General features: G+C 69.6%; 45 protein-coding genes, 2 pseudogenes and 1 riboswitch. Of the genes and pseudogenes, 25 read left to right on the forward strand and 22 right to left on the reverse strand.

What is annotated here, in order from left to right:
• The first annotated feature begins 305 nt into the window (after positions 1 to 305).
• Positions 306 to 1,751, forward strand: coding sequence for a CCA tRNA nucleotidyltransferase (locus ACFWN1_RS06110; protein ID WP_384358701.1), 1,446 nt, complete (start codon positions 306 to 308; stop codon positions 1,749 to 1,751).
• A gap of 54 nt (positions 1,752 to 1,805) precedes the next feature.
• Here ACFWN1_RS06110 and ACFWN1_RS06115 read toward each other — a convergent pair whose 3' ends face one another.
• The 3 genes from ACFWN1_RS06115 to ACFWN1_RS06125 all read right to left on the reverse strand — a co-directional run bounded on the left by ACFWN1_RS06115 (position 1,806) and on the right by ACFWN1_RS06125 (position 5,019).
• The gene (locus ACFWN1_RS06115; protein WP_384358703.1) at positions 1,806 to 3,116 is read right to left on the reverse strand and encodes an MFS transporter; all 1,311 of its coding nucleotides are present in this window, start codon (positions 3,114 to 3,116) and stop codon (positions 1,806 to 1,808) included.
• A 93-nt stretch (positions 3,117 to 3,209) separates the two neighbouring features.
• A complete protein-coding gene (locus tag ACFWN1_RS06120; RefSeq protein ID WP_384358705.1) occupies positions 3,210 to 4,292 on the reverse strand; it encodes an inositol-3-phosphate synthase in 1,083 nt (360 codons plus the stop codon).
• 43 nt (positions 4,293 to 4,335) lie between these two features.
• Positions 4,336 to 5,019 carry a helix-turn-helix transcriptional regulator gene (locus ACFWN1_RS06125; protein ID WP_384358707.1) on the reverse strand — a complete coding sequence of 228 codons (684 nt, stop codon included), beginning with the start codon at positions 5,017 to 5,019 and terminating at the stop codon, positions 4,336 to 4,338.
• A gap of 363 nt (positions 5,020 to 5,382) precedes the next feature.
• Between ACFWN1_RS06125 and ACFWN1_RS06130 the strand changes: the two genes are divergently transcribed.
• Positions 5,383 to 8,034, forward strand: a complete 2,652-nt coding sequence (locus tag ACFWN1_RS06130; RefSeq protein ID WP_384358709.1) for a transglycosylase domain-containing protein — start codon at positions 5,383 to 5,385, stop codon at positions 8,032 to 8,034.
• A 126-nt stretch (positions 8,035 to 8,160) separates the two neighbouring features.
• On the forward strand, positions 8,161 to 9,666 hold the full coding sequence (locus ACFWN1_RS06135; RefSeq protein WP_384358711.1) for a glycosyltransferase family 87 protein: 1,506 nt from the start codon (positions 8,161 to 8,163) through the stop codon (positions 9,664 to 9,666).
• A 119-nt stretch (positions 9,667 to 9,785) separates the two neighbouring features.
• On the opposite strand, the gene ACFWN1_RS06140 is transcribed toward ACFWN1_RS06135, so the two are convergent.
• From ACFWN1_RS06140 to ACFWN1_RS06150, 3 genes are all read right to left on the reverse strand, one after another.
• The gene (locus tag ACFWN1_RS06140) at positions 9,786 to 10,817 is read right to left on the reverse strand and encodes an alanine racemase (RefSeq protein WP_384358713.1); all 1,032 of its coding nucleotides are present in this window, start codon (positions 10,815 to 10,817) and stop codon (positions 9,786 to 9,788) included.
• A 136-nt stretch (positions 10,818 to 10,953) separates the two neighbouring features.
• Positions 10,954 to 12,075 (reverse strand): lipid II:glycine glycyltransferase FemX, encoded by a 1,122-nt coding sequence (locus ACFWN1_RS06145; RefSeq protein WP_384358715.1) that lies wholly within the window; start codon positions 12,073 to 12,075, stop codon positions 10,954 to 10,956.
• 182 nt (positions 12,076 to 12,257) lie between these two features.
• On the reverse strand, positions 12,258 to 12,575 hold the full coding sequence (locus ACFWN1_RS06150) for a hypothetical protein (RefSeq protein ID WP_384358717.1): 318 nt from the start codon (positions 12,573 to 12,575) through the stop codon (positions 12,258 to 12,260).
• Between the two features lie 275 nt (positions 12,576 to 12,850).
• Between ACFWN1_RS06150 and rpsF the strand changes: the two genes are divergently transcribed.
• From rpsF to rplI, 4 genes are all read left to right on the forward strand, one after another.
• Positions 12,851 to 13,141 carry a 30S ribosomal protein S6 gene (gene rpsF, locus ACFWN1_RS06155; RefSeq protein WP_003975025.1) on the forward strand — a complete coding sequence of 97 codons (291 nt, stop codon included), beginning with the start codon at positions 12,851 to 12,853 and terminating at the stop codon, positions 13,139 to 13,141.
• Positions 13,142 to 13,219: 78 nt separating this feature from the next.
• Complete coding sequence (locus ACFWN1_RS06160) at positions 13,220 to 13,810, forward strand: single-stranded DNA-binding protein (RefSeq protein ID WP_384358719.1); 591 nt, start codon at positions 13,220 to 13,222, stop codon at positions 13,808 to 13,810.
• Between the two features lie 41 nt (positions 13,811 to 13,851).
• The gene (rpsR, locus tag ACFWN1_RS06165; RefSeq protein WP_003949403.1) at positions 13,852 to 14,088 is read left to right on the forward strand and encodes a 30S ribosomal protein S18; all 237 of its coding nucleotides are present in this window, start codon (positions 13,852 to 13,854) and stop codon (positions 14,086 to 14,088) included.
• Between the two features lie 17 nt (positions 14,089 to 14,105).
• Positions 14,106 to 14,552, forward strand: coding sequence for a 50S ribosomal protein L9 (gene rplI / locus ACFWN1_RS06170; protein ID WP_384358721.1), 447 nt, complete (start codon positions 14,106 to 14,108; stop codon positions 14,550 to 14,552).
• Positions 14,553 to 14,710: 158 nt separating this feature from the next.
• On the opposite strand, the gene ACFWN1_RS06175 is transcribed toward rplI, so the two are convergent.
• Complete coding sequence (locus ACFWN1_RS06175; protein ID WP_384358723.1) at positions 14,711 to 16,048, reverse strand: MATE family efflux transporter; 1,338 nt, start codon at positions 16,046 to 16,048, stop codon at positions 14,711 to 14,713.
• 464 nt (positions 16,049 to 16,512) lie between these two features.
• Here ACFWN1_RS06175 and dnaB point away from each other — a divergent pair, with 464 nt between their 5' ends.
• On the forward strand, positions 16,513 to 17,991 hold the full coding sequence (gene dnaB, locus ACFWN1_RS06180; RefSeq protein WP_384358725.1) for a replicative DNA helicase: 1,479 nt from the start codon (positions 16,513 to 16,515) through the stop codon (positions 17,989 to 17,991).
• A 61-nt stretch (positions 17,992 to 18,052) separates the two neighbouring features.
• Positions 18,053 to 18,262 (forward strand): annotated as a pseudogene (locus ACFWN1_RS06185) (serine hydrolase); the annotation flags it as partial.
• A gap of 6 nt (positions 18,263 to 18,268) precedes the next feature.
• On the opposite strand, the gene ACFWN1_RS06190 reads toward ACFWN1_RS06185, so the two are convergent.
• Both ACFWN1_RS06190 and ACFWN1_RS06195 read right to left on the reverse strand, forming a co-directional pair.
• Positions 18,269 to 18,721, reverse strand: a complete 453-nt coding sequence (locus tag ACFWN1_RS06190) for a GNAT family N-acetyltransferase (RefSeq protein ID WP_384358727.1) — start codon at positions 18,719 to 18,721, stop codon at positions 18,269 to 18,271.
• 10 nt (positions 18,722 to 18,731) lie between these two features.
• Entirely contained in the window at positions 18,732 to 19,190 is a 459-nt protein-coding gene (locus tag ACFWN1_RS06195; RefSeq protein WP_384358729.1) for a MarR family winged helix-turn-helix transcriptional regulator, read from the reverse strand.
• 140 nt (positions 19,191 to 19,330) lie between these two features.
• On the opposite strand from ACFWN1_RS06195, the gene ACFWN1_RS06200 reads away from it, so the two are divergent.
• Together ACFWN1_RS06200 and ACFWN1_RS06205 are read left to right on the forward strand one after the other, a co-directional pair.
• A complete protein-coding gene (locus tag ACFWN1_RS06200) occupies positions 19,331 to 20,539 on the forward strand; it encodes an MFS transporter (RefSeq protein WP_384358731.1) in 1,209 nt (402 codons plus the stop codon).
• 97 nt (positions 20,540 to 20,636) lie between these two features.
• On the forward strand, positions 20,637 to 21,056 hold the full coding sequence (locus ACFWN1_RS06205) for a heme-binding protein (RefSeq protein WP_384358733.1): 420 nt from the start codon (positions 20,637 to 20,639) through the stop codon (positions 21,054 to 21,056).
• Between the two features lie 63 nt (positions 21,057 to 21,119).
• Here ACFWN1_RS06205 and ACFWN1_RS06210 read toward each other — a convergent pair whose 3' ends face one another.
• Positions 21,120 to 21,986: a GNAT family N-acetyltransferase gene (locus ACFWN1_RS06210; protein ID WP_384358735.1), complete on the reverse strand. Its 867-nt coding sequence runs from the start codon at positions 21,984 to 21,986 to the stop codon at positions 21,120 to 21,122.
• Between the two features lie 222 nt (positions 21,987 to 22,208).
• On the opposite strand from ACFWN1_RS06210, the gene ACFWN1_RS06215 reads away from it, so the two are divergent.
• Entirely contained in the window at positions 22,209 to 23,564 is a 1,356-nt protein-coding gene (locus tag ACFWN1_RS06215) for a globin domain-containing protein (RefSeq protein WP_384358737.1), read from the forward strand.
• A 12-nt stretch (positions 23,565 to 23,576) separates the two neighbouring features.
• Here ACFWN1_RS06215 and ACFWN1_RS06220 read toward each other — a convergent pair whose 3' ends face one another.
• From ACFWN1_RS06220 to ACFWN1_RS06240, 5 genes are all read right to left on the reverse strand, one after another.
• The gene (locus ACFWN1_RS06220; RefSeq protein ID WP_384358740.1) at positions 23,577 to 24,059 is read right to left on the reverse strand and encodes an NUDIX domain-containing protein; all 483 of its coding nucleotides are present in this window, start codon (positions 24,057 to 24,059) and stop codon (positions 23,577 to 23,579) included.
• A 155-nt stretch (positions 24,060 to 24,214) separates the two neighbouring features.
• Positions 24,215 to 25,120 (reverse strand): LysR substrate-binding domain-containing protein, encoded by a 906-nt coding sequence (locus ACFWN1_RS06225; RefSeq protein ID WP_384358742.1) that lies wholly within the window; start codon positions 25,118 to 25,120, stop codon positions 24,215 to 24,217.
• Between the two features lie 241 nt (positions 25,121 to 25,361).
• Positions 25,362 to 26,510, reverse strand: a complete 1,149-nt coding sequence (locus ACFWN1_RS06230; protein ID WP_384358744.1) for a cystathionine gamma-lyase — start codon at positions 26,508 to 26,510, stop codon at positions 25,362 to 25,364.
• Complete coding sequence (locus ACFWN1_RS06235; protein ID WP_384358746.1) at positions 26,507 to 26,998, reverse strand: low molecular weight protein-tyrosine-phosphatase; 492 nt, start codon at positions 26,996 to 26,998, stop codon at positions 26,507 to 26,509. Before ACFWN1_RS06235 ends, ACFWN1_RS06230 begins: the two co-directional genes overlap by 4 nt.
• Positions 26,999 to 27,005: 7 nt before the next feature.
• Entirely contained in the window at positions 27,006 to 27,383 is a 378-nt protein-coding gene (locus tag ACFWN1_RS06240; RefSeq protein ID WP_384358748.1) for a phage holin family protein, read from the reverse strand.
• 59 nt (positions 27,384 to 27,442) lie between these two features.
• Between ACFWN1_RS06240 and ACFWN1_RS06245 the strand changes: the two genes are divergently transcribed.
• The 4 genes from ACFWN1_RS06245 (at position 27,443) to ACFWN1_RS06260 (ending at position 29,782) form a co-directional block, all read left to right on the forward strand.
• The gene (locus tag ACFWN1_RS06245) at positions 27,443 to 27,760 is read left to right on the forward strand and encodes a cupin domain-containing protein (protein ID WP_384358750.1); all 318 of its coding nucleotides are present in this window, start codon (positions 27,443 to 27,445) and stop codon (positions 27,758 to 27,760) included.
• Between the two features lie 215 nt (positions 27,761 to 27,975).
• The gene (locus ACFWN1_RS06250) at positions 27,976 to 28,188 is read left to right on the forward strand and encodes a DUF5326 family protein (RefSeq protein WP_384358751.1); all 213 of its coding nucleotides are present in this window, start codon (positions 27,976 to 27,978) and stop codon (positions 28,186 to 28,188) included.
• Positions 28,189 to 28,461: 273 nt separating this feature from the next.
• Positions 28,462 to 29,247: an IclR family transcriptional regulator gene (locus ACFWN1_RS06255; protein WP_384358753.1), complete on the forward strand. Its 786-nt coding sequence runs from the start codon at positions 28,462 to 28,464 to the stop codon at positions 29,245 to 29,247.
• Positions 29,248 to 29,344: 97 nt separating this feature from the next.
• On the forward strand, positions 29,345 to 29,782 hold the full coding sequence (locus ACFWN1_RS06260; protein ID WP_030806138.1) for an SsgA family sporulation/cell division regulator: 438 nt from the start codon (positions 29,345 to 29,347) through the stop codon (positions 29,780 to 29,782).
• Positions 29,783 to 29,906: 124 nt separating this feature from the next.
• Here ACFWN1_RS06260 and ACFWN1_RS06265 read toward each other — a convergent pair whose 3' ends face one another.
• Positions 29,907 to 31,382, reverse strand: a complete 1,476-nt coding sequence (locus ACFWN1_RS06265) for a YibE/F family protein (RefSeq protein WP_384358755.1) — start codon at positions 31,380 to 31,382, stop codon at positions 29,907 to 29,909.
• Positions 31,383 to 31,454: 72 nt separating this feature from the next.
• A riboswitch (TPP riboswitch) is annotated at positions 31,455 to 31,628 on the forward strand.
• Here ACFWN1_RS06265 and thiC point away from each other — a divergent pair.
• A complete protein-coding gene (gene thiC / locus ACFWN1_RS06270) occupies positions 31,621 to 33,426 on the forward strand; it encodes a phosphomethylpyrimidine synthase ThiC (protein WP_384358757.1) in 1,806 nt (601 codons plus the stop codon). Its footprint overlaps the riboswitch before it by 8 nt.
• A gap of 27 nt (positions 33,427 to 33,453) precedes the next feature.
• On the opposite strand, the gene ACFWN1_RS06275 is transcribed toward thiC, so the two are convergent.
• The 3 genes from ACFWN1_RS06275 to ACFWN1_RS06285 all read right to left on the reverse strand — a co-directional run bounded on the left by ACFWN1_RS06275 (position 33,454) and on the right by ACFWN1_RS06285 (position 36,958).
• The gene (locus ACFWN1_RS06275) at positions 33,454 to 34,317 is read right to left on the reverse strand and encodes a hypothetical protein (RefSeq protein WP_384358759.1); all 864 of its coding nucleotides are present in this window, start codon (positions 34,315 to 34,317) and stop codon (positions 33,454 to 33,456) included.
• A gap of 147 nt (positions 34,318 to 34,464) precedes the next feature.
• Positions 34,465 to 35,538 carry a metallophosphoesterase gene (locus tag ACFWN1_RS06280; protein WP_384358761.1) on the reverse strand — a complete coding sequence of 358 codons (1,074 nt, stop codon included), beginning with the start codon at positions 35,536 to 35,538 and terminating at the stop codon, positions 34,465 to 34,467.
• Between the two features lie 307 nt (positions 35,539 to 35,845).
• Positions 35,846 to 36,958: a LacI family DNA-binding transcriptional regulator gene (locus ACFWN1_RS06285; protein ID WP_384358763.1), complete on the reverse strand. Its 1,113-nt coding sequence runs from the start codon at positions 36,956 to 36,958 to the stop codon at positions 35,846 to 35,848.
• Between the two features lie 460 nt (positions 36,959 to 37,418).
• Here ACFWN1_RS06285 and hisC point away from each other — a divergent pair, with 460 nt between their 5' ends.
• From hisC to cydD, 4 genes are all read left to right on the forward strand, one after another.
• Positions 37,419 to 38,516 (forward strand): histidinol-phosphate transaminase, encoded by a 1,098-nt coding sequence (gene hisC, locus ACFWN1_RS06290; RefSeq protein ID WP_384358765.1) that lies wholly within the window; start codon positions 37,419 to 37,421, stop codon positions 38,514 to 38,516.
• Positions 38,517 to 38,747: 231 nt separating this feature from the next.
• Complete coding sequence (locus ACFWN1_RS06295) at positions 38,748 to 40,256, forward strand: cytochrome ubiquinol oxidase subunit I (RefSeq protein WP_384358767.1); 1,509 nt, start codon at positions 38,748 to 38,750, stop codon at positions 40,254 to 40,256.
• A gap of 16 nt (positions 40,257 to 40,272) precedes the next feature.
• Positions 40,273 to 41,277, forward strand: coding sequence for a cytochrome d ubiquinol oxidase subunit II (cydB, locus tag ACFWN1_RS06300; protein WP_384358769.1), 1,005 nt, complete (start codon positions 40,273 to 40,275; stop codon positions 41,275 to 41,277).
• 59 nt (positions 41,278 to 41,336) lie between these two features.
• Positions 41,337 to 44,894, forward strand: a complete 3,558-nt coding sequence (cydD, locus tag ACFWN1_RS06305; RefSeq protein ID WP_384358771.1) for a thiol reductant ABC exporter subunit CydD — start codon at positions 41,337 to 41,339, stop codon at positions 44,892 to 44,894.
• Positions 44,895 to 44,906: 12 nt separating this feature from the next.
• Here cydD and ACFWN1_RS06310 read toward each other — a convergent pair whose 3' ends face one another.
• On the reverse strand, positions 44,907 to 45,815 hold the full coding sequence (locus tag ACFWN1_RS06310) for an HAD family hydrolase (protein WP_384358773.1): 909 nt from the start codon (positions 45,813 to 45,815) through the stop codon (positions 44,907 to 44,909).
• Between the two features lie 291 nt (positions 45,816 to 46,106).
• On the opposite strand from ACFWN1_RS06310, the pseudogene ACFWN1_RS06315 reads away from it, so the two are divergent.
• A pseudogene (locus ACFWN1_RS06315) lies at positions 46,107 to 46,346 on the forward strand (LLM class flavin-dependent oxidoreductase); the annotation flags it as partial.
• 51 nt (positions 46,347 to 46,397) lie between these two features.
• Here ACFWN1_RS06315 and ACFWN1_RS06320 read toward each other — a convergent pair.
• Together ACFWN1_RS06320 and ACFWN1_RS06325 are read right to left on the reverse strand one after the other, a co-directional pair.
• Positions 46,398 to 46,799 carry a DNA-binding protein gene (locus tag ACFWN1_RS06320; RefSeq protein ID WP_384358775.1) on the reverse strand — a complete coding sequence of 134 codons (402 nt, stop codon included), beginning with the start codon at positions 46,797 to 46,799 and terminating at the stop codon, positions 46,398 to 46,400.
• Positions 46,796 to 47,044 carry a hypothetical protein gene (locus tag ACFWN1_RS06325; RefSeq protein ID WP_384358777.1) on the reverse strand — a complete coding sequence of 83 codons (249 nt, stop codon included), beginning with the start codon at positions 47,042 to 47,044 and terminating at the stop codon, positions 46,796 to 46,798. The genes ACFWN1_RS06320 and ACFWN1_RS06325 overlap by 4 nt, the downstream gene beginning before the upstream one ends.
• A 216-nt stretch (positions 47,045 to 47,260) precedes the next feature.
• On the opposite strand from ACFWN1_RS06325, the gene ACFWN1_RS06330 reads away from it, so the two are divergent.
• From ACFWN1_RS06330 to ACFWN1_RS06340, 3 genes are read left to right on the forward strand one after another with little or no spacing between them, the layout of a single operon-like run.
• Complete coding sequence (locus ACFWN1_RS06330; protein WP_384358779.1) at positions 47,261 to 50,140, forward strand: DEAD/DEAH box helicase; 2,880 nt, start codon at positions 47,261 to 47,263, stop codon at positions 50,138 to 50,140.
• The gene (locus ACFWN1_RS06335; RefSeq protein ID WP_384358781.1) at positions 50,137 to 51,384 is read left to right on the forward strand and encodes an SWIM zinc finger family protein; all 1,248 of its coding nucleotides are present in this window, start codon (positions 50,137 to 50,139) and stop codon (positions 51,382 to 51,384) included. Before ACFWN1_RS06330 ends, ACFWN1_RS06335 begins: the two co-directional genes overlap by 4 nt.
• 47 nt (positions 51,385 to 51,431) lie before the next feature.
• Complete coding sequence (locus tag ACFWN1_RS06340; RefSeq protein WP_384358783.1) at positions 51,432 to 51,680, forward strand: LLM class flavin-dependent oxidoreductase; 249 nt, start codon at positions 51,432 to 51,434, stop codon at positions 51,678 to 51,680.
• The last annotated feature ends 152 nt before the right edge of the window (positions 51,681 to 51,832 follow it).

Below are 51,832 nucleotides of genomic sequence, written 5' to 3' on the forward strand. Positions count from 1 at the left end.
GGGCAGGAGAGGCACCGGGCCCCTGGAATTCAGCCGCGTCGGCCACGCGCTAGCCCGTCCCTCGTCGTCGTCGTCAGTGGTCGTCGGAATGTGCGTCCCCGCATGGTAACGATGACCGCTGTGATGAGGTGCCACGGACCGTTCCCCAAGATCGTCCCGGTGCGGCTTCCTGTCCTCTATGTCCATTAACGGCCGAAGAGTCGGTGTCCGCCGCCAGGGAGCCCTTGTGGGCGTATGGCAGACAGCCTTCGTGCCGCTCAAATGGGTGCGGTCCTGGTCGGCCGGGCCACGTACTCTCTTCTGTTGTGCCGAACCCCAACGATGACAATCCCGCTGCCCTCAGCCAGGTGCAGCAGCGCGCGGTGAGCGAGCTGCTGCGGGTGGCTCCCGTCGCCGACGACCTCGCCCGCAGTTTCCAGGAGGCCGGGTTCTCGCTCGCCCTGGTCGGCGGCTCGGTTCGTGACGCGCTGCTCGGCCGGCTGGGGAACGACCTGGACTTCACGACCGACGCCCGCCCCGAGGACGTGCTGCGGATCGTCCGGCCCTGGGCGGACGCGGTCTGGGAGGTCGGGATCGCTTTCGGCACGGTGGGTGTCCAGAAGGACGGCTACCAGATCGAGGTCACCACCTACCGGTCGGAGACGTACGACCGCACCTCGCGCAAGCCCGAGGTGTCGTACGGAGACTCCATCGAGGAGGACCTGGTCCGGCGCGACTTCACGGTCAACGCGATGGCCGTGGCCCTGCCGGAGAAGGAGTTCATCGACCCGCACGGCGGCCTGGAGGACCTCGCGGCACGGGTGCTGCGCACCCCCGGCACACCCGAGGAGTCGTTCTCCGACGACCCGCTGCGCATGATGCGAGCCGCACGGTTCGCCGCCCAGCTGGACTTCGAGGTGGACCCGGCGGTCGTCACGGCGATGACCGGGATGTCCGCGCGAATCGAGATCGTGTCGGCAGAGCGAGTCCGGGACGAGCTGAACAAGCTGCTGCTCTCCGCGTACCCGCGCACGGGACTCACCCTGCTGGTCGACACCGGACTCGCGGCCCACGTCCTGCCGGAGCTTCCGGCGCTCCGGCTTGAGCGTGACGAGCACCGTCGCCACAAGGATGTCTACGACCACTCGCTCATCGTCCTGGAGCAGGCGATCGACCTGGAGGAGAACGGCCCGGACCTCACACTCCGGCTCGCCGCACTGCTGCACGACGTCGGCAAGCCGCGTACGCGTCGCTTCGAGTCGGACGGCCGGGTCTCGTTCCACCACCATGAAGTGGTCGGCGCCAAGATGACCAAGAAGCGCATGACGGCTCTGAAGTACTCCAATGAGCTGGTGAAGGACGTCTCGCGCCTGGTCGAGCTGCACCTGCGCTTCCACGGTTACGGTGCCGGGGAGTGGACGGACTCCGCCGTCCGGCGTTATGTCCGCGACGCCGGTCCGCTGCTGGATCGGCTGCACAAGCTGACCCGCTCGGACTGCACCACGCGGAACAAGCGCAAGGCGACCACGCTGTCCCGCGCCTATGACGGGCTGGAGACACGCATCGCCGAGCTTCAGGAGCAGGAGGAGCTGGACTCCATCCGCCCCGATCTCGACGGCAACGAGATCATGAAGATCCTAGGTGTCGGCCCTGGTCCCGTCATCGGTCAGGCGTACAAGCAGATGCTGGAGCTGCGCCTGGAGTACGGCCCGATGGAGCATGACGCGGCGGCCGCGGCCCTTCAGGCGTGGTGGGCGCAGCAGCAGGACTGAGGGGCTCCGCAGATGTGTTTCACGTGAAACATGACTCGGTGGTGATGTGGTGGCTCAGCGGTGGGGTGGTGTTTCACGTGAAACACCACCATTCGCGCTGTGCCACCGCCACTCGCAGCGACCCATGGCCATGGCGACGACGCCGTAAAGCGAAGCCACGAGGATCACCAGCAGCGCCGACCGGCCGTCCGGCGGGAGCATCAGGGCAGCCACTCCGGCGGCGCCGACGAAGGCGACGTTGAAGAGGACGTCGTAGAGAGAGAAGATCCGGCCCCGGAAGCGGTCCTCGACCGATGCCTGGACGATCGTGTCCGTGGCGATCTTGGCGCCCTGGGTGACCAGGCCCAGCATGAACGCCGCCATCAACAGCGGGACCGTGGCGAACGGGAGGCCGAGCGCGGGCAGCAGGAGGGCGGCGGAGCCCGCACAGACCGCGATCCACCGCCCGGCACCGAGACGTCCCGCACTCCACGGGGTCAGCACGGCGGCCGCGAAGAACCCCGTGCCGGACACCGCCAGCACCAGCCCCAGCAGCCGGAGCCCTTCCTGCGGGGTGGTGGAGAGGCCGTACCGGCACAGCATGAGCAGCAGGACCAGCAGTGCTCCGTAGCAGAAACGCATGCAGGTCATCGCCGTGAGCGCCCAGACGGCCTCCCTGCGTCGTGGCTCGCCCAGGTACCGCACGGCCGCGAGGAGGCCGCGCGCCGTGTCGGCGAGGACGGTGCCCAGCCGGGGCAGTACCGGTGGCCGGTCGGGACCGAGCAGGGCGGGGGCCATGGTCAGGGCGGTCAGGGCCGCGCACAGATACAGCAGTGCGCCGAGCAGGACCACCGCCGCATCCGAGTCCGACACCGTGAAGCGCACACCGAAGGCCAAGGCGGCGCCGAGAGTCGCGGCCAGAGTTCCGGCGGTCGGGCACAGGGAGTTGGCCAGCACCAGTCGCTCGGTGTCGACCACCCGTGGAAGCGCCGCCGAGAGTCCCGCCAGTACGAACCGGTTGACTGCCGTGACGCACAACGCGGCGGCGTAGAACAGCCGGTCGGGCGCATGCACGGTTATCAGTACGGCGGTGGCGGCTGCCAGCAGGGCGCGCAGCACATTTCCATGGACGAAGACCTGACGCCGTCGCCAGCGGTCCAGCAGCACCCCCGCGAAGGGCCCGACCAGCGAATAGGGCAGCAGCAGGACCGCCATGGCGGAGGCGATCGCCGACGCCGAGGTCTGCTTCTCGGGGGAGAAGACGACATACGAGGCGAGCGCGATCTGGTAGACGCCGTCCGAGCCCTGGGAGAGCAGCCGGACGTACAGCAGGCGCCGGAAGTCCCGCGCGCGCAGCAGCAGGCGCAGATCACGGACGACGGGCATGGGCACAGCCTCACACATGCGGAAGGTCCCCGGGGTCGGCAGACCCCGGGGACCTTCACAGCCCTGGCAGGAGCGTTCTCGTGCGAGCGGCGGTCAGCGCTCGACGTCGCCGCGGATGAACTTCTCGACGTTCTCGCGGGCCTCGTCGTCGAAGTACTGGACCGGCGGGGACTTCATGAAGTACGAGGACGCCGACAGGATCGGGCCGCCGACGCCGCGGTCCTTGGCGATCTTCGCGGCACGCAGGGCGTCGATGATGACACCGGCGGAGTTCGGGGAGTCCCAGACCTCCAGCTTGTACTCGAGGTTCAGCGGGACGTCGCCGAACGCACGGCCCTCCAGGCGGACGTAGGCCCACTTGCGGTCGTCCAGCCACGCCACATAGTCGGACGGGCCGATGTGGACGTTCTTCTCGCCGAGGTCCCGATCAGGAATCTGGGAGGTGACGGCCTGCGTCTTGGAGATCTTCTTGGACTCCAGGCGCTCGCGCTCGAGCATGTTCTTGAAGTCCATGTTGCCGCCGACGTTCAGCTGCATGGTGCGGTCCAGGATCACACCGCGGTCCTCGAACAGCTTCGCCATCACGCGGTGCGTGATGGTGGCACCGACCTGCGACTTGATGTCGTCACCGACGATCGGCACGCCGGCCTCGGTGAACTTGTCCGCCCACTCCTTGGTGCCGGCGATGAAGACCGGAAGGGCGTTGACGAAGGCGACCTTGGCGTCGATGGCGCACTGGGCGTAGTACTTCGCCGCGTCCTCGGAACCCACGGGCAGGTAGCAGACCAGAACGTCGACCTGCTTGTCCTTCAGGACCCGCACGATGTCGACCGGCTCGGCGTCCGACTCCTCGATGGTCTCGCGGTAGTACTTGCCGAGACCGTCGAGGGTGTGGCCGCGCTGGACGGTGACACCGCTGGAGGGCACGTCGCAGATCTTGATGGTGTTGTTCTCGGAGGCGCCGATGGCGTCCGTGAGATCGAGGCCGACCTTCTTGGCGTCCACGTCGAAGGCCGCGACGAACTCGACGTCCCGCACGTGGTAGTCGCCGAACTGGACGTGCATCAGGCCGGGCACCTTGGCCGCCGGGTCGGCGTCCTTGTAGTACTCGACTCCCTGAACCAGCGACGCGGCGCAGTTGCCGACACCGACGATGGCTACGCGAACCGAACCCATTCCGGTTGCTCCCTGTGTGTACGAGTGAGGCCCTGACGGACCATCACGTGGCGGTGTCGCCGGACGTATCCGTCCCCGGAAGATCCCCGGGACGGGGCAGGCCGCCCGTCGATCCAGATGTGTTGTCCTGCTGAGCGGTTTCGCCGGACTCGGGACCCTTCCGGTCCCGTCCGGCCCGCTCGCTCTCGATGAGCTCGTTCAGCCAGCGCACTTCGCGCTCCACGGACTCCATTCCGTGGCGCTGGAGCTCGAGCGTGTAGTCGTCGAGGCGCTCCCGCGTGCGTGCCAGGGAGGCGCGCATCTTCTCCAGGCGCTCCTCCAGGCGGCTGCGCCGGCCCTCCAGCACGCGCATGCGCACATCGCGTGAGGTCTGCCCGAAGAAGGCGAACCGGGCAGCGAAGTGCTCGTCCTCGTATGCGTCGGGGCCGGTCTGCGACAGGAGTTCCTCGAAGTGCTCCTTACCTTCGGCCGTCAACCGATAGACGATCTTCGCGCGGCGTCCGGTGAGAGGGGCGGCCAGAGCGTCTTCATGGGTGTTGCCCGGTTCCTCGATCAACCAGCCGTTGGTGACCAGCGTTTTGAGGCAGGGATAGAGCGTTCCGTAGCTGAACGCCCGGAACACACCCAGGGACGTGTTGAGTCGCTTGCGCAGCTCATAGCCGTGCATCGGCGACTCGCGCAGCAGCCCGAGCACGGCGAACTCGAGGATGCCGGAACGACGGCTCATGATCGCCTCCTCTCGGTGCACAGCGCGTTTATCTCGCTCTGATGTATCGACTCGATACATCATGACGATAGAACGCCCCCCGGCGTGCGACAAGAGGGGCGATGGTGAACGGGATCACATCACCGATTCACACGAGGCAAGTTGCCTGTTTTGGGGTGAACTTCGGGACTCAGAGGTTTTGGCGGTGCGTAGTCTGTGCGGCATGCACAACACCGGGAACCAAGGGGCGCTTGGGGAGCGTCATGATCCTCGGTGCGGTACGGGTGAATGCAGCAACGACCGCATCCGTACTTCGGGGGGACCGGAAACCAGTCGCTGTTTCCAGGCGCGCACGGATGCGCCTGCCCGAGGAGTAATCGTTCGATGAGCGAGCACCGTCGCAAACCGCCGCAGCCGCAGGGAGGCGGACGTGCCGCGGCCCGACGCGGCCAGTCCGGCCCGCCCTCCGGCCGCTCCGCGGCACCGCGAGGCGCCAACGGGGCCTCTTCCGACTCCTACGGGTCTGGTTCCCATGGACCGGACTCCTACGGCTCTGGGGGTGAGGGGCGTGATTACGGCGGCCGTGCCGAGGCGCGTCGGGCCGCCCAGAGAGGCGGCGGCCGTCGCCGGGGCGCCGACAACGCTTCCTCGGGCAGCGGCCGGGGCCATGACCCGGGACCGCCCGGCAAGCCCCGGTTCATCGACTATCCCCGCGTGGGCAAGGACGGCTGGCGCCGCTGGGTGCCCTCCTGGCGACTGGTCACGGGCCTTAGTATCGGGTTCGTCGGCAGCATGGTCGTCCTGGCCGGCGTGGGCTACGCGCTGGTCCGCATCCCCAGCGAGAACGACGCCGCAAAGTCGCAGAACAACGTCTACTACTGGGGCGACGGAACCCAGATGGTGGCCACGGGCACCGGTGTGAACCGGCAGAATCTCAAGATCGAGAACATCCCCAAGGCCATGCAGGACGCGGTGATCTCCGCGGAGAACAAGAGCTTCTACAAGGACTCGGGCGTCGACCCCATGGGTATCGCGCGGGCCCTGGCGAACATGGCGCGCGGTGGTCAGACCCAGGGTGGTTCCACGATCACCCAGCAGTTCGTCAAGAACACGTACCTCAGCCAGGACCAGACGCTCACCCGCAAGTTCACCGAGATGTTCATCTCCGTGAAGGTGGGCACACAGCTCAACAAGAACGAGATCATGCAGGGCTACCTGAACACCTCGTACTACGGGCGTGGCGCATACGGCATCCAGGCGGCCGCGCAGACGTACTACGGCAAGGACGCCAAGGATCTGTCCGCCAGCCAGTGCGCGGTTCTCGCCGCCCTGCTGAAGGGCCCCACGTACTACGACCCGGCAGGCAACGCGGATCTCGACAAGAACGCGACGCAGCAGGCGAACACCGCGCGCTCCCAGGGGCGCTGGCGCTGGATTCTCGATGAGATGCACAAGGACGGGCACCTCACCGACGCGCAGTACCAGCAGGCGGTCGGCAAGTACCCTCCGCCGCAGGGCCGCAAGGCGACCCGGGGCATGAGCGGCCAGATCAGCTACATGGTCGACACCGCGAAGAAGTACGTCCTGAACCACTCCACCATCACGGAGGCGAAGTTCGACCAGGGCGGCTATCAGATCTACACGACCTTCCAGAAGGCCAAGGTCGATGCCCTGACCGCGGCCGTGAAGAAGATCCAGAAGGCCCGGCTGAAGCCCGAGACCGAGAAGCTGGACAAGTACGTCCAGTTCGGCGCGGCCTCGGTGGTGCCCAACGACGGTGCGATCGTCGCCCTCTACGGCGGCGACGGCTACGAGAACGGCCACTTCACCAACAACGCCGACACCTCCGGCGTCCCGGTGGGCTCGACATGGAAGCCCTATGTACTGGCGGCGGCCATGCAGGACGGCACGTACAACTCCAACGGTCAGGGCATCTCCCCGTTGAGCAAGTACAACGGCAACGACCACCTCAAGGTCCGCCGGCCCGACGGCTCGTACTACCTGAACAAGGACAACTCGACCTTCTTCCAGGCCAACGAGAGCAAGTACCCCTGGGGTTACATCAGTCTGCGCAAGGCGATGGAGAAGTCGATCAACACCCCGTTCGTGCAGCTCGGTGTCGATGTCGGCATGTCGAAGGTCAGGGACATGGCCCGTTCCACCGGCATCCTGCAGACCAGCATGGCCAGGGATCTGAACCCGTCCTTCGCCATCGGTACCTCCACCCCGAGCGCGATCCGGATGGCGGACTCCTACGCGACGTTCGCGGCGTCCGGCAAACAGGCGGAGCCCTACTCGGTCACCGCGGTCAAGACGGACGGTCAGGACCTGCCGGGCTTCGCCAAGCCGAAGCCCAAGCAGGCGATGGACGCCAACATCGCCAACAACGTCACCGACGTGCTGCAGAACGTGATCCAGAACGGCACCGGCATAAACGCGCGAGCCCTAGGTCGCACGGCCGCCGGAAAGACGGGTACCACCGACGAGAACAAGTCGGCCTGGTTCGTCGGGTACACCCGGCAGCTCTCCACCTCGGTGGCGATGTTCCGTGAGAACCCCAAGGACCACAGGCTGCTGTCGATGAACGGCACGGCTGGCACGGACTCCATCCATGGTGGTGACATCCCGACCTCGGTCTGGACGGAGTACATGCTGGCCGCGCTGAAGGGCAAGAACGACCCGGGCTTCCCGGACGCGATCAAGATCGGCAAGATCCACAACGAGTCCGGCGCTCCGACGCCGACGCCGACGCCGACGCCGAGCGTCACGCCCACCCCGACTCCCACCGAGGCCCCGAGCCCGTCGCCGAGTCAGACCACGACGCCCCCGCCGTCGCCCTCCCCGACCGAGACCTGCCGGTTCTTCTGCAACGACGTCGGTGGCACCGGTACCGGCCCTGGTGGCGTGGACGGCGGAGCCACTTCGTCGCCGTCCGATTCCACCTCACCCGGAGCCGGCAATGTCCGGGGCAACACCAACGCCGGAGCGGGCGGGAACGACGGCGGAGGCTTCTTCGGAGGCCAGGACGGACAGTAGGACCGTCTGCCCGATCAGCGGTCATTTCGACCGGCACGGGTGTTTCACGTGAAACGAGGGCCGTCGCACCCATCAGGTGCGGCGGCCCTCGGCGTTTCACCGAGCGAGTACGGCAGGATGTGCCCCATGCCCAGTGCAGAGACGACGCCCGCGCGTGTGCGTGAACCGGAGACGGTACGACCGACGCGGGAGGACGACATCGCCGCGGCCGGCAGCGAGCTGATCGGCGGCCCCCTCGGGCGACGCGCCCTGACCGGCATGTCCTGGTGGACGCCGGTCCGGGTCGTCGCGCTCGTGGCGATCAGCATGTTCGCTCTCGGACTCGTCCAGAAGGCGCCCTGCTACGACGGTGCCTGGTTCTTCGGCGCCAGCTCGCAGTACACGCACGCCTGCTACTCGGACATCCCCCACCTCTTTCAGGGGCGGGGCTTCGCCGACGGGCTCGTGCCGTACTTCGACAAGCTGCCCGGCGACATGGACTACCTCGAGTACCCGGTGCTGACCGGGGTGTTCATGGAGGCCGCCTCCTGGCTCACGCCGGGCAGCGGGAGCATCCAGCGGCAGGAGCAGTGGTACTGGTTCGTCAACGCCGGGATGCTGATGGTCTGCGCGGCCGTCATCGCCGTCAGCGTCAGCCGGACCCACCGCCGCCGTCCCTGGGACGGACTGCTCCTCGCCCTCGCGCCCGCTTTCGTGCTGACCGCCACCATCAACTGGGACCTCCTCGCGGTGGCTCTGACGGCCGCCGCGATGCTGATGTGGTCGCGTGGCCGCGCGGTCGCCTTCGGTGTGCTCCTGGGCCTTGCCACGGCCGCCAAGCTCTATCCCCTCGTCCTGCTCGGCCCGCTGCTGGTCCTGTGCTGGCGGGCGGGCAAGTGGCGGGAGTTCTTCCAGGCGGTCGCCGGCGCGGCGGGCGCCTGGCTCGTGGTGAACCTGCCGGTGATGCTGTTCGCCTTCGAGGGCTGGTCGAAGTTCTACCGGTTCAGCCATGACCGGGGCATCGACTTCGGCTCGTTCTGGCTGATCTGGTCGCAGAACTCCGGCCACCCGCCGAGCATCGATTTCGTGAACACCACCGCCAGTGCCCTGGTGGTGGTGTCCTTCCTCGGCATCGCGGCACTGACGTTCACCGCACCGCGCCGGCCGCGCTTCGCCCAGCTGGCCTTCCTGATGGTGGCGGCCTTCGTGCTCACCAACAAGGTCTACTCCCCCCAGTACGTGCTGTGGCTGGTGCCGCTGGCGGTCCTCGCCCGGCCCAAGTGGCGGGACTTCCTGATCTGGCAGGCGTGCGAGGTGGCGTACTTCCTCGGCATCTGGCTGTACCTCGCGTACACGACCAGCGGAGACGCGCACAAGGGACTGCCCACCGAGGGCTACCACTGGGCGATCGCCCTGCACCTGCTGGGCACGCTGTACCTGTGCGCCGTCGTGGTGCGGGACATCCTCCGGCCGGAGCGCGACGTGGTGCGACGGTCCGGGGACGACGATCCCTCAGGGGGTGTGCTCGACGGTGCGCCCGACCACTTCGTCCTGTGCGGACTCCGGCACCCGGAGCCCGACGCGCCCGAGGAGTCGTCCCGGACGGACTGGGGCGGGCCGGACCCACTGCCCCACGAGAAGCGTTCGCTCTGAGCGAACGGGCTTCGCGGTCATCAGGACGCGGACAGGGACGGGATGCGGGAAAGGCCGTGCACGACACTTCGTGCACGGCCTTCTCATTCGTCTCGGCCCGGCCGAACGGTCCCGGGGTCCTAGCGGTCCACGATCCGGTCGAACGTCGTGGTGGTGTGCCGCAGGTGGGCCACCAGCTCGTCGCCCACCTTCGGCTCGGGAGCGTCGGAGGGGACGAAAAGGATCGACACCTGCATGTGCGGCGGCTCGGCGAACCAGCGCTGCTTGCCGCCCCACACGAACGGCGCGAGGTTGCGGTTCACCGTGGCGAGGCCGGCCCGCGCCACGCCCTTGGCGCGCGGCATGACGCCGTGCAGTGCCTTCGGGGCCTCCAGGCCCACCCCGTGCGACGTACCGCCCGCGACGACCACCAGGAAGCCGTCCGAGGCCGCCTTCTGCTGCCGGTAGCCGAAGCGGTCGCCCTTGGTCACCTTCGTGACGTCCAGGACGGCTCCCCGGTACTCGGTCGCGTCGTGGTCGCCCAGCCAGAGCCGGGTGCCGATCCGGGCCCGGAAGCGGGTCTGCGGGAACTGCTGCTGAAGCCGGGCCAGTTCATCGGCCTTGAGATGGCTGACGAACATCGTGTGCAGCGGCAGCCGGGCCGCGCGCAGCCGGTCCATCCACCCGATGACCTCCTCGACGGCGTCCGAGCCGTCGGTGCGGTCCAGCGGCAGATGGATGGCGAAACCCTCCAGCCGGACGTTCTCTATGGCCTGGTGAAGCTGCGGCAGATCCTGCTCGCTGATGCCGTGCCGCTTCATCGAGGACATCACCTCGATGACGACACGGGCACCCACCAGGCCGTACACACCGTCGACCGACGACACCGAGCGGACCACCCGGTCCGGCAGCGGCACCGGCTCCTCGCCGCGCCGGTACGGGGTCAGCACGAGCAGGTCGCCGCTGAACCAGTCCTTGATGCGCGCGGCCTCGTACGTGGTGCCGACGGCGAGCATGTCCGAGCCCAGCCGCGTCGCCTCCTCCGCGAGCCGTTCGTGGCCGAAGCCGTAACCGTTGCCCTTGCAGACCGGGACGAGTCCCGGGAACTGCTCCTGCACGTGCTTGTGGTGCGCACGCCAGCGCGCGGTGTCGACGTAGAGCGTGAGCGCCATGGCCGGACCCGGAACCTTTCTCGTGGCTGCGGTGGATTCAGAGGGAGGTTCCCCGCGCGGTGTGCGGGGACCGGTGGACGGTGAAGCCTTGTGAAGGCTATGGAACCAGAAGGCGGGGCGGGCGGCCGCCCGCCGGTCAGCGCCGCGACATGTAGATGTCGAGCGCCTTGTGCAGCAGCTTGTTCAGCGGGAAGTCCCATTCGCCGAGGTACTCGGCCGCCTGGCCGCCGGTACCGACCTTGAACTGGATCAGGCCGAACAGGTGGTCCGTCTCGTCCAGCGAGTCGGAGATGCCGCGCAGGTCGTAGACGGTGGCGCCGAGCGCGTAGGCGTCGCGCAGCATCCGCCACTGCATGGCGTTGGAGGGCCGGACCTCACGGCCGATGTTGTCGGAGGCGCCGTAGGAGTACCAGACGTGGCCGCCGACGATCAGCATGGTGGCCGCTGACAGGTTCACGCCGTTGTGACGGGCGAAGTACAGCCGCATCCGGTTGGGGTCCTCGGTGTTGAGGGCCGTCCACATGCGCTGGAAGTACGACAGGGGGCGCGGCCGGAAGTGGTCGCGCACCGCGGTGATCTCGTACAGCCGCTGCCACTCCTCCAGGTCCTGGTAACCGCCCTGGACGACCTCGACGCCGGCCTTCTCGGCCTTCTTGATGTTGCGGCGCCACAGCTGGTTGAACTGCCTGTGGACCTCTTCCAGTGAGCGGTTGGCCAGCGGCACCTGGAAGATGTAGCGCGGCTGCACATCGCCGAAGCCCGCGCCGCCGTCCTCGCCCTGCTGCCAGCCCATGCGGCGCAGCTTGTCGGCCACCTCGAAGGCGCGCGGCTCGATGAAGTCGGCCTCCATGTCGCGCAGCCGCTTCACGTCCGGGCTCTGGATGCCCTTCTTGATGGTCTCCGCGTTCCAGCGGCGAATGATCACCGGCGGGCCCATCTTGACCGAGAACGCGCCCTGTTGCTTGAGATGGGCCAGCATCGGCTGGAGCCAGTCCTCCAGGTTCGGCGAGAACCAGTTGATGACCGGGCCCTCGGGGAGATACGCGAGGTAGCGCTTGATCTTGGGCAACTGACGGTAGAGGACCATACCGGCGCCGACCATGTCACCGGTGCGCTCGTCGAACCAACCGAGGCTTTCCGAACGCCACTCCGCCTTCACATCGGCCCATGCCGGGACCTGCATGTGGCTGGCCGACGGCAGGCTCTGGATGTACGCCAGATGCTGCTCGCGGCTGATGGTCCTCAGGGTCAGACTCATGTCGGGGCGCTCCTCGGGCTGGGGTGTCCCCATGGGATCAGGGGCTCCGGCTCTCGCGCCGAAGCCTACTGCGCCCTGTGAGCGCCCCGAATAGGGCGTACAGCACCCGTGTTGCGGCCCGCTGGCGGGCCGGAACACTCGCCGGTGCCCGTGAGGTCGTCGTGGACGGCGGGCCGGTCGCGTCAGCTGCCGATGAGGCCCCCGAAGAGACCGCCGTTGGCCATGCCGATCAGGAAGCCGATGCCGGAGGCGCCGAGCCCCACGATCAGGCCGAAGCGTTCCCGCGTGGTGATCGAGACCCACTGTCCGTACGCGCCGGTGAGCAGGCCGACCAGGCCGGCCCAGGAGGCGACGAGGTGGAGCCCGCCCATGAAGCACGTGACGAAGGACAGCAGGCCCAGGACGAGCGTCACCACCGTCAGGGTGTCCTGGAGCGGATGGGGCTTGCCGTCGCTGGCGAAGAGGGAGCCGGCGCTGGTCGGTCGCAATGCCTGGGTCATGAGGCACCTCCTGCGGATCGCGGCGCACTGTAGCGCCCTACACACCCGATGTGTACAGATTGAGGGCTCCTGGGGCCGGATTTCAACCGGAAGCGGGTGGGCGGGTAGTGTGTAACGTCTGCACCGGTGTCTGTCCTGGCCCGTCGCGGCCCACTGTGGACGGTTCCTCGCGGAGCCTCCGACTGTCAGTGGTGGCCGATACCGTTGCGTACGCATCACGACCCTCCTGCCACGGAACGACCGTGGCCGCTGAGTCCAAAGGAGGTGGGTTCCACATGCGTCACTACGAGGTGATGGTCATCCTCGACCCCGATCTCGAGGAGCGTTCTGTCTCCCCGCTGATCGAGAACTTCCTCTCTGTCGTCCGCGATGGCGGCGGCAAGGTGGAAAAGGTCGACACCTGGGGCCGTCGTCGTCTCTCGTACGAGATCAAGAAGAAGCCCGAGGGCATCTACTCGGTCATCGACCTGCAGGCCGAGCCTGCGGTCGTCAAGGAGCTCGACCGCCAGATGAACCTGAACGAGTCGGTCCTCCGGACCAAGGTCCTCCGCCCCGAGATGCACTGAGCTCTCCCGCTCAGCTGATCTCGGGATTCGAGTAGCAGCAACCAAGCAGCCAGAGCAATCCCGCCGAGAGGTTCCCCCATGGCAGGCGAGACCGTCATCACGGTCATCGGCAATCTTGTCGACGACCCCGAGCTGCGCTTCACCCCCTCCGGTGCGGCGGTCGCAAAGTTCCGCGTCGCGTCCACTCCCCGCACCTTCGACCGTCAGACCAATGAGTGGAAGGACGGCGAGGGCCTGTTCCTGACCTGCTCGGTCTGGCGTCAGGCGGCGGAGAACGTCGCGGAGTCGCTCCAGCGAGGCATGCGCGTCATCGTGCAGGGCCGGCTGAAGCAGCGGTCCTACGAGGACCGCGAGGGCGTCAAGCGCACGGTCTACGAGCTGGACGTCGAGGAAGTCGGCCCCAGCCTGCGCAACGCGACGGCGAAGGTCACCAAGACCTCCGGCGGCGCCCGTAGCGGCGGCCAGGGCGGTTACGGCGGCGGTGGCAACCAGGGCCAGGGTGGCGGCGGCTGGGGCGGTGGCTCCGGCGGCAGCCAGGGCGGCTCCCAGGCCGACGACCCGTGGGCTTCCGGCGCTCCCGCCGGTGGCAGCCAGGGCGGCGGCTGGGGCGGTGGCTCCGGTTCCGGTTCCGGCGGCGGTGGCGGCTACTCGGACGAGCCCCCCTTCTAAGGGCTCGCATCCCCACTTCTTGATCACACAGGAGAAACACCATGGCGAAGCCGCCTGTGCGCAAGCCTAAGAAGAAGGTCTGCGCTTTCTGCAAGGACAAGGTCACGTACGTGGACTACAAGGACACGAACATGCTGCGGAAGTTCATTTCCGACCGCGGCAAGATCCGTGCCCGCCGCGTGACCGGCAACTGCACGCAGCACCAGCGTGACGTCGCCACGGCCGTCAAGAACAGCCGTGAGATGGCGCTGCTGCCCTACACGTCCACCGCGCGCTAAGGAAGGGTGACTTACACATGAAGATCATCCTCACCCACGAGGTCTCCGGCCTCGGTGCCGCCGGCGACGTCGTCGACGTCAAGGACGGGTACGCCCGCAACTACCTGATCCCGCGGAAGTTCGCTATCCGCTGGACCAAGGGTGGCGAGCAGGACGTGGCGCAGATCCGCCGCGCCCGCAAGATCCACGAGATCCAGACCATCGAGCAGGCCAACCAGATCAAGGGCCGGCTCGAGGGTGTCAAGGTCCGTCTGGCCGTTCGCTCCGGCGACGCCGGTCGTCTCTTCGGTTCCGTCACCCCGGCCGACATCGCTTCGGCGATCAAGGCTTCCGGTGGCCCCGAGGTCGACAAGCGCCGCATCGAGCTGACCGCTCCGATCAAGACCCTGGGCGCATACGAGACGTCCGTGCGTCTGCACCCCGAGGTCGCCGCCAAGGTGACCCTCGAGGTCGTCGCGGCCTGATCGCCGTGACCACTCGGCTCGTTTGAGCTGGAGAGGGGCCGCATCCTTTCGGGGATGCGGCCCCTTTCTCATGCGCGCATGGGCTCAGGGCAGGGCAGACCGGCACGCGGGCCACGAGCACGTTTCACGTGAAACGGTCAGCAAGTCGCGTGAATCTGTCAGCGGGTCGCACCCGTCACGATCCACCGGCCGGACCGAGTACGTACCCAGAGAGTCGCCATCCGGACCGTCATCATCAGCGTCATGGCCGCCCAGATCGCTGTGAGGCCGCCGCCCAGCGCGGGCACGAGCAGGGCGACCGGGGTGAACACCGCCAGCGTGAGCACCATGGCCCACGCCAGATAGGGCCCGTCGCCCGCGCCCATCAGCACCCCGTCCAGCACGAAGACCACACCGCAGATGGGTTGGGAGAGCGCGACCACCAGGAGCGCGGGCAGTGCCACGTCCTTGACCCCGGCGTCACTGGTGAACAGTGGCAGGAAGAGTGGCCGCGCCGCTACCACGAGCACGCCGAGTACGACACCGGTGGCGATGCCCCACTGCACCATCCGGCGGCAGACCGCGTGAGCGCCGGCCGCGTCGTCGGCGCCCAGATAGCGGCCGATGATCGCCTGCCCGGCGATGGCGATCGCGTCCAGGGCGAAGGCCAGCAGACTCCACAGGGACAGCACGATCTGGTGCGCGGCGATGTCGGCGTCGCCGAGGCGGGCTGCCATCGCGGTGGCGATCATGAGGATGGCGCGCAGGGACAGCGTGCGGACCAGCAGCGGTACGCCGGCCTGTGCCGAGGCCCGGATGCCGGCGAGGTGCGGACGCAGGGATGCCCCGTGCCGTCGCGCACCCCGGACGACCACCCAGAGATAGATGGCGGCCATGCCGCACTGCGCGATCACAGTGCCCCAGGCGGAACCCGCTATGCCGAGCCCGGCGCCGTAGACGAGCACGGCGTTGAGGGCGGCATTGGCGATGAAGCCGCCGACGGCGACGTACAGCGGGGTCCGGGTGTTCTGCAGTCCGCGCAGCACACCGGTGGCGGCCAGCACGGCCAGCATGGCCGGGATGCCGAGGGCGGAGACACGCAGATAGGTGGTGGCGTAGGGAGTCGCGGTGGCGGACGCGCCGAAGAGGTCCACGATGCCGGGTGCGAGTGGAACGGCGACAGCGATGACGACGGCGCCGATGAGCAGCGCCAGCCAGATTCCGTCCATGCCCTGGCGGATCGCGGCGCGTATGTCGCCCGAGCCGACGCGGCGGGAGACCGCCGCCGTGGTGGCGTAGGCGAGGAAGACGAAGATGCTCACGGCGGTGGTGAGGAGCGCCGAGGCGACGCCGAGACCGGCGAGCTGTGCGGTGCCGAGATGGCCCACGATCGCGCTGTCGGCCATGACGAAGAGAGGCTCGGCGACGAGCGCGCCGAAGGCCGGAAGAGCGAGGGCCACGATCTCCTGGTCGTGGTGTCGCCTGGTGGCCTTGGGGATCGCGGCAGCCTGTGTCATGCGCATCAATCTAATCGTCCACAGGTAAGAGATGTAAATGCCTTTGGACCCTTACTCCAGCTTTCGAGGTGCATGGTTTCGCGCGGCGTTCGAGGTGATCTTGGTCCGAGTGGGAAAGTTTTTCTTCTGCACAGCCTGTGAGAGGTAAACGTGCAGGTCAGTCAGGTGTCAGTGAGGGGGGTGAGGTCTTGTTCACAGGACTGTCCACCGGGTCGTGCACAGGTTTCGGCGAGTTCTCCACAGCATCTGGGCCGTCGTCCACATGGCCTGTGGATAACCAGATTGGCTGACGGTGCCGGGGGGCCTACCGTGGTCCGGCGCCCGCTCCCCCTCCCGGCCGTGGAAACGTCACATATCCGACGTGCCGGAAGCGGAGTTGGGCCTCTCATTTTGTCAGTGCCGTGCCGTAGAACAGAGGGCACGGCGAGGTCAGTCCGCTCCGGCGGACGGGAGGAGGTGGCTCGGTGAGCATTTCCGAGCCCTTGGACGATCCGTGGGCCGACAGCGGTCCCAGCGATCGTCTCCCCGCCTCCCGGCGCCGCGGTGACTCGGGCCGCGGCCGTGACGAGCAGCATGAGCGCGGCCGCGAGAACGGCGGCTGGGACGACGGGGGCTCCACCTTCGAGCGGGTGCCGCCGCAGGACCTGGACGCCGAGCAGTCCGTGCTGGGCGGCATGCTGCTGTCCAAGGACGCCATCGCCGATGTCGTCGAGATCCTCAAGGGCCACGACTTCTACAAGCCGGCGCACGAGACGATCTACACGGCGATCCTCGACATCTACGCCAAGGGTGAGCCGGCCGACCCCATCACCATCGCGGCCGAACTCACCAAGCGCGGTGAGATCAACAAGGTCGGTGGGGCCGCCTATCTGCACACCCTCGTCCAGACGGTGCCGACCGCGGCGAACGCCGAGTACTACGCGGAGATCGTCCACGAACGGGCAGTCCTGCGTCGTCTGGTGGAGGCAGGCACCCGCATCACCCAGATGGGATACGCGGCCGACGGCGACGTCGACGAGATCGTCAACAGCGCCCAGGCCGAGATTTACGCGGTCACCGAGCAGCGCACCAGCGAGGACTACCTGCCGCTCGGCGACATCATGGAAGGCGCCCTCGACGAGATCGAGGCGATCGGCTCGCGCAGCGGCGAGATGACCGGTGTGCCCACCGGGTTCACCGACTTCGACTCGCTGACCAACGGGCTGCATCCCGGCCAGATGATCGTCATCGCGGCGCGTCCCGCCATGGGCAAGTCGACGCTGGCGCTGGACTTCGCGCGGGCCGCGTCGATCAAGCACAACCTCCCGAGCGTGGTCTTCTCGCTCGAAATGGGCCGCAACGAGATCGCCATGCGTCTGCTGTCCGCAGAGGCCCGTGTCGCCCTCCACCACATGCGGTCCGGCACGATGACCGACGAGGACTGGACGCGCCTGGCCCGCCGGATGCCGGACGTGTCGGCCGCGCCGCTCTACATCGACGACTCCCCGAACCTGTCGATGATGGAGATCCGCGCGAAGTGCCGCCGGCTGAAGCAGCGCAACGACCTGAAGCTGGTCGTCATCGACTACCTCCAGCTGATGCAGTCCGGTGGCTCCAAGCGGGCCGAGAGCCGACAGCAGGAGGTCTCGGACATGTCCCGTAACCTCAAGCTCCTCGCCAAGGAGCTGGAGATCCCGGTCATCGCGCTCTCACAGCTGAACCGTGGCCCCGAGCAACGCACCGACAAGAAGCCCATGGTCTCCGACCTGCGTGAGTCCGGCTCCATCGAGCAGGACGCCGACATGGTCATCCTGCTGCACCGCGAGGACGCCTACGAGAAGGAGTCCCCCCGCGCGGGCGAGGCCGACCTGATCGTCGCCAAGCACCGAAACGGCCCCACGGCCACGATCACGGTGGCCTTCCAGGGCCACTACTCCCGCTTCGTGGACATGGCCCAGACCTGACCGGTGCCGACCGAGGCAATATGGGCTCGACGTGTTCCCTTCCAGCCGGTGGACTGGGCACATGACGACATCGCACGAAGAGCTGCTTCCCGCGACCCGCAGGGCGTTGACGCACCGGATCGCCGTCGCGCAGGCCGAGGGGCGGGCGCCGTCGCTCGTCGCCGCGGTGGTGCGCGGGGGCAGGGTGGTGTGGCACGGTGCGCGGACCTCGGTGGACGGGCACGGGCCGGACGAGGACGTGCAGTACCGGATCGGCTCCATCAGGGCAACCGCGCTGTCAGAGGCTCAGCTTGAAGCCTTCGTGGGAGGCCGTGAAGCCCAGCCGCTCATAGAAGCGGTGAGCGTCGGTGCGCGTCTTGTCGGAGGTCAGCTGCACCAGGTGGCAGCCGAGGCGGCGCGAGGTGTCGACGGCCCACTGGATCAGCTCGGTGCCGAGTCCGCTGCCGCGCTCGTCCGCGTGGACCCGTACGGCCTCGATGAGGGAACGGGTGGCGCCTTTGCGGGAGAGCCCGGGGATGATCGTGAGCTGGAGTGTCCCGATGACCCGGCCATCCCGGACCGCTGCGACGAGGTGCTGGTTCGGGTCGGTGTCCAGGCGCTCGAAGGCCGTCAGGTAGGGCGTCAGGTCGTCGGGTGATTCACGCTGTGCGCCCAGGGGGTCGTCGGCGAGCATGGCCACGATCGCCGGGACATCGTCCGAGGTCGCGGGCCTTATGTCGAGGTCGGTCATGGGGCGCAGCCTATGCGGGGACGTGCAGCGACTCCACGGCCCTGACCAGCGGGGCGAGTTCGGGAGTCAGGGCCGCCGCGTCCAGTGCCCCGCGCAGTGCGGCGTCATTGGTCGGGCGTGCCTTCTCCAGCAGCTCCAGACCGGTCTCGGTGACATTGGTGTAGATGCCCCGGCGGTCGGTGGGGCACAGATAGCGCTCCAGCAGGCCACGGTCCTCCAGACGGGTAACCAGTCGGGTGGTGGCGCTCTGGCTGAGGACGACGGCGTCGGCGACCTGCCTCATCTGCAGATGCCCGCCGTCACCGTCGTGCTGCCTGCTGAGCACATCGAGCAGGGAGTACTCGCGCACGCTCAGCTCATGCTGCGTCTGGAGGGCGCGCTCGATGTGCGCCTCGATCCTCCCGTGCAGCAGAGACAGGGCGCACCAGCCCTGCGCGAGAGCGGTGAGCGCGGGGTCCGTCGCTGTCATGGGTGTTCCTCCGTCCCGGAGCGGCTGACTCCAGAGTAGACCACGGCCGCAATAGCCAGCGATTGCCTTTAGCGCGCGTCTGCAATTATTGTGGACACACGCAAAGCGCTCTTGCAATCTTTTGGAAGGTGTACCCCCTTATGCCTCTCGCGCTTCTGGCCCTGGCGATCGGGGCCTTCGGAATCGGCACGACCGAGTTCGTGATCATGGGTCTGCTGCCGCAGGTCGCGGGTGACTTCGGCGTCTCCATCCCCACCGCGGGCCTGCTCGTCACCGGCTACGCCCTCGGCGTGGTGATCGGCGCTCCGCTGATGACCGTGCTCGGCACCAAGGTCTCGCGCAAGCGGATGCTGATGGTGCTGATGGGCCTGTTCATCGCGGGCAACCTGCTCTCGGCCGTCGCCCCCGTCTTCGCGGTCATGCTGATCGGACGGGTGGTCGCTTCCCTCGCCCATGGAGCCTTCTTCGGCATCGGCTCGGTCGTCGCGGCCGAGCTGGTGGCACCGCAGAAGAAGGCCGGCGCCATCGCCATGATGTTCACGGGGCTGACCGTCGCCAATGTGATCGGCGTCCCGCTGGGCACACTCATCGGGCAGCAGATCGGCTGGCGCGTGACCTTCGGCATCGTCGCCGTCCTCGGTTTGATCGGCCTCGCGGGGATCGCCAAGCTCGTGCCCGAGATGCCCAGGTCCGAGGGCGTGCAGCTGCGGCATGAGCTGGCCGCTTTCAAGAACGCCCAGGTCCTGCTGGCCATGGCAATGACCGTGCTCGGCTTCGGCGGAGTCTTCGCCGCCATCACCTACATCGCGCCGATGATGACCCAGGTCGCCGGTTTCGCCGACGGCTCGGTCACCTGGCTGCTGGTCCTGTTCGGCCTAGGCATGGTCGGCGGCAACCTGATCGGCGGCAAGTTCGCCGACCGCGCCCTGATGCCCATGCTCTACGTCTCACTGGGCGCTTTGGCGGTCGTCCTCGCGCTCTTCACGCTCACCGCGCACAACAAGATCGCGGCGGCCGTGACCATCGCCCTGATCGGCGCCCTCGGCTTCGCCACCGTCCCGCCGCTGCAGAAGCGCGTCCTCGATCAGGCGCACGGCGCTCCGACGCTGGCCTCGGCCGTGAACATCGGCGCCTTCAACCTGGGCAACGCCCTGTCCGCCTGGCTCGGCGGCACGGTCATCGCATCCGGGTTCGGCTACACCGCCCCCAGTTGGGTGGGCGCCATCCTCGCCGCGGCAGCCCTACTGCTCGCCATCCTGTCGGGCGCTCTCGAGCGCCGCGCCGCCGGGTCCGGTGCGGTGACCGCCTCCGCCGCACCCGCAGGACAGCCGGAGCCCGCCCGCCGCTGAGACCGGCACGGCAGCTCCACAGATCCCCGTCCGCACCGGTGACGAACGCGGCCCGGCCCGGACGGACCATTTCAGAGACCTCCAAGGAGCCCCCGCCATGAGCACCACCACCGTCGCCCCGCTCACCATCGAGGACGCCGAGCTGCTCATCGTCACCGCCCAGCGCGCGGCCGAGGGCGCAGGTGTGACCGTCAGCGTCACCGTCCTGGATGCCGGTGGCCAGCTGCTCGCCTTCCGCCGGGACGACAGGTCCGTGCCGATCTCCGGAGAGACCAGCACCCGCAAGGCGTACACCGCGCTCCAGCTCGATGCGCCGACCGCCGAGCTGGTCGGCCTCGTGCAGCCTGGCGGCCTCTTCCACACGCTGCCCACGGCGCTCGACCGTCCGCTGCTCTTCATCGCCGGTGGCGTGCCGGTCCACCGTGACGGTCGGCTGATCGGTGCGATCGGCGTCGGCGGCGGTGCGCCGGACCAGGACCACGGCTTCGCCACCGAGGCTGCGCGCGCCCTCGTTTGAGCGAACCCCGCACACCAGGACAACGGCCCTCGCCGTATCTCGGGGGCCGTCGTCCTGTAGGGGTCAGCCTGCGGCCACCGTCAGCGGTGCGAACCTGCGCGTCCAATCCCCCGGCAGCTCGGCCGTGCCAAGCACCATGACCGCGTTCGACATCACCGGCGCGAGCCCGCGCTCCCTCGCCCAGGTCAGCAGCTCCTCGTGGCGCACGTCCACGTCGGTGCGCAGCGGTCGGTCCGTACGGGCCGCGAGCGACTCGATGAGGGCCTTCGCCGTGTCGGTGTCGCGGGCGATCAGCGGGCCGACGACATGGGTCGCCATGTTGGGCCAAGCGGCGGCGTAGCCGATGATCCGGCCGCTGTCCTCCGCCACCCGTATCTGATCGGCGAAGGCGGGCAGCCGGACGAGGACCGGGGTGCGGTCGGCGCCGAACACCTCCGCGTCGAGGCGGAGGATCGACGGAAGGTCCTCGGCGGTCGCGGCCCGCGTCGCCACCGACGGCTCCGCCCCATCTGGCGTGTAGTGCCCCATGAGCATCTCCGCCCGGCCTACGGTCTTGAAGCCGATCTCCTCGTAGAGCGGCCGGCCCGCAGGCGTGGCATGCAAAGTCAGGGGAGTGCTGTCCATGGCCGCCACAACGTGCCGCATCAGGCGACGCCCCACGCCCCTGCGGGAATGGCGTTCGGCGACCAGGACCATGCCGATGGCACCCAGCTCCAGCCGCTGCCCGGAGCCGTACTCCGTGACGACGCACGCGGCGACGAGACCGCCGTCGGGATCGTCGACGCCGAAGCCGTTGCCGGCGTTCAGCAGCAGACCCCACTTGTGTTCCTCACGGGACCACCCCCGGTCCTCGGACAGATCGGCGCAGGCGGTGAGATCGCGCGGGGTCAGACGGCGGATGGGCAGCGCGGCGAGGGAAGAGATCGGCACGCCGGTCAGGCTGTCCGAAGGATGCCCCCCTCGTCCACCGGATTCGGAGTCTTCCTACTGCTCCAGGCCAGTCCCCTTCGTGCTGTTTCACGTGAAACAGCACGAACGGCAGACGACGAACCGCGCGCGGAAGTCGATCAACCCGGCGACCGCGCGGAGGCTTTAGCGGCCAACAGCGTATCCGGATGAAGCGCGTCAAGAAGCGTTTTTCCAGGTAATGGGATGCGGAATCCGGGCCCGGTGTCACGCTGCGGAGCGAGTGCTGCGGTCCTCCGCCTCGTCGGGGATCACGCGCTTCCGAGGGGGAGAGCGCAGACCGCCGCAGGAGTGCGAGCGAGGGCACACATGGAAGCTCCGGCCACCCCGTCGGGGAACGACGGCGTGCCTAACCACGGCGACCGACGGCCGTGGCGCGGAACCGAGACGGCGCCGGTATTACAGCGCCCGGTGCGGCCCCTCGCGCAGGTGTCCTGGGACGCACTGCTCATCCGCCGCACGATGGCGGAGATCGCACCCGTCGCCGACAAGGTGACCTCCTACTTCTACGCCCTTCTCTTCGTACGCCACCCGGAGTTGCGGCCCATGTTCCCGCCCGCGATGGACACCCAGCGGGACCGGCTCCTGCGGGCACTGCTCACGGCGGCGGAACACATCGACAACACATCCGTGCTCGTCGACTACCTGCGGAACCTCGGCCGGGGCCATCGCAAGTACGGCACCCGGGCCGAGCACTACCCGGCCGTGGGCGCCTGCCTGATCGGCGCCCTGAGCACCTACGCCACCCACACCTGGAACCCGCAGGCGGAGGCGGCCTGGGGCCGGGTGTACGCGACCATCTCCCAAGTCATGATCGACGCCGCCGCTACGGACGGGAGGAATGCTCCACCGTGGTGGCATGCCGAGGTCGTCACCCATGACCTGAGGACGCCTGACGTCGCGGTGCTCACCTTGCGCCCCGACCAGACGTACCTCTTTCTGGCCGGGCAGTACGCCAGTGTGGAGACTCCCTGGTGGCCGCGCGTCTGGCGGCACTACTCCTTCGCCTCCGCGCCCCGCCCAGACGGCCTGCTCACCTTCCATGTGCGCGCGGTCCCGGCCGGCTGGGTCTCCAACGCCCTGGTCCACCGAGCCTGCCCCGGAGACGTGGTGCGCCTCGGTCCACCTGTCGGCTCCATGATCGTCGACCACGGCACCGACAGCGGCCTGCTCTGCCTGGGCGGTGGCACCGGCATAGCGCCGATCAAGGCCATGGCCGAGGAGGTGGCCGAGCACGGCGCCCGTCGCCCGGTCGAGGTGTTCTACAGCGCCCGCCATGACCATGACCTGTATGACATCGACACCCTGCTCCGGCTGCGGCAGGCCCACCCATGGATATCCGTCCGGTCGGTCATCGACCGGGAGGACCGGCACCTTCACGACGCCGTGCGGGTGAGCGGCCCCTGGCGGGACTACGACGCGTATCTCTCTGGTCCGCCCGGCATGATCCGTAGCGGGGTGTCCGCGTTGCGGGCGCTCGGTGTTCCCGTGTCCCGCATACGCCACGACCCGGTCGAGGACCTGGTGGGCGCCGGTTCCTGAGCGCGACTCCGGTCAGCCGAGGTCGGGGGCGTGCAGGGCGCGGACGCCTTCGATGTTGCCGTCCAGATAGTGCCGCAGCGACAGCGGGACGAGGTGGACGGAGGCGATGCCGACCCGGGTGAAGGGGATGCGGACGATCTCGTACTCCCCGGCGGGCTCCTCCACCTCGGGGCCATGGCGGAGCGCCGGGTCCATGGATTCCAGCCGGCAGACGAAGAAGTGCTGGACCTTCACGCCGGTCGCGCCGCCGTCCTCCCCGATGTGCTCCACGGTGTCCACGAAGCAGGGCACGACATCGGTGATCTTGGCACCGAGTTCCTCGTACACCTCGCGGTGCAGGGCGTCGACGACGGTCGGGTCCTCGGGCTCGACTCCGCCACCGGGGGTGACCCAGTAGGGATCGACGCCGGGCTTGGTGCGCTTGATCAGGATCAGGTCGTCACCGTCCAGGAGAACGGCGCGGGCGGTGCGCTTGACCACGGGTCGGACGGTCATGGGAACAATGTGGCCCGGCCGGTTCCACGTGAAACATTGTCCGCGGCCTCGGCCTCACCACGGGGAGACATTCGCGGAGAAAAGCCCGCCACCACAGCCTCACCCCGGTCGTCACAACCACCCCGGTCGCCACAACCCCCGCTCGCCCTACTCCCTCAGCACCACCGAGAGGCGGCTCGCTGCAGCCACTCATGCGCCCGCGCGACATGCGGCAGCGCCAGTGAGCCGGTGCGCACCACCAGGAAGTAGGTCCGCAACGGCGGCACGGCCGGGTCGTGCAGCAGCACCACCTCGGCCCGGTCCAGGGCGCCGGCGCACAGATAGCGGGGCAGTACCGCCAGCCCCGCGCCCGCCGCAGCACAGGCCAGCACCGCGCGCAGGTCGGGGACGACGACCGTACCCGGCACAGCCGGCCGCGTGTCGAAGACGGAGGCCCAGTAGCGGGAGACGAAAGGCAACGACTCGTGGACCTCGACCACGGGCAGGTTCTTCAGCGCGGCCGCCCCCGTTCGCCGCAGCGCCTCCGGACCGATCCGCTCGGCCCAGCGCGGGGCGGCGACCAGCACGTGTTCCTCGTCGCAGAGCGGGCTCGCGCTCAGCAGGGCACCGCGCGGCCGGAGCGTGCTGATGGCCAGCTCGTGATGGCCGGCCGCGAGCCCCTCCAGCACTTCCTCCGCGGTCCCGAAGGAGGCGCGCAGGGCGAGGCCCTGACCGTCGGCGCCGGGCAGCTCCGTCAGGGCGGGCAGCGCGCGCTCGGCGGTGAACTCCGGGGGGCCGGCCAGATGCAGCGTGCGCGGCGAGGAGTCGTCGTCCAGGCCGCTCTCAGCTATCTCCACCAGGGCGTCGAGATGCGGTGCGGCCTTGTGGGCCAGCTCGTCGCCGATGGTCGTGGGCGTCACCCCACGGGCCTGTCGCAGGAACAGGGGGCGGCCGAGCTGGCGCTCCAGCGTGCGGATCTGGGAGGTGACGGCGGGCTGGGACAGGCCCAGCAGAGCGGCGGCGCGGGTGAAGGAGCCGGCCCGGTGCACGGTGACGAAGGTCCGGAGCAGGGCCAGATCCATGGCAAGGTCCCCTTTCCCTGCCTCCTCCGGCGCTCGGGCAGGCCTCAACCATAAATAAGTCGATAGGTCTTTGTCGTTACCGTGATTGGACACTGACGCACAGTCAACTAGCCTTGTTCACGCGGTTCTTCGCGCGCGGGACCGGGGACGGTCCGAGCCACGAGGGGGGAGGCTCGGACCGTCCGTCAGCACCCCGGAGGGGTACCTCGTCGATCATGCCGGACGCGCGGCGTGACATCCCCTAACCTGCGGTTTCATCAAGGGCGCGCAGCACGTCCGCCACCAGGTCCTCGGCATCCTCGGCCCCGACCGACATGCGGATGAAGCCCTCCGGCACGGCGTCCCCGCCCCAGCGGCCTCGCCGCTCGGCCGTGGAGCGCACCCCGCCGAAGCTCGTCGCGTCCTCGACCAGACGCAGTGCCCTGAGGAAGCGCTCGGCCTGCTCGCGCGTGGGCAGCGTGAAGGAGACCACGCAGCCGAAGCGGCGCATCTGCCGCGAGGCGACCGCGTGCGACGGGTCGTCGGGCAGCCCCGGATACCGCAGGCCGGACACCTCGGGACGCCCGCGCAGCGCCTGCGCCACCGCGAGTGCTGTGGCGTTCTGCTGGTCGACGCGGAGCGGAAGCGTGGCGATCGAGCGGTGGGCGAGCCACGCCTCCATCGGTCCGGGGATCGCTCCGACGATCTTCCGCCAGCGGCGCACCGCGTCCATCGCCTCGCCCCCGCGCCCGACGACATAGCCCAGCAGGACATCGCCATGGCCGGTCAGTTGCTTGGTGCCACTGGCCACGGCGAAGTCTGCGCCCAGCTCCAGCGGACGCTGCCCGAGTGGCGTGGCGAGGGTGTTGTCGACGGCCACCAGCGCGCCGCGGGCGTGCGCCTCCCGCGCCAACCGCTGGATGTCGCACACGTCGAGCCCGGGGTTGGAGGGCGACTCGATCCACAGCAGCTTCGCCCCGTCGAGTGCGTCGAGCTGGGCGTCGCCGCCGGTGGGCGCGGTGCGCACCTCGATGCCGAACGCCTCCAGCTGGGCCCGGACCAGGGGGAGCGCCTGGTAGCCGTCCGAGGGCAGTACGACCGTGTCGCCGGAGCGCAGGTGGGAGAAGAGCACGGCGGAGATCGCGGCCATGCCCGAGGCGAACACCAGCGTCTCGGCGTCGGCGTCGCCGGGTGCCTCCAGCTCGCCGATGGCGCGCTCCAGCAGGGTCCAGGTGGGGTTGCCGTCGCGGCCGTAGGAGTACGGGCCGCTCACGTCTCCGGGCAGGTGGAAGTGCGCGGCGAAGACCGGCCCCGGCAGGGTCGGCTCGTGCTTCACCGGCTCGGGAAGTCCGGCGCGGACGGCGCGCGTACCGTCGCCGGTCGCGTCCGGGCGCTCGGCTGTGTCGTTCATTCGGGCCGTTCCTCCAGATGTTCGCGTACGGAGTCGAGCAGTCCGGTGCTCGCCGCCTCCACCATCTCAAGGCACTCCTCGAAGCCGTCGCGGCCCCCGTAATAAGGGTCCGGTACGTCGAGGTCGGCGCCGGCCGCCGGGTCGTAGGAGCGCAGCAGGCGCACCTTGCGGGCGTCCTCATCGGTCCGGGCGAGGCGGCGCAGGGCCTTGAGGTGGCCGGTGTCGAGGGCGATCACGAGGTCGAGGCGGCCGAACCAGGACGCCTGGAACCGCCGCGCGGTGTGCCCGGTGCCGTAGCCGTGCTCGTCGAGGACGGACACGGTGCGCGGGTCGGCGTCGTCGCCCTCGTGCCAGTCACCGGTGCCGGCGCTGTCGACCTCGACCAGGCCGTCGAGTCCGGCCTCGGTGACGCGCGCCCGGAAGACCGACTCGGCCATGGGGGAGCGGCAGATGTTGCCGGTGCACACGAAACAGACGCGGTAGGCCATGACCGGATCAGTCCTCGTCGGGCAGAACGAGGTTCAGTGCCCAGGAGACGATGGAGATGATCAGACCGCCGAGCACGGCCGTCCAGAATCCTTCGACGTGGAAACTGAGGTTGAGCTGCCCGCACGCCCAGGAGGTGAGCAGCAGCATCAGCGCGTTGACGATGAGGGTGATCAGGCCCAGGGTCAGGATGAACAGCGGGAAGGTGAGCACCTTCACGACCGGCTTGACCAGGAGGTTCACCAGTCCGAAGACCAGCGCGACCACGATCAGCGTGCCGGCCTTCTTGCCCGTGCTGCCACCGGTGAGGGTGATCTTGTCGAGGAGCCACACGGCGACCGCGAGGGCGCCCGCGTTGGCGATCGTCTTGACTAGGAGATTCTTCATGTGTCTGATCGTTGCAGACCAGAATCAGAGTGGCTGCGCGGTGAGGACGGACGACGGCGATGAAGGTATTCAGGCTGGATGATCTGGAGGCGGAGCGCGCCGCGAACGAGGGCGCCTACCTGCAGTTCCTACGCGAGCGGAACATGTCGGTCGGCCTGTACGCCCTCGACGCCGGCTCGCACGACCCGCAGAAGCCCCACCTCCAGGACGAGGTGTACTTGGTGGTCAGCGGCCGGGCCGCGGTCACCGTCGGTCTGGAGACCACCGACATCGCGCGGGGCAGCGTGGTCTACGTGCCCGCGGGCGTGGTCCACAAGTTCCACCACATCAGCGAGGATCTGCGGGTCCTGGTGGTGTTCTCTCCCCCCGAAGGGTGAGGGCCGGTCGAGGGGAGAGGGCTGAGGGCCGGGCGCGAGGGGTGACGGCCGGGCTTGGGAGATGAGGGTCGGGCCTCAGGAGTGAGGGTCGGATCTCAGGGTTCCCTAGGGGATGGATCAGGGGACGACAAGGGATGCGAGACCCCCAGGGAGGCCCCCGCCGGGCCTAGCATCGAAGCGGGACATCGAGAACCGCTAACGCAAAGGACGAGGCGATGCGAGAGATCTTCACGGGCTTGCCGTGGTGGCTGAAGTGGGTCGCGGTGCCGGTCATCGCGCTGGTCGTGTTCGGCGGTCTGATAGCGACCGTGGTCGGCTTCCTGATCGGCCTGCTCTTCAAGCTCCTGCTCTTCGTCGCCCTGGTCGGCGGACTCATCTACGTGGTGCGGAAGTTCACCGCCGGCTCCTCCTCGCGCGGGGACTGGTGACGCGCGCGGGAGCCGGGGAGCGGTAACACGGAACGCCGGTTCCCTCGGGGGAGGGAAGTTTCCCCGGCAGGCCGTCCGCGCGCGGTGATGGACGGTTAGAGTCCGGAACTCCCGTGGGGCCCCGAACCCCACGGGCGGCACGCACCCCCACCCGTGTCCACCCCGCACGGGCCGTCCCCTCCGCGCTTCGGGAGTAAATCCTTGGCCACGGTCGACACCGCTCCGGCAGGACCCCTCGTACCCCCGGCTCCGGCGCGGTCCTGCGCGCCCCCGATGCAGCGGCCCCCCGCCGCCACCGCCCCCGACAAGCACTCCGCGACCCTCATCGGGTCCGTCCAGCGCGCGATGCGCCTGCTGGAGACGGTCGCCGGGCACGAGTACGGCGCTCCCGCCAAGCAACTCGCGCGTGAGACCGGCCTCGCGCTCCCCACGGCCTACCACCTACTGCGCACCCTGGTGCACGAGGGCTATCTGCGCCGGGACAAGGGCCGGTTCTTCCTCGGCGACGCGGCGGACCGGCTCAGCAGCAGCGGAGCGCAGCAGAAACGTCGCAGCACGGTGGCCGACACCCTCGCGCACTGGCGCGATTCGATCGGCGCCCCGGTGTACTACGCGATGTACCGGGACGGCGAGATCGAGGTCATGTGTGTGGCCGACTCGCGGGAGACCCCGGCCGTCGCGGAGTGGGCCGACTTCCGCGAGACCGGACACGCCCACGCGATCGGGAAGTGTCTGCTCTCCCAGTTGGACGAGGACGCCCGCCGCGACCACCTGGCGCGGTACCCGGTGCGCTCCCTCACGCCGTACACCGTGCGCGACAACGACGCTCTGCTGCGGCGGCTGGCCAGGACCCGGCGCATGGAACCGGTGGTGGAGCGGCAGGAGTACGCCCTTGGGGCCGTCTGTGCGGCGGTACCGATCACTGTCGGTACAACCGCTGCGACGATGGCAGTCTCGCTCCCGGCTCATCAGGCTGATCAATGGCCGTGCATGACAAGGAGGTTGCAGTCGGAGATGGGCCGTCACATGGGCGCACTGTCGCTCTCTATCAGCATCTGAAAACTCACTCCTTGTGATCTGCCATGCACGTTCAGCTAGATTTGACCCCAGTCAGGGATTAAACCCAGCCAGTCGATGTCATATGACGGGGTAGGCGATGCGCGAGTCCGTACAGGCAGAAGTCATGATGAGCTTTCTCGTGTCGGAGGAGCTTTCCTTCCGTATTCCGGTGGAGTTGCGCTATGAGACGAGCGATCCCTATGCGGTGCGGCTCACTTTCCATCTGCCCGGTGACGCCCCGGTGACCTGGGTCTTCGGCCGGGAGTTGATGATCGACGGGGTCGGCCGGCCGTGCGGCGAGGGGGATGTGCACATCTCCCCCGTCGACTGCGAGGTGCTGGGCGAAGTGCTGATCCGGCTTCAGGTGGGCGGTGACCAGGCGCTGTTCCGCTCCTCCACCCCGCCGCTCGTGGCGTTCCTCGACCGTACCGACAAGCTGGTGCCGCTCGGGCAGGAGGGTGCGCTGGCCGACTTCGACACCCACCTCGACGAGGCTCTGGGCCGCATCCTGGCCGAGGAGCAGAGCGCGGGCTGACGCGGCACGGCCAAGGAGCGCCCAGCGCTCCGCCGGGCTCCGTGAACCTCTGAAGAAACGCTTCTGCTAGAGCCCGCGGTCCGGCTGCCCCGGACGCCGGCCCGCCGGACCCGAACAGCGCCGCTCAGCGCTTCCTGCGCCGCCCCCTGCCACCGGAGGCCACGGCGGGCCGGGCGGCCGGAGGAGCCGCCGTACCGGATGCGGGGCGGTCGGCCGACACGACCAGCGCGGCGAGCGCGGTGGTGACCGGCACCGAGGCGACCAGGCCGATCGAGCCGACCAGCGTGCGCACGATCTCCTCGGCGACCAGTTCACTGGTGGCCACCGTGCCCACACCGCTCTGTGCGATGGAGAACAGCAGCAGCAGGGGCAGCGCGGCACCCGCGTAGGCGAGCACGAGGGTGTTGACGACGGAGGCGATGTGGTCGCGGCCGATGCGGATGCCCGCCCGGTACAGCCCGCGCCAGCCCATCGAGGGATTGGCCTCGTGCAGCTCCCACACCGCAGAGGTCTGGGTGACCGTCACATCGTCCAGCACGCCCAGCGAGCCGATGATGACGCCCGCCAGCAGCAGGCCGCTCATGTCGATCGACGGGTAGAGACCGTGGATCAGGCCCGTGCTGTCGTCCGTGTTGCCGGTGAGGGCGGCCCAGCCGATGAACTGCGAGCCGAGGAAACCGATCAGCAGCAGGGAGACGAGGGTGCCGAGCACCGCGACGGAGGTCCGTGCGGACAGGCCATGGCACATGTAGAGCGCGATGAGCATGATCGCGCTCGATCCGACCACGGCCACCAGCAGCGGATTCGAGCCCTGGAGCACCGCGGGCAGGATGAACAGGGTCAGCACCAGGAAGCTGACGGCCAGCGCCACCAGCGCCATGACACCGCGCAGCCGGCCCACCACCACGACGGCGACCGCGAAGATTCCGGCCAGCAGCGCCATGGGGAACTTGCGGTCCAGATCGGTGACGGCGTACTGGAGGTCCTTCGGCGCCTTGGGCTCGTAGGCGACCACGACCTTGTCGCCCTGGTGCAACTGCCGGGTCTGGTCGGGCTGCACCAGCTCGGTGAAGGTGCGGCCCTGGTCCTTGCCGGTGTCGACCCGGACCGTCGCCTTCTTGCAGGGGCCCTTCTGGGCCTGGGTGGCCGGACCCGCGCCCGTGCCGGAAGGATCGCCGGCCGGGGCTCCCCCGCCGGTACCGCCCACCTGGCAGCTCACCGGGGTGACCTGGGTAACCGTGGCCTGCTGGGTCTGGCGGTCGAAGCCGACCCCGGTGCGCTGGTGCGGCGGCGCGCCTCCGGGCCAGAGCACCACCAGACCCACGACGACGGCCGCGCTGAACGGGATCAGGATGGCCGCGATGACCTTGCGCAGATGCTTGGAGACCGGGGTGGCGGGGCCGTGGCTGTGCGAGTGGCCATGCCCCTGACCGTGACCGCCATGGCCGCCATGACCACCGCGCCCGTCACCATGCCCGTCGTGCCCGCCTCCGGAGCCGGGTCCGTGCTCACCCCCGGGGCCGGGGCCGGGGCCTGGTCCGGAGCCGGGTCGCCGGGGTGGGCCGGGGGGAGGGTAGGGGGGCTGCTGCGTCGTGGTCACGGCCCGATCATTGCAAGAACGGGGGGAGGCCCACTGTTCATCCCGTCACACCGGGCGCTAGCGTGGAGGAACCTTTGCACACGCGGGAGCTCGGAGCACCGGGCTGAGAGGGCGCTGACCTCCGTCGTTGCGATGTTTCACGTGGAACCACGTTCCACGTGAAACATCTGCGGGCGGAACTTGCTGCGTCGACCGCCGAACCTGTTACCGGGTAATGCCGGCGTAGGGAGTAGGTCTCATGACCAACAAGGACGCGCGCACGTTTGCCTCCGCGCGGAGCACGACGACCAGTTCGTCGGGCGAGGGGGCCGGAAAGTCCATCGGCTGGCACAAGGCGTATGTCGCGGGCTCGCGCCCCGATCTGAGGGTGCCGATCCGTCAGGTGCATCTCTCCAACGGGCGGTCGGTCGCGCTGTACGACACCTCCGGCCCGTACACCGATCCTGAAGCCGCCACCGATGTCCGCCGGGGGCTGGCCCCGTTGCGGGAGAACTGGATCGTCGCCCGTGGCGACACCGAGGAGTACGCGGGCCGTCCCGTCCGGCCGGAGGACGACGGGATCAAGCACACCTCGCCGCGCGGCGGTCTGCGTAATCTGGACGCGGTCTTTCCGGGACGGCCCCGGCAGCCCCGGCGGGGGCGGGCGGGGCAGGCGGTCACACAGCTCGCGTACGCCCGCCGGGGGGAGATCACGTCCGAGATGGAGTTCGTGGCGCTTCGGGAGAACGTCGCCCCCGAGGTGGTCCGCGAGGAGATCGCGGCGGGCCGGGCCGTGCTGCCCGCCAATGTGAACCATCCGGAGAGCGAGCCGATGATCATCGGCAAGCGGTTCCTGGTGAAGGTCAACGCCAACATCGGCAACTCGGCGGTCTCCTCCTCGATCGAGGAGGAGGTGGAGAAGATGACCTGGGCCACCCGCTGGGGCGCCGACACGGTCATGGACCTCTCCACCGGCCGCAACATCCACACCACCCGCGAGTGGGTGCTGCGCAACTCCCCCGTGCCCATCGGCACCGTGCCCCTCTACCAGGCCCTGGAGAAGGTCGACGGCAGGGCCGAGGAACTGACCTGGGAGGTCTACAAGGACACGGTGATCGAGCAGGCCGAACAGGGCGTGGACTACATGACGGTGCACGCGGGTGTGCGGCTGCCGTACGTCCCGCTCACGGCGAACCGCAAGACCGGCATCGTCTCGCGCGGCGGCTCGATCATGGCTGCCTGGTGCCTGGCGCACCACAAGGAGTCGTTCCTGTACGAGAAGTTCGAGGAACTCTGCGAGATCCTCGCCGCCTACGACGTCACCTACTCGCTCGGCGACGGTCTGCGGCCCGGTTCGATCGCGGACGCCAACGACGAGGCGCAGTTCGCGGAGTTGCGCACGCTCGGGGAACTCAACCGGATCGCCCGGCGCTTCGACGTACAGACGATGATCGAGGGTCCCGGGCACGTCCCGATGCACAAGATCAAGGAGAACATCGAGCTTCAGCAGGAGATCTGCGACGAAGCTCCGTTCTACACGCTCGGCCCGCTGACCACCGACGTCGCACCGGCGTACGACCACATCACCTCGGGTATCGGCGCCGCGATGATCGCCTGGTGGGGCACGGCGATGCTCTGCTACGTCACGCCCAAGGAGCACCTGGGCCTGCCGAACCGGGACGACGTCAAGACCGGCGTCATCACCTACAAGATCGCAGCCCACGCGGCCGACCTGGCCAAAGGCCACCCCGGAGCCCAGGAGTGGGACGACGCGCTCTCGGACGCCCGCTTCGAGTTCCGGTGGGAGGACCAGTTCAACCTGGCCCTGGACCCGGACACGGCGCGGGAGTTCCACGACGAGACGCTGCCCGCCGAACCGGCGAAGACGGCCCACTTCTGCTCCATGTGCGGGCCGAAGTTCTGCAGCATGAAGATCTCGCAGGACATCCGGCGCGAACACGGCGGCAACCGGGCCGAGATCGAGGAGGGCATGGCAAGGAAGTCTCTGGAGTTCGCGGCCACGGGCAACCGGGTCTACCTCCCGATCGTGGAGGACCCGTCCTAGCCGGACCGTTCCAAGCCGGAGCTGGCCCTAGTCCGGTTGGTGTTCCGGTCCGCCGAAGTCCGGGCTCGTGTAGTCCGGGCTGCTGAAGCGGGGGCGGTCGGTGGCCGCTCCGTCGTCGGGGCTGCTGAAGCCGGGGCGGCCGTAGCCCAGGCGGGGCATCCGGCCGCTCGGTCCGGAAGCCGGCAGGGGCGGTGAGGCGGGTCCGCCGGGCTGGGCGAGGGCGTCGCGCAGGAAGGGCAGGATGCCGCGTTCGAGCAGCGCGTCCCGCCACTCCTGCCCCGCCCTCGCCACCGCCTCGCGCGCCTCATCCTGGACGGCGGCCCCTGCGGACGAGTTGTTGCGCAGCGCGGTGATCAGCAGCGCCACCCCGGCGGTCAGGATCGCCGCCGCCGCCACGGCGCCGAAGACCCAGCCGACGGTGAGCATGGTCCGGCCGAACTGCTGGCCGGGGGCGAGCATCTTCAGGATGTAGCCGACCAGCAGGAAGATCACCGCGGCCGTGCCGGCGAGCACGGGGGCCAGGACCGCGATCATCGCGCTGGCGCCCGCCCCGGCGGCCTCGGCGGTCTCACCCAGGGCGGCGGCGAGCCCAAGGGCGCCCGAACCCTGCTCCACCGCACCGGATTCGGTGCTGGAGCCCTCGGCGGGAGGTGCCGGACGGCGCAGTTCCTCGCGGGTCTTGACGTAGTGCTGGTACTCGATGGCGGCGGCCGCCGCGATGAGGGCCGTGGCATTGAGCGCCATCGTGCGCAGTTGCTCAGGGTTCAGCCGCTCTCCGACGGCGGACAGCTCCGGGTACTCGGGTGCGGAGCGCAGCGCCTCATCGAGGAGCCGCTCGAATTCCCGGCGATCCTCGTTCAGCAGGTGCTGCGGAACGCTGTTCATGTGCATCCCCCGATGCTCCGTGGGCTTGGAGGCTCGCATGGCGGCGAGCCGTCGGGCAGAAACGGAGGGGAGCCTGCTACGGACAAGCCGATGGTAGAGCTGTCACACCGGACGGTGACAGGGGATTGCCGGAAATTGAGACCAGGCGAAGCGTCAGGCGTCCAGGGGGAGTTGCTGGACGAGCAGCTTTCCGGCCATGGTCACGCCGCCGTCCATGGCGATGGCGAGGCCGTCGGCGTAGACGTGCGGACCCTCGACATGGGGGTCGCTCCGATCCTCGCTCTCCTCGGAGCCGACCTGGCCGAGCAGATAGGGAATCGGGCTGTGGCCGTGAACGACCCGGGCGCCACCGTACGTATCCAGGAGGGAGCGCACGGCGTCGGCGCCGCCCTCGTCGCGGAAGGAGAAGCGCCGGGTGAACTTGCGGAACAGGTCCCACACCTCGTCCGCGTCGTTGCGGGTGAGCGCCTCGCGGACGGTGTCGTTGACGGCCTCGATCGAGTCGCCGTAGTCGAGGTAGGCGGTGGTGTCGGAGTGGACCAGCAGATGGCCGTCGACCTCCTCGATCGCGTCGAGACGGGCCATCCACTGGAGGTGGTGGTCCTGGAGGCGGTCCATGTCGGTCTTCTGGCCGCCGTTGAGCAGCCAGGCCGCCTGGAAGGTGGCCGTGCCCGCGCCGGAGTTGACCGGGGTGTCGCCGAACCGCTTGGCGCCCAGCAGCAGCAGCTCGTGGTTGCCCATCAGGGCCTTGCAGTAGCCGCCGGCCGCCGCGGCCTCGGCGGACAGCCGCATCACGAGGTCGATGACACCGATGCCGTCCGGACCCCGGTCGGTGAAGTCGCCGAGGAACCACAGCCGGGCGGTGCCCGCGCACCATTGGCCGGCCTCGTCTACCAGGCCCTTCTCCCGCAGCGCGCTCAGCAGCTCCTCGATGTAGCCGTGGACGTCACCGACGACGAACAGCGGGCCGGGACCCGCCTCGGTCTGCGGCGCCGGGGCGGCCGCCGGTTCGCCGGGCGGCGGAAGGGTGTCGCCGCGCTGGATGACCGGCAGGTCGCGCTCGGTCGGGGTGTACCCGTCGGGGTGCCCCTCCTCGTGCGGCGGGACGACGTCACCGGGGTGGACGTCGGCGTACGGACCGGTCTCGTGGACGTACGCGGGCACCCGGAAGTCGCGCAACGTCGCCGTTCGCTCCGTCTCGGGTCCCGGACCGGCCCCCTGAGTCATCAGACCCCTCCACCATCGCGCCGCAGCTGCACCGCTTCGGACTGCCTGGTCGCAGCGGCCCGCGGTGTCGTGGGCCCATCATAGGAATGCGCGTCGCACCATGTGATGACCCAGGGGTGGTGAATCGCGGCGAGGCTCCTGATCGCCGACGCTTTCGTCCCGGTCGGGCGGGGTTTCGACCGGTCGCCCGGCATGATCGATCGCCCGCGCCGGGCAGTCGTCCGCCCCGGTTCGGCGAGGCGGAACCGCCCCCGGCGCGCCCCGCCCGACCGCGCCCGCCGGACGGACCCCCTCGGGACCGGTTCCGTCAGCCCCGTTCCGGCGTCCGGGGCGGGCTGACCGTGGTGCGCGGCGGACGGCGCTGGGACGAGGTGCGCACGATCAGCTCGGTCGGTATCACCTGTTCGACCGGCTGGTCCGACTCGACCCCTTCGATGGCGTCGATGAGGAGCTGCACGACCGCCGTGCCGATGCGGCGCGGCTTGAGCGAGAGCGTGGTGATGGGCGGCTCGGTCGTGGCGTATCCCATGGACTCGCTGCAGCACACCAGCAGGAGGTCGTCCGGGACACGCAGCCCGTAGCGCCGGGCGGCGGCGAGCAGATCCGTGCCGTTGGGGTCGAAGAGACCGTAGACGGCGTCCGGGCGGTCGGGGCGGGCGAGCAGCCGGTCGGCGGCGACGGCGCCCGCACACGGGTCGTGCGCCGGGTACGACTCGTAGACCGGGTCCTGGCCGACCCGCTCGCACCACCGCAGATAGGCGGAGGTGGACAGATGGGTGTACGTGTCCGTGGTGTTGCCGGTGAGCAGTCCGATACGGCGCGCCCCGGCGGCGGCGAGGTGGTCGAGGATGCCGAGCACGGCGGCCTCGTGATCGTTGTCGACCCAGGCGGTGACCGGGAGGGAACCGGCCGGGCGACCGTCGGAGACGACCGGTAAACCCTGCCGGACCAGTTCGCTGACGACGGGGTCCTGGTCGGAGGGGTCGATGACGACCGTGCCGTCCAGTGCGACGTTCGACCACACGTCGTGGCGGGAGGTCGCGGGGAGGATGACGAGGGCGTAGCCGCGGGCGAGCGCGGCGGAGGTCGCGGCCCGCGCCATCTCGGCGAAGTAGGCGAACTCGGTGAAGGTGAAGGGTTCGTCCCCGTACGTGGTCACGGTCAGGCCGATCAGGCCGGACTTGCCGGTACGGAGGGTCCGGGCGGCGGCCGAGGGCCGGTAACCCAGTCGGTCCGCGACCTCCCGGACATGGCGGCGGGTGGCATCCGGGAGCCGCCCCTTGCCGTTGAGGGCGTCGGAGACGGTCGTGATGGAGACCCCGGCTGCGGCGGCCACGTCTCTGATGCCCGCCCGGCCCGGCCGGCTGCCTCGCCGGGAGGTTTCCCCGCGGCTCACCTGGTGCTTCCCTGCTGCTGTCATGGCGAGCCGATAGTAGGGCTCTTGCGGTGGGGTGGTGCGGACGCATATGTGTGCGCTCACAGGCACGTTTCTGCATGATCGTCAGGCCACAAAGGCACTAGAAAACAAGTCAGTTAGCCGTTCCCATGGCAGGACGTGACTTGTCGGCGCGTGTGAGCCTGCCAAGTGCCTGATGTCTCGAAGAGGTCTCAACTCACCTTCATGGGGGATGCGCGCCACGGCGCGAGCCACCGGCGCATGGACAAATGCACGGTGCGCCCCCTGTTGCACGGCGAGTCACCCGGCTTGCATGCCGAGTCTCCCGGCCCACCTGGCGAGTCGCCCGGCGAGTCCCACAATGCCCCCGGGGCGGCGGAAGCGGTGGCGCACCGGTACGCAAGCGCGCCGAATCCTCATAAGGTGAGGAGCATTGGATGCCGGCGGCGTCGACGGTCCGCCGGTGGTCGCGAGGAGGACTGCGGTGAGCGAGACGAGCCCCAAGCTGCGCGCCGAGCTGGAGGGTATCCCCACCTACAGGCCGGGCAAGCCCGCCTCGGCCGAGGGTCCGGTCGCCTACAAGCTGTCCTCCAACGAGAATCCCTATCCCCCGCTGCCCGGTGTCATGGAGCGCGTCGCGGCGGCCCTCGCCGAGTTCAACCGCTACCCCGACATGGCGTGCGGCGGCCTGATGACCGAGCTGGCGGAGCGCTTCGGCGTCCCGGTCTCCCACCTGGCCACGGGTACCGGGTCGGTCGGCGTGGCACAGCAACTGGTGCAGGCGACCAGCGGGCCGGGCGACGAGGTGATCTACGCCTGGCGCTCCTTCGAGGCGTACCCGATCATCACACGGATCAGCGGCGCCACCCCGGTGCAGGTGCCGCTCACGCCGGGCGAGGTGCACGACCTGGACGCGATGGCGGACGCGATCACCGAGCGGACCCGGCTGATCTTCGTGTGCAACCCCAACAACCCGACCGGCACGGCGGTGCGGCGGGCGGAGCTGGAACGGTTCCTCGACCGGGTGCCCAAGGACGTGCTGGTGGTGCTCGACGAGGCGTACCGGGAGTTCATCCGCGACCCCGAGGTGCCCGACGGGGTCGAGCTGTACCGGGAGCGGCCGAACGTCTGCGTGCTGCGCACCTTCTCCAAGGCGTACGGGCTGGCCGGGCTGCGGGTCGGGTTCGCCATCGCGCACGAGCCGGTGGCCGCCGCGCTGCGCAAGACGGCGGTGCCGTTCGGTGTCAGCCAGGTCGCGCAGGAGGCGGCGATCGCCTCGCTCCAGGCCGAGGACGCGCTGCTGGGCCGGGTCGGTTCGCTGGTGTGCGAGCGCGCCCGGGTGGTCGACGCGCTGCGCGCGCAGGGCTGGACGGTGCCGGAGACGCAGGCCAACTTCGTCTGGCTGCGGCTGGGGGAGCGGACCATGGACTTCGCGGCGGCCTGTGAGGACCACGGTGTGGTGGTGCGGCCGTTCGCCGGTGAGGGCGTGCGGGTGACGGTCGGGGAGAACGAGGCGAACGACCTGTTCCTGAAGGCCGCGGAGGCGTTCCGCCGCGAGGTGGCGGGCGCCGGCGAGAGCTGACGCCCCGCCTCCCGTCGATGAGCTGAAGGGCCCTGCCGTGCGGCGGGGCCCTCCTTCGTGGCTGGTTCCAGTCGTGGAGGACGGACCCCCCTTTCGGATGCCGAATACATGTGCGCCATAATGGCTTGTGAATGTGAACGCTTTCACAAGCTCCGTCCGGATTGCTCCGTACGTGGGGGGCATAAGCGGCGAAAGCCGCACCGGAACGGCGAAGTAAGGAGGGGTGACGACGTGGAACTGGCGTTGGCACCGGAGACCCTGGCGCGCTGGCAGTTCGGCATCACCACCGTCTATCACTTTCTGTTCGTCCCCTTGACGATCTCCCTGGCCGCGCTCACGGCCGGGTTGCAGACCGCCTGGGTGCGCACGGAGAAGGAGGTCTACCTCAGGGCCACCAAGTTCTGGGGCAAGCTCTTCCTGATCAACATCGCGATGGGTGTGGTCACCGGCATCGTGCAGGAGTTCCAGTTCGGAATGAACTGGTCGGACTACTCGCGCTTCGTCGGGGACATCTTCGGCGCCCCACTGGCTTTCGAGGCGCTGATCGCCTTCTTCTTCGAGTCGACCTTCATCGGGTTGTGGATCTTCGGCTGGGACAAACTGCCGAAGAAGCTCCACCTGGCCTGCATCTGGATGGTCTCGCTCGGCACGGTGCTCTCGGCGTACTTCATCCTCGCGGCCAACTCCTGGATGCAGCATCCCGTCGGCTTCCGGATCGACAAGAAGAGGGGGCGTGCCGAGCTGACCGACTTCTGGGCCGTGCTGACCCAGAACACCGCACTCAGCCAGGCGTTCCACACGTTCTCCGCGGCCTTCCTGACCGGTGGCGCCTTCATGGTGGGCATCGCTGCCTACCATCTGGCCCGCCGCCGGCACATCCGGGTGATGCGGACCTCGCTGCGGCTCGGGTTGGTCACCGTGGTCGTCGCCGGTCTGCTCACCGCCATCAGCGGTGACACGCTCGGCAAGGTGATGTTCAAGCAGCAGCCGATGAAGATGGCCGCCGCCGAGGCCCTGTGGGACGGTCAGAAGCCGGCGCCCTTCTCGGTGTTCGCCTACGGCGACGTGGACGAGGGGCACAACACCGTCGCCGTCGAGGTGCCGGGACTGTTGTCCTTCCTGGCCAACGACGACTTCTCCTCGTACGTCCCCGGCATCAACGACGTCAACAAGGCCGAGCAGGAGAGGTTCGGGCCCGGCGACTACCGGCCCAACATCCCGGTCGCCTACTGGGGTTTCCGCTGGATGATCGGGTTCGGCATGGCCTCCTTCACTCTCGGGGCGACGGGGCTCTGGCTGACCCGGAAGAAGTTCCTGCTCCCCCGGCAGCTACGCACCGGCGACGACGAGGTGCCGCATCTGGTGCTGTTCAGAACGCGGACGCCGGGCCCGAAGCTGACCCCCTGGTTCTGGCGCGTGGCCACCTGGACGATGGCCTTCCCGCTGATCGCCAACTCCTGGGGCTGGATCTTCACCGAGATGGGTCGCCAGCCCTGGGTCGTCTACGGCCTGTTCCAGACCCGGCAGGCGGTGTCCCCCGGTGTCTCCCAGGCCGAGGTCGCCATCTCGATGGCCGTCTTCACCGCGCTGTACGCGGTTCTCGCGGTCATCGAGGTGCGGCTTCTGACCAAGTACGCCAAGGCCGGCCCTCCGGAGCTGACCGAGGCCGATCTCAACCCGCCCACCAAGATCGGCGGCGACCACCGCGACGCCGACCGGCCGATGGCCTTCTCGTACTAGCGCTGGGGGTACAGCCATGGAACTGCATGACGTCTGGTTCGTACTGATAGCCGTGCTGTGGACCGGCTACTTCTTCCTGGAGGGGTTCGACTTCGGGGTCGGTGTCCTCACCCGGCTGCTCGCCCGGGACCGGCCCGAGCGCCGGGTGCTGATCAACACCATCGGCCCGGTGTGGGACGGCAACGAGGTGTGGCTGCTCACCGCGGGCGGTGCGACCTTCGCCGCCTTCCCGGAGTGGTACGCCACCCTGTTCTCCGGCTTCTATCTGCCGATGCTGGTCATCCTGGTCTGCCTGATCGTGCGGGGCGTCGCCTTCGAGTACCGGGTCAAGCGGCCCGAGGAGAACTGGCAGCGCAACTGGGAGTGGGCGATCTTCTGGACCTCGCTGATCCCGGCGTTCCTGTGGGGTGTGGCCTTCGGGAACATCGTGCGGGGCGTGAAGATCGACCGGCACTTCGAGTACGTGGGCGGTCTGATCGACCTGTTCAACCCATACGCCCTGCTCGGCGGCGCGGTGACGCTGACCCTGTTCACCTTCCACGGGACGGTGTTCACGGCGCTCAAGACCGTCGGTGACATCCGGGACCGGGCTCGCAGGCTCGCGCTGCGCATCGGCCCTGTGACCGTCGTCCTGGCGTTCGGCTTCCTGGTCTGGACGCAGCTCCACAGCGGGGACGGCGCGAGTCTGGTCGCCCTGGTCGTGGCGGCCGTCGCCCTGGTCGGCGCGCTGGGAGCCAGCTGGCGGGCGCGGGAGGGCTGGGCGTTCGCGCTGTCCGGGGTGACCATCGCGGCCACCGTGGCGATGCTGTTCCTGTCGCTCTTCCCGAACGTGATGCCGTCCACCCTCGACGCGGACTGGAGCCTCACGGTCACCAACGCCTCGTCGAGCCCGTACACCCTGAAGATCATGACGTGGTGCGCCGCGATCGCCACTCCGCTGGTCATGCTCTACCAGGGGTGGACCTACTGGGTGTTCCGTCAGCGCATCGGTACCCAGCACATCACCGAAGCCGCACACTGAGTGTCCCAAGGGTATGTTTCACGTGAAACACACTCTCGGGACTGAAGGACACGTTTCACGTGAAACCGATCGATCCCCGTCTTCTGCGCTACGCCCGTGCCACGCAATTTTTCCTCGTGGCAGCCGTCGTCCTCGGTGGTCTCGGCGCCGGCCTGGTCATCGCCCAGGCGATGCTGATCGCCGAAGTGGTGGTCGGAGCCTTCCAGCAAGGCAAGTCCGCAGGTGACCTTGTCACTCCGCTGGCGCTGCTGGCCTGCGTCGCCTGCGGCCGGGCACTGGTCTCGTGGCTCACCGAGCTGGCGGCATACCGGGCCAGCGCGGCGGTGAAGTCGGAGCTGCGGGAGCGGCTCGTCGAGCGGGCCGCCGTGCTCGGACCTGGTTGGCTGAGCGGACAGCGCACCGGCTCGCTGGTCACCCTGGCCACACGTGGGGTCGACGCCCTGGACGACTACTTCTCGCGGTACCTCCCGCAGTTGGGTCTTGCCCTGGTCGTCCCGGTGGCGGTGCTGGCGCGGATCGTCACGGAGGACTGGGTCTCGGCGGCGATCATCGTGGGGACGCTGCCCCTCATCCCGATCTTCATGGTGCTCATCGGCTGGGCCACCCAGTCCCGGATGGACCGGCAGTGGTCACTGCTGTCCCGGCTGTCCGGCCACTTTCTGGACGTGGTCGCCGGATTGCCCACGCTGAAGGTGTTCGGCCGGGCCAAGGCGCAGGCCGATTGCATCCGCCGGATCACCGGCGAGTACCGCCGCGCCACCATGCGGACCCTGCGGATCGCCTTCCTCTCCTCCTTCGCGCTGGAGCTGCTGGCCACGCTCTCGGTCGCGCTGGTCGCCGTCACCATCGGTATGCGGCTGGTGCATGGCGGGATGGACCTGTACAGCGGCCTGGTCATCCTGATCCTGGCCCCGGAGGCATATCTCCCGCTGCGTCAGGTGGGCTCGCAGTACCACGCGGCGGCGGAGGGTCTGGCGGCCGCGGAGGAGATCTTCGCGGTACTCGAGACGCCGGTCCCGGCCACCGGTACCGCTCCTGTGCCCTCCGGCTCGCTGGCCTTCGACTCCCTGACGGTCCGCTACCCGGGCCGGTCGGCGGATGCCGTCACCGAGGTGTCCTTCGCCGTGGAACCAGGCGAGACCGTGGCGCTGATCGGGCCGAGCGGCGCGGGAAAATCCACCCTGCTGAGCGTGCTCCTCGGCTTCGTACGGCCCACCGAGGGTCAGGTCCGGATCGGCGGTACCGACCTCGCCGACCTCGATCTGGAGCAGTGGCGCTCCCGCATCGCCTGGGTACCGCAGCGGCCGCACCTGTACGCCGGGACGATCGCGGAGAACGTGCGGCTCGCCCGGCCCGACGCGAAGGACACCGCCGTACGCCAGGCGCTGGCGGACGCGGGCGCGCTGGAGTTCGTGGACGCGCTCCCCGAGGGTGCGGACACGGTGCTCGGTGAGGACGGGGCCGGGCTCTCCGCAGGTCAGCGCCAGCGGCTCGCCCTGGCCCGCGCCTTCCTCGCCGACCGGCCGGTGCTGCTCCTGGACGAGCCCACCGCCGCTCTGGACGGCGCGACGGAGGCCGATGTCGTCGCGGCGGTGCGGCGGCTCGCGGTGGGCCGCACCGTGCTGCTGGTCGTGCACCGGCCCGCACTGCTGGAGGTCGCCGACCGGGTGGTGCGGCTGGAGCTGGCCGAGCCGGCTGCCGCGCGCGAGCCGGTCATGGCCGAGGTGGCGGCCCCCGAGCTGGCCGCCACCGCGCTCGACACGCACGTGTCCGAGCCCGCCGCCGGGCCCGGAAAGCCCTTCGCGTCCGAGCCGGACGACGCCGACGACGACCCGGGCGAGTCCGCGCCCGAGCCGGCGACGGCACGGGAACAGGGCATCCTGGCCCGGGTCCGTGCCGTGGCGGCGGCCCGGCGTGGCCGGCTGCTCTTCGCGCTGCTGCTCGGCAGCCTGGACCTCGGCTGCGCCGTCGGGCTGATGGCGACCTCCGGCTGGCTGATCTCCCGCGCCTCGCAGCAGCCGCCGGTGCTGTATCTGCTGGTCGCCGTGACGGCCACGCGCTTCTTCGGTATCGGCCGTGCCGTCTTCCGGTACAGCGAGCGGCTGGTGTCGCACGACGCCGTGCTGCGCATGCTGGCCGACACCCGGGTCGCCGTCTACCAGCGTCTTGAGCGCCTGGCCCCGGCCGGGCTGCGCGGCGCCCGGCGCGGTGATCTGCTCACCCGGCTCGTCGCCGATGTGGACGCCTTCCAGGACTACTGGCTGCGCTGGCTGCTGCCCACCGGTGTCGCGGTCGTCGTCTCCGTCGCCTCGGTCGGCTTCACGGCCTGGCTGCTTCCCGAGGCCGGGCTCGCGCTCGCCGTGGGACTGCTGCTGGCCGGTGTCGGCGTCCCGCTGATCACCGCCTCCGTCGCCCGGCGCACCGAACGACGGCTGGCGCCCGCCCGGGGCGTGCTGGCCACCCGGGTGACCGACCTGCTCACCGGCACCGCCGAGCTGACCGTCGCCGGGGCGCTGCCCTCGCGTACGGCGGCCACCCGGCAGGCCGACGGCACCCTCACCCGGATCGCGTCCCGCGCGGCCGGGGCCACCGCCCTCGGTGACGGCCTCACCGCGCTGATCTCGGGGCTCACCGTCACCGTCGCCGCGCTGCTCGGTGCGCAGGCGGCGGCCGGAGGCCGTGTCCACGGAGTCGTGGTGGCCGTGGTCGTCCTGACCCCGCTGGCCGCCTTCGAGGCCGTGCTCGGTCTCCCGCCGGCCGTCCGCTACCGGCAGCGGGTCGCCCGCAGCGCCGAGCGCGTCTACGAGGTGCTGGACGCCCCGGAGCCGGTCCACGAGCCCGAGCAGCCCCGCGAGGCACCCGCCTCGCCCTTCCCTCTCGTGCTGCGCGACCTGACCGCCCGCTACGAGGACCAGCATCGCGACGCGCTCGACGGCCTCGACCTCACGCTGGACCGGGGCCGCCGGATCGCCGTGGTCGGCCCCTCCGGCTCCGGCAAGACCACCCTGGCCCAGGTGCTGCTGCGCTTCCTGGACGCCGGTTCGGGCACGTACACGCTCGCCGGGGTACCGGCGGACGCGCTGGACGGCGACGAGGTACGGCGGCTGGTCGGGCTGTGCGCCCAGGACGCCCACCTCTTCGACAGCACCGTGCGGGAGAACCTGCTGCTGGCGCGGAAGGACGCGACCGAGGCCGAACTGCGGGACGTACTGCTGCGGGTCCGGCTGCTGGACTGGGTGGACGGGCTCCCCGATGGCCTGGACACGCATGTCGGCGAGCACGGGGCCCGGCTCTCCGGCGGTCAGCGGCAACGGCTGGCGCTGGCCCGTGCGCTGCTCGCGGACTTCCCGGTGCTGGTGCTGGACGAGCCCGCGGAGCACCTCGATCTGCCCACGGCGGACGCCCTCACCGAGGATCTGCTGGCCGCGACCGAGGGCCGCACCACGCTGCTGATCACCCACCGGCTGGCCGGTCTCGCCGCCGTCGAGGAGGTGCTCGTCCTCGACGCGGGCCGCGTGGTGCAGCGTGGCCCGTACGCCGAGCTGCTCGCCGTGGACGGTCCGCTGGCCGCGATGGCCCGCCGCGAGGCCGAGGCGGAGGCCCTCGTCGTGCTCTGACCGGCGGGCCGGTCAGACCCGCCCGGCGAGCAGATCCTCGATCACGCGGGCCACGCCGTCGTCGTTGTTGGCGTGGGTGCGGCCGGTGGCGGCGGCCAGGGTGTCGGGGTGGGCGTTGCCCATCGCGTAAGAACGGCCGGCCCAGGTCAGCATCTCGATGTCGTTGGGCATGTCGCCGAAGGCCACGACCTGCTCCTGCGAGATGCCGCGCTCGGCACAGCACAGGGCCAGGGTGCTGGCCTTGGAGACGCCGGGTCCGCTCAGCTCCAGGAGGGCGCTGGGGCTGGAGCGGGTGACGTTGGCGTGGCCGCCGATGGCGATCCGGGCCAGGGTGAGGAAGGCGTCCGGGTCGAGGTCGGGGTGGTGGGCGAGGATTTTCAGCATCGGCTGGCTCGCGGCGACACCGTCCGGGGCGAGCAGTTCCTCGGCGGGGCGCAGGGTGTCGGGGATCTCCAGATGCAGCTTGGGATAGGCAAGCTCCTGGTGGAAGCCGTAGGTCTGCTCGACCGCGAACAGGGTGCCGGGAGCCGCGTCGCGCAGCAACTGGACCGACTTCAGGGCGTTCTCCCTGGCCAGCTCGCGCACCTTCACGAACCGGTGGGCGCCGGGTCCGCCGTGCAGGTCGACCACGGCGGCGCCGTTGCCGCAGATCGCCAGGCCATGGCCGTGCACATGCTCGCTGACCACGTCCATCCACCGGGCGGGGCGGCCGGTGACGAAGAAGACCTCCACCCCCGCCGCCTCGGCCGCGGCCAGCGCGGCGACGGTACGCGCGGAGACGGTCTGGTCGTCGCGCAGCAGGGTGCCGTCGAGGTCGGTGGCGATCAGGCGCGGCGGCGGAAGGGAGGCCCCTCCTCGTCCGGACGGGGCCGACGGCTGGGCGGAGGCCGGGGTCCCCGGCTGTCTGGTCGCTGAGGTCACCCGGCCATTGTCGCGCACCCGTACGCGCGTCCGCACGGGTGCGTGCCGAAGGGGCGGCATCCGCCCGGATCAGCGTGTCTGGTTCGGCGGCGTTCAACGTGCTCATCTGAGCCACGCCAGCGGGACGGTTCCACACGGCGTCGTCTGTTTGCCCGAACAGTGGCCTAAGGCTGGACGCATCGGTATCTCGCACGGGAATTGACGTACTGGGGCTCGCACGGGGCTGCCGTTACCCAGTTGACAGCCACGGTCCGTCGCTGGTGCGAGGTCCGCTGCTCGTAAGGTCGTACCATGCGACTGAGTACCGTGATCTTGCCGATCCACCGTTGGACCGAAGGCCGAGAGGTGTGGGAGAGGGCGGAGGGGCTGGGGTCCCACGCCGCGTACACCTACGACCACCTGTCCTGGCGGGTGCCGTTCCGGGACGGGCCCTGGTACGGAGCGATTCCCACCCTCACGGCCGCCGCGACGGCGACGCGGCACATCCGGCCGGGGACCCTCGTGACCTCAGTCAAGGCTTTTTCACCTATCGCAGGCTGACCTGCGGAGATTTCATTCGGTCAGCTGTCACAGCTGCCCCTCTCAGATGCCGACGAGCCGGACACGGTCGCCACACAACCGGGCCATGTCATCGACGTCGGAGGTCAGCATGACCACCGGGCCCGGCTGGCGCAGGGCCACCTCGGCCACGGTCGCGTCGATCGCGTACTTGTGGCCGTGCAGACCTGCGGCCTTGAGCAGTTCCGCGGACGCCTTCGCCGCGTCCTCGGTCACCGGCTCGACCCTGACTCTGGAGAGCGCCCACCGCAGCCGAGGCATGTTCACCCGCGCATGGCTGACTTCCACGATGGTGTTGGCACCGATGACGAAATCGGCACCCACGGCATGGAACACCTGGAACATCGCGAGGATCTTGCGGTCCTGGGCAATCCAGGCAGAAAGCCCATGGGAGTCCAGCACGACCGTCTCGACATGCTCTTTCACGCCGCGCTGGCCGGTCCGCCCGTACCCGTCGCCCCAAAGATCCTGGAGCGCGCTTCCGCCAACTCTTCCTCGGTAAAGGCCCCGTGCTCCTCCTGGTGACGCTGCAGATCGGCACCGAGCAGCTGGTGCCGCAGTTGCCGCGCCACCGCCTCGGCGACATAGCCGGAGACGTTGTCGGTGAGCTTCCTGAGCTCGGCGACCTGCTCGTTCGGCAGCGTCACAGTGATACGCGTGGTGTCCGCCATGACCCGAGCATACTGTGATATGCGCCCGGAGCGTGTCGCTCGCCACACGTCCAGACGCGAGCGCCCCATACCCACTGCCGGCCACACCGGGGCCATGCCTGCCGAAAGGGAGCATCCGCCGGCATCCGGGTTTGAGCAAGGCTGCGCCGACCCGCCATGATGGGCCTGCCTGGTGAGCGGGACGCGGCAAGGACCGCCTGGAACACGATGGGGCGAATGGGCGTGGCACGGATCGTCGTACGAGAACCACGCACCAGCACAAGGATCACGCCACCGCTCGCCACACCGGAGGCAACCGCCTTCGCGGCCGCCCTGCTCGACGGCGGCTGGGCGGCGGTATTCCTGCCCGGCGAACCCGCCCGCCTCGGACGGCTGCTGCTCTGGAAGCCCACCGGGGCAGCGACGGCAGACGGCACAGTGCCCGAGGGCATCGAATCCGAGTCGGTGGAACTGGTGCTGCCGCACGGCCGGTCGGTCCGGCGCCGCCGAGTCGAGGGCTATGCGCTGCCCGCCGCCGTCGCTGTCGCCGCCCTGGCCGACGCCCGGCCGGCGCACCCGTCCGCCGCGGCCTGGCAAGCCGCCTCCCGCTTCGCGCTGCGGCTGCTCGCCGACGGCCGTCTCCATCCGGCCCTCACCGACGCCGGCTACGACACGTGGCAGGCGGGTCCCCTCACCGCCGTACAGCGGCAGACGCTGGATGCCCTCGGCGCCGCCTTCCCACCACACGCCCACTGCCTGCCCGACCCCGGCCCGGCTCCACTGCGCATCGCGGAACCGGTCGCGCTGGTACGCCAGTTCTGCGACGCGGTCGCGGACGACCTGGTCCGTACTCCGGCCGCGCCGCTCGCGATGGGGGCGCTGCCGTACGCCTGGCGCGAGGCGCGTGCCGCGCCCGCCCTGCGCGACTGGGCCGAGGAGACCGTCGCCGCGTTCACCGCCGACATCGGCGTCTCGCTGCGTGTCGACCTGCCCGAGGGGCGGCGCCGGCAGTTCCAGGCCGTGCTGCAGTTGCACACCGCGGCGGATCCGGCGCTCGTCGTAGAGGCCGCACGGCTGTGGAACGACCCGTCCGAGACCGAGCGCCTCCTCGGCCCTCGCGCCGAGACCGAGACGCTGCTCGCACTGCGCCGCGGCGCCCGCGTCTGGCCTCCGCTCGACCGGCTGCTGAAGGACGCCGCTCCGGACCAGCTGCGGCTGACCGACGACGAGGCGTTCGACCTGCTGGGCGACGCCACCGACACGCTGCGGGCCGCCGGTATCGACGTGCACTGGCCACGCGAGCTGGTCAAGGCGCTCAGCGCGACTGCCGAGATCGGGCAGCGCACCGCGCCCGGCTCCAGTGCCGGTGGTCTGCTCGACGCCGACGCCCTCCTCGACTTCCGTTGGCAGCTCTCGCTCGGCGGTGAGCCGCTCACCGAGGCCGAGATGGACGCCCTCGCCGAGGCACGCCGTCCCCTCATCAGGCTGCGCGACCAGTGGGTGGTCGCCGACCCGAAACTGGTGGCCCGCGCCCGACGCCGCCGGATGGAGTCGCTCACTCCCATGGAGGCCCTGAGCGCCGCGCTGACCGGCGAGGTGGAACGGGACGGGGAGACGATCACCTGTGCTGCGGTCGGGGCGCTCAGCGACCTCGTCGCCCGTATCCGTGAACCCGAGTCCCGTACTCACGCCACCCAGCCCGCCGCTCTGAAGGCCACGCTGCGCGACTACCAGAAGCGGGGCCTGGCCTGGCTGGCGGAGATGTGTGAGCTCGGCCTCGGCGGCTGCCTCGCCGACGACATGGGCCTGGGCAAGACCATCACCCTGCTCGCCCTGCACCTGCACCGCCAGACCGACCCCGCCACCGCGGGCCCCACCCTCGTCGTCTGCCCCACTTCCCTGCTCGGCAACTGGCAGCGCGAGGCCGCCCGGTTCGCGCCCGCCACCCCCGTGCGCCGCTACCACGGCGGCGACCGGCACCTGAAGGACCTGGCCGGGGACGAGATCGTCCTGGTCACCTACGGTGTGCTGCGCCGCGACCGGGACGCCCTCGCCGAGACCGCCTGGTCGCTGATCGCCGCCGACGAGGCCCAGCACGTCAAGAACCCCTATGCCGTCACGGCCCGCGAACTGCGCGCCCTGCCCGCCCGCGCCCGCGTCGCCCTCACCGGTACCCCCGTGGAGAACGACCTCTCCGAGCTGTGGGCGCTCCTCGACTGGACCACCCCCGGGCTCCTCGGTCCGCTCGCCGCCTTCCGTGACCGCCACGCCCGCGCGATCGAGTCGGGCGAGGACGCACAGGCCGCCGAACGGCTATCGCGCCTCGTCCGCCCGTTCCTGCTGCGCCGCCGGAAATCCGACCCCGGCATCGCACCCGAACTGCCCGCCAAGACCGAGACCGACCGCGTCGTCCCGCTGACCGCCGAGCAGGCGAGCCTGTACGAGGCGGTGGTCCGCGAGACCATGGCGAAGATCGCCGAAGCCGACGGCATCGCCCGCCGCGGACTGATTCTCAAGCTCCTCACCGCGCTGAAGCAGATCTGCAACCACCCCGCCCAGTACTTGCGCCAGTCCACACCGCTGCACGGCCGCTCGGGCAAACTCGGCCTCCTCGACGAACTCGTCGACACCATCACCGCCGAGGGCGAGTCGGTACTGGTCTTCACCCAGTACAGGCAGATGGCGGCTCTGCTGGAGAGACATCTCACTGAACGAGGCGTGCCCACCCTCTTCCTGCACGGCGGCACGCCCGTCACCGCACGCGAGGAGATGGTGAAACGCTTCCAGCGGGGCGAAGTGCCGGTGTTCCTGTTGTCGTTGAAGGCGGCCGGCACCGGCCTCAACCTCACTCGCGCCAACCACGTCGTGCACTACGACCGCTGGTGGAATCCTGCCGTCGAGGACCAGGCCACCGACCGCGCCTACCGCATCGGCCAGGACAAGCCCGTCCAGGTCCACAAGCTCATCGCCGAAGGCACCGTGGAGGACAGGGTGGCGAAACTGCTGGAATCCAAGCGGGCGCTCGCGGACGCCGTCGTCGGCTCAGGCGAAGCCACTCTGACCGAACTGTCCGACGCCGACCTCGCCGAACTCGTCGCCCTGGGGAAGCAGTCATGAACCCGTCCGTCCCCGGCCCTCGCCGCGCACCCGGCCGTGGCAGGCGTGCCTTCGCGGCGACATGGTGGGGCCAGGCGTGGGTGACGGCCCTGGAGGACTCCACCCTGGACTCGGGGCGGCTGTCCCGCGGACGCACCTACGCCCGCAAGGACATGGTCGGCGCGGTCACCATCGCCCCCGGCCAGGTCAAGGCCGCCGTCCAGGGCAGCCGTCCGCGCCCGTACCGCTCCGCCGTCCACCTGCCCGTCCTCACCGACGCCCAGTGGCACACCCTTCTCGACGCCATCGCGGCCCGAGCGGGGCATCTCGCGGCACTCCTCGACGGTGAGATGCCCGCTGAGCTCATCGACGACGCCCGCCACGCGGGCGTCCCCCTCCTCCCGCAACCCACCGAGCTCGACCCCGAATGCTCCTGTCCCGACTGGGGCCATCCCTGTAAACACGCCGCCGCACTCTGCTACGCCATCGCCGCGACCATCGACGACGACCCGTTCGTGCTGTTCGCACTGCGGGGCCGCGGTCGGGACGACGTCCTGGCAGAACTGCGCGCACGCCGGACAGCGGGCCGCACCACCGACGCCCCGCCCTCTGCGGCCGGTATCCACGCGGCCGGGGCCTATGCCGCCTGGACCGCCCGGACCGAGCACGCCCCGGGGTGGCCCGACCTGCCCGAACCATCCGCCCACGACACCGCGCTGCCGGTCCCCCCACCGACCCGCAGCGGCCTCGCCGGCGCCGACCTGGAGCGCCTGATGACCGATGCCTCGGCACGCGCGGCCCGGCTGCTGTCGGGCGACGCCACCACCCTGCACCTGACTCAGCACCAGGACGCCGTCCGCATCGCCGCGAGCGGCCCCGGCCCTGAGTGGTTCCACCGCCTGGTCCAGAACACCGGCGCCAACCCCACCGCCTTCGCCCGCCTCACCCGCGCATGGCGCCACGGCGGCCCCACCGGCCTCACCGTGGTCGAACAGCCCCACAGCCCGGAACCGTCGGCGATGAGGGCAGCCCGTACCGGCCTGACCACGGCCCTCGCGGAGATGACCGACGCCCCCGTCCGCCTCAGGGCCTGGCGCAACCGCCTCACCCTCCCCGACCACGGCATCCAGCTGCGCCTGGGGCCCGACGCCTGCTGGTACCCCTACCTCCAGGACGACGACGGCGAATGGTGGCCGGCGGCACCGGCCGACACCGACCCCGTTTCCGCGCTGACCGCTGTCTGGCAACGCACCGGGGCGCAGTAAAAATCCCTCAGCATTGCTCGTAGTCACCAGAACATAGGATCGTAGGCATGCGACTGAGCACCGTAATCCTTCCTGTTCACCGGTGGGGCGAGGGACGGAAGGTCTGGCGGCGAGCCGAAGACCTCGGGTTTCACGCCTCCTACACCTACGACCACCTGTCCTGGCGGGTGCCGTTCCGGGACGGGACCTGGTACGGAGCGATTCCCACCCTCACGGCCGCCGCGACGGCGACGCGGCGCATCCGGCTGGGGACCCTCGTGACCTCAGTCAAGCCTTTTTCACCTATCGCGTGCTGACCTGCTCATTCGCGGTGGCCTGGGACCGGCCCCTTACCGAATCTGGCGAGCGCTAGATGTACTGACCCGGGAGGTTGTGGACGGGTGAGTCAGGTCTCGGTTCAGGGGTCTTGAACGGGTGAGGGCCTTCCGGTTCGGTGTGGATTGCGACG

This window comes from Streptomyces sp. NPDC058459 (genome assembly GCF_042721685.1).
Classification (GTDB): Bacteria; Actinomycetota; Actinomycetes; order Streptomycetales; family Streptomycetaceae; genus Streptomyces.

Excerpts from the sequence above, each read along its gene's own strand:
- ACFWN1_RS06340 (WP_384358783.1), top strand. The coding sequence starts at position 51,432 with ATGCGACTGAGCACCGTAATCCTTCCTGTTCACCGGTGGGGCGAGGGA.
- ACFWN1_RS06145 (WP_384358715.1), bottom strand. The coding sequence starts at position 12,075 with ATGAGTCTGACCCTGAGGACCATCAGCCGCGAGCAGCATCTGGCGTAC.
- ACFWN1_RS06325 (WP_384358777.1), bottom strand. The coding sequence starts at position 47,044 with ATGGCGGACACCACGCGTATCACTGTGACGCTGCCGAACGAGCAGGTC.
- ACFWN1_RS06330 (WP_384358779.1), top strand. The coding sequence starts at position 47,261 with ATGGGCGTGGCACGGATCGTCGTACGAGAACCACGCACCAGCACAAGG.
- ACFWN1_RS06130 (WP_384358709.1), top strand. The coding sequence starts at position 5,383 with ATGAGCGAGCACCGTCGCAAACCGCCGCAGCCGCAGGGAGGCGGACGT.
- ACFWN1_RS06120 (WP_384358705.1), bottom strand. The coding sequence starts at position 4,292 with ATGGGTTCGGTTCGCGTAGCCATCGTCGGTGTCGGCAACTGCGCCGCG.
- ACFWN1_RS06190 (WP_384358727.1), bottom strand. The coding sequence starts at position 18,721 with ATGACCGACCTCGACATAAGGCCCGCGACCTCGGACGATGTCCCGGCG.
- ACFWN1_RS06280 (WP_384358761.1), bottom strand. The coding sequence starts at position 35,538 with ATGACTCAGGGGGCCGGTCCGGGACCCGAGACGGAGCGAACGGCGACG.
- ACFWN1_RS06150 (WP_384358717.1), bottom strand. The coding sequence starts at position 12,575 with ATGACCCAGGCATTGCGACCGACCAGCGCCGGCTCCCTCTTCGCCAGC.
- ACFWN1_RS06255 (WP_384358753.1), top strand. The coding sequence starts at position 28,462 with ATGCAGCGGCCCCCCGCCGCCACCGCCCCCGACAAGCACTCCGCGACC.
- ACFWN1_RS06250 (WP_384358751.1), top strand. The coding sequence starts at position 27,976 with ATGCGAGAGATCTTCACGGGCTTGCCGTGGTGGCTGAAGTGGGTCGCG.
- rpsR (WP_003949403.1), top strand. The coding sequence starts at position 13,852 with ATGGCGAAGCCGCCTGTGCGCAAGCCTAAGAAGAAGGTCTGCGCTTTC.
- ACFWN1_RS06200 (WP_384358731.1), top strand. The coding sequence starts at position 19,331 with ATGCCTCTCGCGCTTCTGGCCCTGGCGATCGGGGCCTTCGGAATCGGC.
- ACFWN1_RS06195 (WP_384358729.1), bottom strand. The coding sequence starts at position 19,190 with ATGACAGCGACGGACCCCGCGCTCACCGCTCTCGCGCAGGGCTGGTGC.
- ACFWN1_RS06160 (WP_384358719.1), top strand. The coding sequence starts at position 13,220 with ATGGCAGGCGAGACCGTCATCACGGTCATCGGCAATCTTGTCGACGAC.
- ACFWN1_RS06205 (WP_384358733.1), top strand. The coding sequence starts at position 20,637 with ATGAGCACCACCACCGTCGCCCCGCTCACCATCGAGGACGCCGAGCTG.
- rplI (WP_384358721.1), top strand. The coding sequence starts at position 14,106 with ATGAAGATCATCCTCACCCACGAGGTCTCCGGCCTCGGTGCCGCCGGC.
- ACFWN1_RS06275 (WP_384358759.1), bottom strand. The coding sequence starts at position 34,317 with ATGCACATGAACAGCGTTCCGCAGCACCTGCTGAACGAGGATCGCCGG.
- ACFWN1_RS06285 (WP_384358763.1), bottom strand. The coding sequence starts at position 36,958 with ATGACAGCAGCAGGGAAGCACCAGGTGAGCCGCGGGGAAACCTCCCGG.
- thiC (WP_384358757.1), top strand. The coding sequence starts at position 31,621 with ATGACCAACAAGGACGCGCGCACGTTTGCCTCCGCGCGGAGCACGACG.
- ACFWN1_RS06235 (WP_384358746.1), bottom strand. The coding sequence starts at position 26,998 with ATGGCCTACCGCGTCTGTTTCGTGTGCACCGGCAACATCTGCCGCTCC.
- rpsF (WP_003975025.1), top strand. The coding sequence starts at position 12,851 with ATGCGTCACTACGAGGTGATGGTCATCCTCGACCCCGATCTCGAGGAG.
- cydB (WP_384358769.1), top strand. The coding sequence starts at position 40,273 with ATGGAACTGCATGACGTCTGGTTCGTACTGATAGCCGTGCTGTGGACC.
- ACFWN1_RS06135 (WP_384358711.1), top strand. The coding sequence starts at position 8,161 with ATGCCCAGTGCAGAGACGACGCCCGCGCGTGTGCGTGAACCGGAGACG.
- ACFWN1_RS06335 (WP_384358781.1), top strand. The coding sequence starts at position 50,137 with ATGAACCCGTCCGTCCCCGGCCCTCGCCGCGCACCCGGCCGTGGCAGG.
- ACFWN1_RS06220 (WP_384358740.1), bottom strand. The coding sequence starts at position 24,059 with ATGACCGTCCGACCCGTGGTCAAGCGCACCGCCCGCGCCGTTCTCCTG.
- ACFWN1_RS06215 (WP_384358737.1), top strand. The coding sequence starts at position 22,209 with ATGCGGAATCCGGGCCCGGTGTCACGCTGCGGAGCGAGTGCTGCGGTC.
- ACFWN1_RS06140 (WP_384358713.1), bottom strand. The coding sequence starts at position 10,817 with ATGGCGCTCACGCTCTACGTCGACACCGCGCGCTGGCGTGCGCACCAC.
- ACFWN1_RS06240 (WP_384358748.1), bottom strand. The coding sequence starts at position 27,383 with ATGAAGAATCTCCTAGTCAAGACGATCGCCAACGCGGGCGCCCTCGCG.
- ACFWN1_RS06230 (WP_384358744.1), bottom strand. The coding sequence starts at position 26,510 with ATGAACGACACAGCCGAGCGCCCGGACGCGACCGGCGACGGTACGCGC.
- ACFWN1_RS06225 (WP_384358742.1), bottom strand. The coding sequence starts at position 25,120 with ATGGATCTGGCCCTGCTCCGGACCTTCGTCACCGTGCACCGGGCCGGC.
- ACFWN1_RS06125 (WP_384358707.1), bottom strand. The coding sequence starts at position 5,019 with ATGAGCCGTCGTTCCGGCATCCTCGAGTTCGCCGTGCTCGGGCTGCTG.
- ACFWN1_RS06260 (WP_030806138.1), top strand. The coding sequence starts at position 29,345 with ATGCGCGAGTCCGTACAGGCAGAAGTCATGATGAGCTTTCTCGTGTCG.
- ACFWN1_RS06245 (WP_384358750.1), top strand. The coding sequence starts at position 27,443 with ATGAAGGTATTCAGGCTGGATGATCTGGAGGCGGAGCGCGCCGCGAAC.
- ACFWN1_RS06115 (WP_384358703.1), bottom strand. The coding sequence starts at position 3,116 with ATGCCCGTCGTCCGTGATCTGCGCCTGCTGCTGCGCGCGCGGGACTTC.
- ACFWN1_RS06175 (WP_384358723.1), bottom strand. The coding sequence starts at position 16,048 with ATGACACAGGCTGCCGCGATCCCCAAGGCCACCAGGCGACACCACGAC.